Source organism: Pseudomonas sp. NY15437 (genome assembly GCF_048068435.1).
GTDB classification, from domain to species: domain Bacteria; phylum Pseudomonadota; class Gammaproteobacteria; order Pseudomonadales; family Pseudomonadaceae; genus Pseudomonas; species Pseudomonas nitroreducens_B.
The window spans coordinates 55,889-112,855 of the sequence record NZ_JBLUQC010000015.1 but is presented as its reverse complement, the minus strand read 5'-3'; the positions used below and the strand labels follow the sequence as shown (position 1 = coordinate 112,855).

Below are 56,967 nucleotides of genomic sequence, written 5' to 3'. Positions count from 1 at the left end.
GCGCGCGATCGCGGGCATGGCACGCTCCTGCACTAGGCGCAGGAACAATCCGATCAACGCTGGGTAAAGGGCCTCAACGCCAGATGCGCCGGGCTCTGCTCATCCAGCGGCTGCTGGCGCTTGGAGCCCAGGTAGCGCTCGCTGAACACGTCCAGGTAGGCGTCCAGTGCATCGCCGGCGCGGCGGTCGCCAGCCAGGCCCAGGCACAACGCGGCCACCTCGGCGGTGCACAGGTGCTCGTCGAACTTGGAGCGGCGCAGGCGGTAGCGCGACAGCGCGTCGGGGGTGATGCTCAGCACCGGGAAGCGGTCCAGGTACGGGCTCTTGCGGAACATCTTGCGTGCTTCGTTCCAGGTGGCGTCGAGCAGGATGAACAGCGGGCGCTTGCCGTCCTGCGGCTCCACCGTGGTGACCACGCGCTCGGGCGGGACGAACTCGCCGGGGAACACCATGTACGGCTGCCACTGCGGATCATCGAGCAGCGCCAGCAGCGCCGGGTCCACCTCGATGCGCGACCAGCCGAACGCCCAGGTCTCGGGCACCGTCTCGGCGATCAGCCAGCCGGTGTTGCTCGGCTTGAGCGGCTCGGTATCGAACATCACCAGGCACATCGCCGAATGGCACTCCACCTGCGGGCGCAGGCTGCACATGCAGTAGTTCGGCCGCAGGCGGCAGCCAGGGCAGCGCGGCGAGCGCGACCCACGGGCGAGGAACGGCTTGAGGCAGCGGGCCAGGCGCTCATCGCGCAGGCGGGCGACGGCGTGGCTCATGGGGTGGCCACCAGGGTGCGGAAGATCGGACGATACATCGAAGGCTCGAACGGGACGACGGTTGCGGACCGCGATTGTACCAGAGCCGCCGCCCGCCTCCCTGTGGGCGGCCCGGCGGTTTCTTGCGCCCAGGACCTTGAGGCTGTGGTTCAGGGCCGGACGGGGATCTCCTGTCGGTACGCTCCCTGGTAGTTGCACCGTTGGCGTGGGCGGCGGGCTCACCGGCCGCGACTGTCTACCCATCCTTTGACGCGGTTGGCCGCCCGGCGACGGGAGCGGCGGCCTGAGGTAACAGTTTCTCGGCAGGCGGGCCGTTTTAAGGGACAATAGGCGGCTTGTGACCGGCGAACCCGGAAGGTTTGCCATGGTCGAATCGGCACCATTGTCAGGAGATGCCCATGCTGCGCCTCACCGCCCTCGCCCTCTGCCTCGTCATTCCCGTCGCGCACGCCGCGTCGAAGAAGGACTTCGAACTGACCCAGACCCTGGAAAAGGTCGCCAAGGAAAGCAGCGAAGGCACCCCGCGCGCCATCAACGAGGACATCCTCGACCAGGGCTACACGGTCGAAGGCCCGCAACTGATCAACCACCTGAGCGTGCGCGCCAGCCATGCCCAGCGCATGCGCGAAAACCCCGACAGCGTGCGCAGCCAGCTGGGCGACAGTGTCTGCGGCAACACGGCCTACCGCCAGCTGCTGGCCAAGGGCGCAATCCTCACGTACAGCTTCACCGAGTACAAGACCAACGCCCCGGTCGCCACCGAGCGCTTCGACGCCGGCAGCTGCAAGATCAAGCTGCAGAAGTAAGCCGCCGCGATGCTCGACAAGGAACAGTTGCTGAAGATCGCGCGCACGCCGATGCCCTTCGGCAAGTACCAGGGCCGCATGCTGGTGGACCTGCCGGACGAGTATCTGCTGTGGTTCTACAAGAAGGGGCAGTTCCCGCCCGGTGAACTGGGCCGGCTGATGCAACTGACCCTGGAACTGAAGATCGACGGCCTCGACGGCCTGATCAAACCACTCAAGCGCTGACGCCGGCGCCAGCACCTTGCGGTGGTGGCGCCGGGGCCGGTCAACGCAGCACGGTCGGGCTGTCCTTGCCGGCCACCGCGGCCGCCTCGTCCGGCGCGAGCAGGGCACTGCGCGGCACGTCCAGCAAGCGTGCGCACGCCGCCAGCACATGCCCCCAGCTGCAACGGTTGGCGAACAGCATGCCCGCCTCGTCCAGCGTGCCACCCTGGTTGCGATACCCCAGCACCGCCGTCTTCAGCGCATCCGGCAGGATCGGCCAGAGGTGCCCGCGGGCGACTTCCGGGCGCATGTGGGTGAGCAGCACGCGGCGCTGGTAATGGTCGGGGAACAGGCGCATGGCCACGGACTCGTCGGCCAGCGATTGCAGTTCCCAGCTGTCGCGCGGGGCACGGAAGCGCCCCGGCTCCTGCAGATACACCAGCCGGTAGGGATAGCCGGCCTCTTCCAGCCGCAGGGCGGCGCGGCGCATCTCTGCCAGTTGGTAACTACCGTTGGCGATCAGCAGCAGCGGCTCGGCGCCCGGGTGCTCGTCCATCAGAATCGCGCCATCGCGCGCCAGTTGCTCGGCCTGGGCCTGGGTGAACACCGATGGCCGCTCGCGCTTGGGCGCCACGATGCAGGCCAGTTGCCCGCGGCTGCGGTAGATGTCCGGCAGCAGCGCCAGCAGGCTGTTGTGGTCGGCCGGGAAGACCACCCGCACCATGTCGCTCATCTCGCCCAGCAGCGCCTCGCAGAAAGTGGTGTCCTGGTGGGATTGCTGGTTCTTGCCGTTCTCCCAGGTATGCGAGGTCGCCACCAGCGGCCAGCCAAGCCAGCCCGCCGGTCGCCCGGCCTCCTTCTGCTGGCGGGCGAAGATCAGCGTCTGGCGCACTGCGCCGAGCATCTTCACGCAGAAGGCTTCATAGCTGGCCACCAGATTCAGCCCGCCCTGGTTGGCCAGGCAGGCGGAAACCACGGCCTCTTCGTTGAGCGCCGTAATGACCCGGCCGTCCACCGCCTCCAACTCGCTTTCCGGTTCGCTCACCCGGTGCCGCAGCGCCTTGAGCACGCCACCCAGGCGGTTGCTGGCCAACTCGTCCGGGTTGCCCACGCGGGCGCGCAGGTCAGGGTTGGCAGCGCACAGGTCGACGAAGAAACGGTCCAGCGCCGCCATGGGCGAGCACTGATCGTTGCGGTACTGCAGCGGCGGGATTGACGGCTCGATGGGCCGGCGCACCGCCAGCGGGTTGTCACGCTCCAGCACCCGCCCGCCGTGGGAGTCGCTGAACAGCCGGCAGGCCGCGGCCAACTCGTCGGGTTCGACCCAGAGGGGCGCCGCGTGCTGGTTGAACAGCTCCCGCGCCGCGGCGTCCTCGCTGGGGTTGCCGGGCAGCGGCAGGTTGTGCGCGGCGTTGCTGCCGGCGCCATAGAAGCCATAGCCCTTGGTCGTTTCGGCAATGCCATAGGGTATCGGCAGCGGATAGCGCAGGATGCCGCGTTCCTTCTCATCGACGCGGTGTTGCAGGCGTTGCTCCATTTCCCACAGGGCGCAGACGAAGGCCGCCGGGTCGCGGCCGTCGAAGCTGATCGGGTCGAAGCCGCAGCGCCGCAGGTGCAGCTTGAAGCCTTCCAGCCCTTCGTGGGTGCCCAGGTCGGTACGCTGCTCGATGCGCCGGCCATTGGCGATCATCACCGGCAGGGCCGTGCCGCAGTCCTCGGCGCGCCACCAGCGGGGAATCCAGTCGCTGCCGCGCTGCTCCTCGGCGGCGCCGTCGGAAAGAAACGCCACCAGCGTCTCGCCCGGCAGCGGCATGTGCGCGTACATCAGCTCGGCGAACCCGAGGTAACCGCCCTCGGCGATCCCACCGGCGGTGTGCGGGTTGACGTGGCTGCCCAGCGGCGCGGCGACCTTGCCCTCCGGTGTCTGCGCGTAGCTGTAGAAGTCCTGCACCAGCCGATCCAGTCCGGCCACGCCGTCGCCGTAGGCGGCTGCCTGCTCCGGGTGGAGATTTCCGGTCAGCACGTTGAGCGCATCGATGGCCGCCACGCAGTGTCCCTGCCCCATCAGCCAACCGCGGGTCTTGCCACTCAACGCATTCAGGGCGAGGTAGCCGGCGTAGGCCGGCACCATGTTCAACGCGCCGCCGGTATGGCCCTCGGGCTGAGCCTTGAAGTCCCCGGCCTGCAAGGGTGCGCCATCCAGGCGTACACGCTTGGCATAGGTCATGTGCGCCACCAGCCAGAGGCCGGCGCAGGTGAGGCGATCCAGCGCGCCGAACAGCCTGTAGGCGGCAGCCAGATCAGGTTGCAGACCCGACTGGACCAATTGATGAGCGACACGAAAGACCGCCGCCTGGGTCTGCACGCTATGCTGAAGCGGACCACGGCCTTGCAGCCAGCGGGCATATTCCGGCTCGGCTGCCGCATGGGCGGCAAGCTCCTCAGGGCTTGGCAGGATCTGTGACATGACGGCTCTCCCTTGGCTATGCAGGAAGTCTAGGTCGCTACAGATCGGACTGGCGCTGACATGTATCAACGACCATCCCGACCATTCGGGCAAGGCTGAACGAGAATTCCCACAAGGAGACGACATGGCGCTTCTCACCTTTATCGGCGCGATCCAGGAAGTCACCGGTTCCTGCTACCTTCTGGAAACCCGTGACGGCGTCCGCGTGCTGCTCGAATGCGGGATGCGCCAGGGGCGCAGCCATCACCTGGGCACCCGGGAGAACGAGGCGAGCAATCGCACACCCTTCCCCTTCGACCCGAAGGAACTCGACGCCGTCGTCCTGTCCCACGCCCACCTGGACCACAGCGGCCTGCTGCCGCGCCTGGCGAAGGAAGGCTACAAGGGCCCGATCTACGCCACCGAATCCTGCTGCGATCTGCTGGAGTTGATGCTGATGGACTCGGCGCACATCCAGGAGAAGGACGCCGAGTGGGAGAACAAGTGGCGCACGCGACTGAACAAGCCGTCGGTCAAACCGCTGTACACCGTGGAAGACGCCTCCCGCGCCCTGAACCAGCGCCGTCGTGTCAGCTACGGCAGCACCGTGGACGTGGCGCGCGGCATCCGCGTGACCTTCCACAACGCCGGGCACATCCTCGGCTCGGCCATCGTCGAACTGGAGATCCATGAATTCGGCTCGACCCGGCGCCTGGTGTTCTCCGGCGACCTGGGCAGCACCTGCTCGCCGCTGATGCGCACGCCCACGCCACTGACCCGCGCCGACGTGGTGCTGCTCGAATCCACCTACGGTGACCGCGACCACCGAGACGCCAACGACACCCTGCTGGAACTGGCCGGCATCCTCCAGCGCGCCCAGAACGAAGGCGGCAACGTGCTGATCCCTTCCTTCGCCGTGGGCCGCACGCAGGACCTGATCTACTACCTCGGGCGCTTCTACCAGGAAGGCCGCCTGCCGCAACAGGTGGTGTACCTCGACAGCCCCATGGCCGCGCAGGCCAACAACATCTACCTGCAACACATCGGCGAGATCGCCGACGTCGACCGCGAATACATGCGCGGCACCGGCACCGCCAAGGTCGGCGAATGGCTACCGGTCCTGCGCACCACCCAGAGCGCCGAGGAATCCATGGCGCTGAACCGCATCAAGAGCGGCGCCATCATCATCGCCGGCAGCGGCATGTGCACCGGCGGGCGCATCGTGCACCACCTCAAGCACAACCTCTGGCGCGAGGAATGCCACATCGTCTTCCCCGGCTTCCAGGCCCAGGGCACGCTGGGCCGCGCCATCGTCGACGGCGCCGAGACGGTGCGCATCCTGCGTCAGCGCATCAGCGTCAAGGCGCAGATCCACACCCTCGGCGGATTCTCCGCGCACGCGGGACAATCACAATTAATTCAGTGGGTTGAGCACTTCGAGAACAAACCCGAGCTATACCTGATACATGGCGAGCGGGAAAAGATGGATGTACTCAAGGGCGCACTCCAGGATCGCCTGAGCTGGACGGCCAACATTCCGGAGCCCGGAGACCGGATCGCCATCTGAATATCGAGGCCGCACCGACTGTCACACCCCGCGTGCCAGACTGCGCAGGCCTCCTGCTGACCCCTGTGCGTGCGGCGAAGCGCCACTGCATCCCCGCCAGAGCCACCCTGCGTGGCCGGCGCCGCCCATGGACAGGCGATCAGGGGTTGATGAACAAGGAGTATCAACATGCCCTATGAGCCCGACGACTACCTCTCCAGACACTTCCAGACCAGCGGCACCGACCTGGCGCAGAAGATCGAGGAACTGGCCGAACTGGCCGCGCCTGGCAACAGCCAGAACCTGCCGCTGTACCGCGAAATGCTCACCACCGTGGCGCGCATGGCCCAGGCAGACCGCAACCGCTGGGACGCCAAGATCATGCTGCAGACCCTGCGCGAGATGGAGCACGCCTTCAGCACCCTGGAGCAGTTCAAGCGTCGCCGCAAAGTCACCGTATTCGGTTCGGCCCGCACGCCGGCCGACCACCCTGTGTATGCCCTGGCCCGGGAACTGGGCGAAACCCTGGCCTGTTACGACCTGATGGTCATCACCGGCGCCGGCGGCGGCATCATGGCCGCTGCCCATGAAGGCGCCGGGCTGGAAAACAGCCTCGGCTTCAACATCACCCTGCCCTTCGAGCAACACGCCAACCGCACCGTGGACGGCACCAGCAACCTGCTGTCGTTCCACTTCTTCTTCCTGCGCAAGCTGTTCTTCGTCAAGGAAGCCGACGCTCTGGTGCTATGCCCTGGCGGCTTCGGCACGCTGGACGAGGCGCTGGAAGTGCTCACCCTGATCCAGACCGGCAAGAGCCCGCTGGTGCCCGTGGTACTGCTCGACCAGCCGGGCGGGCATTACTGGGATCACGCCCTGGAATTCATCAAGGAGCAGTTGCAGGACAACGGCTACATCCTGCCCAGCGACATGAACCTGATGAAGCTGGTGCACACCGCCGACGAAGCCGCGGAGGAAATTGCCCAGTTCTACAGCAACTTCCATTCCAGCCGCTGGCTCAAGGATCGCTTCGTGATCCGCCTCAACCACCCCCTGAGCGTGCGGGCGCTGCAATTGCTGGAGCAGGAATTCGGCAGCCTGTGCGTGAGCGATGGCTTCCACCAGCAGCCCTATAGCGAATCGGAGCTGGATGAGCCGGAGTTCTCCCATCTCACCCGCCTGGCCTTCGCCTTCAACGGCCGCGACCAGGGGCGTTTGCGTGAGCTGTTGAACTTCATCAACCAGCCGGAGAACTGGGAGCGCTGATAGTCCCCGTCCCGAAAACAAAAAAGGCACCCAAAGGGTGCCTTCTTCATTCAATCATCCGATCGTCGGCCACTGAGCAACCGGCTGATCGCCTCCATCGAGTAACCCCGATAGCTCAGGAACCGGCCCTGCTGGGCTCGTTCGCGAGCGTCCTGCGGCAGCCGGGCAAACTTGCGGCGCCAGACTTCACGCAGGTTTTCGTTCCAGTCGACGTCCGACTCGCTCAGTGCACCGTCGATCTCGCCACGGGGCAAACCACGCTGCGACAGCTCCTCGCGAATCCGCACCGGACCGTAACCGGCTCGTGCGCGACTGGCGATATAGCTTTCCAGGTAACGGCTTTCATTGAGCAACCCCTCCTCGGCCAGGCGGTCGAGGGCGAGGTCGATCAGGTCCTGCGTCGCACCGCGTTGCCGCAGCTTGCGCGAGAGCTCCGCCCGGCCATGCTCGCGTCGTGCAAGCAGGTCCATGGCGACCCGTCGCACCGCGACGGGATTATCGAGCTCGACGGCCATCGCGATCAGTAGTCGGCTTCAGCTTCCGCTTCGGCTTCCGCCGCAGCGAGTTCGGCCTTGGTCGGCGCCGGCTGGTTGGTCAGCAGCTGCTCGCGGATGGCCTTGTCGAGGGTGTTGCAGATCTCGGTGTTGTCTTCCAGGAACTTGGCGGCGTTGGCCTTGCCCTGGCCGATCTTGCTGCCCTGGTAGCTGTACCAGGCGCCGGACTTCTCGATCAGGCCCAGTTGTACGCCCAGATCGATGATCTCGCCGGTGCGGTAGATGCCGCGGCCGTACATGATCTGGAACTCGGCCTGACGGAACGGCGGCGCGACCTTGTTCTTCACGACCTTGACGCGGGTTTCGCTGCCAACCACTTCGTCGCCTTCCTTCACCGCGCCGGTGCGACGGATGTCGAGACGGACGGAGGAGTAGAACTTCAGCGCGTTACCGCCGGTGGTGGTTTCCGGGTTGCCGAACATCACGCCGATCTTCATACGGATCTGGTTGATGAAGATGACCAGGCAGTTGGCGTTCTTGATGTTGCCGGTGATCTTGCGCAGCGCCTGGGACATCAGACGGGCCTGCAGGCCAACGTGCTGATCGCCCATCTCGCCTTCGATTTCGGCTTTCGGTACCAGGGCGGCCACGGAGTCGACGATGATCACGTCAACGGCGTTGGAGCGCACCAGCATGTCGGTGATTTCCAGGGCCTGTTCGCCGGTGTCCGGCTGGGAAACCAGCAGGTCATCGACGTTGACGCCCAGCTTGCCGGCGTAGTCCGGGTCCAGGGCGTGTTCGGCGTCGACGAAGGCGCAGGTGGCGCCGGCCTTCTGGGCCTGGGCGATGACCGACAGGGTCAGCGTGGTCTTACCCGAGGATTCCGGACCGTAGATCTCGACGATACGGCCCTTCGGCAGACCGCCGATGCCCAGCGCGATGTCCAGCCCCAGCGAGCCGGTGGAGATGGCGGGAATCGCCTGGCGCTCATGGTCGCCCATGCGCATGACCGCGCCTTTGCCGAATTGGCGTTCGATCTGTCCCAGGGCCGCGGCCAGGGCGCGCTTCTTGTTGTCGTCCATTGAAGTCCTCGCGAAGTCAGGCGGCCGGGCGGCCACGAACAACTGTATAAGTAGCCAGTATTATTCCACAGGGCAAGCCGCTCGCCTACCCCTGAATCGGATTTTCCCCGTCCGCCAGTCGCAACAGCCCTTCCAGAGCGGTCGCCACGGTTTGCCGGCGCACAGCTTCCCGATCACCGGCATACAGGCGCCGTTCGCTGAACACCTGTTCGCCTTTCCTCCAGGCCAACCAGACGGTGCCCACCGGCTTCTCGGCAGAACCGCCGTCCGGCCCGGCAATTCCGCTCACCGCCACAGCAATGTCCGCCCCGCTACGCGGCAGGGCACCGGCGACCATGGCCTCGACCACTTCCCGGCTCACCGCACCAACCTGGGCGAACAGCTCGGCCGGCACGTCCAGCTGACGGGTCTTCTGGCTATTGGAATAGGTCACGTAGCCCGCCTCGAACCAGGCGGAGCTGCCGGCAATGCGCGTGATCGCCTCGGCGATTCCGCCGCCGGTGCAGGATTCGGCGGTGGTGACGCGCAAATGGTTGGCAGCGAGCCGGGCGCCCAATCGGGCAGCGAGATCGGTAATGACGGAATCGGTGACAGGCACAGTGCGCTCCGGGGTTAAAGAAGGCCAGGCGGATACCGTACACTAGGCGCTTTTGCATGTTGAAGCCGGACAGCCAGAAGCCATGAGTCAAAGCGACCTCTCCGCCCACACACCGATGATGCAGCAGTACTGGAAGCTGAAGAACCAGCACCCGGATCAACTGATGTTCTACCGCATGGGCGACTTCTACGAGCTGTTCTACGAGGACGCCAAGAAGGCCGCCAAGCTGCTGGACATCACCCTGACCGCCCGCGGCCAGTCTGCCGGCACGTCCATTCCCATGGCCGGCATCCCGTTCCACTCCGCCGAAGGCTACCTGGCCAAGCTGGTGAAGCTCGGCGAATCGGTGGTGATCTGCGAGCAGATTGGCGACCCGGCCACCAGCAAGGGCCCGGTGGAGCGCCAGGTGGTGCGTATCCTGACGCCCGGCACTGTCAGCGACGAAGCGCTGCTCGACGAGCGCCGCGACAACCTGATCGCCGCCGTGCTGGGCGATGAGCGCCTGTTCGGCCTGGCCGTGCTGGACATCACCAGCGGCCGCTTCAACGTCCAAGAAATAAAAGGCTGGGAAACCCTCCTGGCCGAACTGGAGCGCATGAACCCTGCCGAATTGCTGATCCCCGATGACTGGCCCCAGGGCCTGCCGGCCGAAAAGCGCCGCGGCGCGCACCGCCGCGCGCCGTGGGACTTCGATCGCGACTCGGCGAAGAAGAGCCTGTGCCAGCAGTTCGGCGTCCAGGACCTCAAGGGCTTCGGCTGCCAGGACCTGACCCTGGCCATCGGTGCCGCCGGCTGCCTGCTGGCCTACGCCAAGGAAACCCAGCGCACCGCCCTGCCGCACCTGCGCAGCCTACGCCACGAGCGCATCGACGATACCGTGATCCTCGATGGCGCCAGCCGTCGCAACCTGGAATTGGATACCAACCTCGCCGGCGGGCGCGACAACACCCTGCAATCGGTGGTCGACCGCTGCCAGACCGCCATGGGCAGCCGTCTGCTGACCCGCTGGCTGAACCGCCCGTTGCGCGACCGCGCCGTGCTGGAAGCCCGCCAGGAATCCATCGCCTGCCTGCTGGAGCGCTATCGCTTCGAAATCCTCCAGCCGCAGCTGAAGGAAATCGGTGACGTCGAACGTATCCTCGCCCGGATCGGCCTGCGCAACGCCCGCCCGCGCGACCTCGCCCGCCTGCGCGATGCCCTCGTCGCGCTGCCGGAACTGCAGAGCGGCATGACCGAGCTGGAAGCCCCGCACCTGGGCGAGCTGGCCAATAACATCCGCACCTATCCGGAACTGGCCGACCTGCTGGCTCGCGCCGTGATCGAGAACCCGCCGGCAGTGATCCGCGACGGCGGCGTCATCGCACGCGGCTACGACGCCGAGCTGGACGAGCTGCAAATGCTCAGCGAAAACGCCGGCCAGTACCTGATGGACCTGGAGATTCGGGAAAAGGCCCGCACCGGCCTGCCGAACCTGAAGGTCGGCTACAACCGCATCCACGGTTACTACATCGAACTGCCCCGCGTGCAGGCCGAACAGGCCCCGGCCGACTACATTCGCCGCCAGACCCTCAAAGGCGCCGAACGCTTCATTACTCCCGAACTGAAAGCCTTCGAAGACAAGGCCCTGTCAGCCCAGAGCCGCGCGCTGGCCCGCGAGAAGCAGCTCTACGAAGAGCTGCTGGAATTGTTGATCGCCCAATTGGCGCCGCTGCAGGACACCGCCGCCGCCCTGGCGGAGCTGGACGTCCTGGCCAATCTGGCCGAACGCGCACTGAACCTCGACCTGAACCGTCCGCGCTTCGTCGAAGAGTCTGGCATTCTCATCGAGCAGGGCCGCCATCCGGTCGTCGAGCAGGTATTGGATACGCCGTTCGTCGCCAACGACCTCAACCTCGACGAAGACACCCGCATGCTGGTGATTACCGGCCCGAACATGGGTGGTAAATCGACCTATATGCGGCAAACGGCGCTGATCGTGCTGCTGGCGCACATCGGCAGCTTCGTCCCGGCGGCGCGCTGCGAACTGTCACTGGTGGACCGCATCTTCACCCGCATCGGCTCGTCGGACGACCTTGCCGGCGGCCGCTCCACCTTCATGGTGGAGATGAGCGAAACCGCGAATATCCTGCACAATGCCACCGACCGCAGCCTGGTGCTGATGGACGAAGTGGGCCGCGGCACCAGTACCTTCGATGGCCTGTCGCTCGCGTGGTCCGCCGCCGAGCATCTGGCCCGACTGCGCGCCTTCACCCTGTTCGCGACGCACTATTTCGAGCTGACCGTACTGCCGGAAAGCGAGCCGGCGGTGGCCAACGTGCACCTGAACGCCACGGAACACAACGAGCGCATCGTTTTCCTGCACCACGTACTGCCCGGCCCGGCCAGTCAGAGTTATGGCCTGGCGGTCGCGCAATTGGCCGGCGTGCCGGGTGCGGTCATTCGGCGCGCTCGCGAGCACCTGGCGCGACTGGAAACCACCAGCCTGCCCCACGAGGCGCCGCGCTCCAATGACCCGAAAAGCCCGGCGCCACTGCAGAGCGACCTGTTCGCCAGCCTGCCGCACCCCATCATCGAAGAGCTGACGCGTGTCAGCCCTGATGACCTGACGCCGCGCCAAGCTCTCGAATTGTTATATGCATGGAAGACGCGAGTCTGACGGACCGCGGGACAAGCTGCTAGAATCGCGCGCGCTTAGCCGCCCGCCTGAGGAGAAAATTAGAAATGACCTTCGTCGTCACCGACAACTGCATCAAGTGCAAATACACCGACTGCGTGGAAGTATGCCCGGTGGACTGCTTCTACGAAGGCCCGAACTTCCTGGTCATCCACCCGGATGAATGCATCGACTGCGCCCTGTGCGAACCGGAGTGCCCGGCACAGGCGATCTTCTCCGAGGACGAAGTCCCGGATGGCATGCAGGAGTTCATCGAGCTGAACAAGGATTTGGCCGATGTATGGCCGAACATCACCGAGAAGAAGGATTCCCTGCCGGACGCCGAAGAGTGGGACGGCAAGCCGAACAAGCTGCAGTTCCTGGAGCGCTGATCTGCGCTGCACTGCAGAAACGCGAAAGGCCCGCCAAGTGCGGGCCTTTCTCTTTTTCGGGGCATTACTTTTCTGCGGGCAAAAAAAAGGGGCGGGATAACCCGCCCACTCTTTATTCCCTATTCATCATCCTGATGAACCGCATCCTGCGGGGGTCCTGACCGACATCCTTACCGGCCTGCGTCTTTCCGTGTACGCAGCAGTGATATTACCCGCCTGCCGGATCGCGGCAAGTGGGGCACTTTCGCACACCCGGCCCTTTTCTCTAAGGGCGACAAAAATGAAATCCTTAAAAAACAATTAGATAGAAATAATCGACGTCGAAGCTGGCGGGGATTCAAGCTGAACGCTCACACGTCATGTAAGCGAATGCTTACAGCATGGCGCATAAAAAAGCCCGGAATCATCCGGGCTTCTTCGTTGTCGACCTGGGCGCTACTGGAACAGTGCGTCGCTCGACAGGCCGTTCTTCTCGAGGATCTCCCGCAGACGCTTGAGGGCCTCGACCTGGATCTGCCGAACCCGCTCGCGGGTCAGGCCGATTTCCTGGCCGACTTCCTCCAGGGTGCTGCTTTCATGGCCGCGCAGGCCGAAGCGGCGAATCACCACCTCGCGCTGCTTGTCGGTCAGTTCCGACAGCCATAGATCGATGCTCTCGCTGAGGTCATCGTCCTGCAGCAGTTCGCAGGGATCGGTGGGTCGGTCATCGGTCAGGGTATCGAGCAGGGTCTTGTCCGAATCCGGGCCCAGGGAAACATCCACTGAGGTGACCCGCTCGTTCAGACCAAGCATCCGCTTGACCTCGTCCACCGGCTTTTCGAGCAGGTTGGCGATTTCCTCGGGTGACGGCTCGTGGTCCAGCTTGTGGGTCAGCTCGCGCGCGGCCCGCAGGTAGACGTTGAGCTCCTTCACCACGTGGATCGGCAACCGGATGGTGCGGGTCTGGTTCATGATGGCCCGTTCGATGGTCTGACGAATCCACCAGGTTGCATAGGTGGAGAAGCGGAAGCCGCGCTCGGGGTCGAATTTCTCCACCGCGCGGATCAGCCCGAGGTTGCCCTCTTCGATCAGGTCGAGCAGGGAAAGGCCGCGATTGACGTAACGTCGCGCGATCTTCACTACCAGACGCAGGTTGCTTTCGATCATTCGCCGCCGACCGGCCGGGTCGCCCTTCTGCGCGAGGCGCGCAAAGTGGACTTCCTCCTCCGGAGTGAGCAGTGGCGAGAAACCGATTTCATTCAGATACAGCTGGGTCGCGTCGAGTGCGCGGCTGTAGTCGATGTGTTTGTGTTGCTTGAGAGACGAGAGAGAGGTGGCTTTAGGAGTGACTCGAAGCGATACCTGCTCTTCGGCAAATGACTCTTCGAGGATGATGCCAGGCTCCAGCAGGAGCACTTCATCATCGACGTCAAACTCCGGCCCTTCTTTTTTAAGTGCCATGTCGTTATCCCTTGCTGAGTTCGACAACAAGCCCAGGTGCTTCCTTATCCTTAGGACACCTAGGCCCGCTCACCCACGCAGGGGAACAGCTACCGTCAACGACTTGGCAAGTATTGCAGCGGATCTACAGGCTTACCCTGGCGGCGAATCTCGAAGTGCAGCTTCACCCGGTCAGTCCCTGTGGAGCCCATCTCGGCAATGTTCTGCCCGACTTTGACCTGTTGCCCTTCCCGCACTAGCAACCTGCGGTTGTGACCGTAGGCGCTTACGTAGGTATCGCTGTGCTTGATGATCACGAGTTCGCCGTAGCCCCGCAAACCACTACCGGCATACACAACCGTGCCATTAGACGCAGCTAGGACAGGCTGGCCCAATTGCCCCGCTATATCAATCCCTTTATTCAAACTGCCGTTTGATGCAAAACGGCCAATAAGAGTGCCATTGGTTGGCCATATCCACCCCCCGGGAGCGCCTCCTGCCACGGCCGGAGTTGCGCTGCTGGCGGGCGGCTGCGTCGGCGTGGTGGCGGCGGGACTGGTCGGTTTACTGGCAGTGGCAGGCTGGGTAGCCGGTTTGTTGACAACTACCGGAGCGACAGGCGTAGTGTTTTTCGCGACAGACGGCGCTTTCGACGCACCGCCATCGAAGCGGATGGCCTGGCCGGGACGGATGGTATAGGGCGCCGAAATATTGTTGCGTGCCGCCAGGGCTTTCCAGTCCCAGCCGTAGCGGAAGGCGATGGAGTACAGCGTGTCACCGGGGCGCACGACGTATTGGCCGCTGGTGACAGTCGGCTTCTGTTGGGCGTTGCGGTCTACGACGGTCGTCGTGCTGCGTGAAGTTGAAGAACAGGCCGCCAGCAGAGAGCAAACGGCAATGGCCACCACGACGTGGCCCAGGCCCTTGATCCAGTTCCGTTGACGCAGGGTCGCTGTCAAGCTCACCCATCCCCCTTATCCATGAATTGACGTCCAGCCTCACTGGCCGGCAGTTACCGCAGCCTTGACCGGCTTGCTCTCAGCCTAGCGGACCGTTGAGCAGCGGGACGAAGCGTACGGAATCCAGCACCTGGCGCTGGAAGCCATCCTCGGTGCGGACGATCAGCATCAGCTGCTGCACTTCGCCACCGCCGACCGGAATCACCAGCCGCCCCCCGGGAGCCAGTTGGTCCAGCAGTGCCTGAGGGACCTCAGCCGCCGCTGCGGTGACGATGATGCCGTTGTAAGGCGCCAGGGCAGGCCAGCCTTCCCAGCCATCGCCCCAACGAAAGACAACATTTCTCAGGTTTAGCTCCACAAGACGTTCTTTCGCACGGTCCTGCAGGGCCTGGATGCGCTCGACGGAGAATACCCGTTCCACGAGCTGCGACAGCACGGCTGTCTGGTAACCGGAACCGGTTCCGATCTCCAGCACCTTGTCCAGCGGGCCGGCGGCCAGCAGCAGCTCGGTCATCCGCGCCACCATGAAAGGTTGCGAGATGGTCTGGTTGTGCCCGATGGGCAGCGCGGTGTCTTCGTAGGCACGGTGCGACAGCGCCTCGTCAACGAAGAGATGGCGCGGCGTACGGCGGATCACCTCCAGCACGTGGGCATTGGACAGGCCTTCTTCATACAGGCGCTGGATCAGACGCTCACGGGTGCGCTGGGAGGTCATGCCGATCCCACCGCGACGGGACAATTCATTGGCCATGGTCGATCCCTCCGAGCCAGTCGCCAAGGACATTGAACGCCTCCCGGAAGGTCCGGTCCATCTGCAGCGGCGTGATGGACACGTAGCCTTGCATGACCGCGTGGAAATCGGTGCCCTCCCCGCCATCCTCGGCATCGCCGGCAGCGGCGATCCAGTAGCCTTCCTTGCCGCGTGGATTGACCACTTTCACCGGCGCCGCAGCGCGGGCCCGGTGGCCAAGGCGCGTCAGCTGGATGCCCTTGATGCGGTCCAGCGGCAGGTTGGGGATGTTCACGTTGAGCACGGTGCGCGGCGGCAGGTCGAGCTTGTCGTGGGACTCCACCAGCAGGCGGGCGAAATGCATCGCGGTGGGCAGGTTGTCGGTCAGCCGCGAGCAGAACGAGAAGGCGAAGGCCGGACGGGACAGGAAGCGTCCCTCCAGGGCCGCCGCCACGGTGCCCGAATAGAGCACGTCATCACCCAGGTTGGCGCCGAGGTTGATGCCCGAGACGACCATGTCCGGCAATTCGTCCAGCAGGCCATTGAGCCCCAGGTGCACGCAATCGGTCGGGGTGCCGTTGAGGCTGATGAAGCCATTGCCCAGGCGATGGGGATGCAGCGGCCGATCCAGCGTGAGTGAGCTGCTCGCTCCGCTACGGTCGGTTTCCGGGGCGATCACGATGCAGTCCGCATACGCGGACAGCGCGTCGTGAAGCGCGGCGATACCGGGTGCAGTGACCCCGTCGTCGTTGGCAATCAATATGCGCATGGGCTTTCCGTCTGCCCTGCCGGCACGAGGTCGATCAGCTCGCGCACTACCACGGTGGCGAAGCAGCCAGCCGGCAGGACGAATTCCAGTTGCAGAATGTCAGGGGCGGGATAATGCCATGTAAGGCCCGGGATGGGGAGGCGCAGAATGCGCCGTTCGTGCGCCATGTCCGCACTGGCGAGCCACTGGCAAAGCGCCATCTCGCTGTGTTGCACGCTACGTTCCATCTCGCCGGGCTGGTTCGCCGCCGGTGAATCGCCCTCGCCCCACAGCGGACCGGTGGGGTGCAGGTCCAGCGCGGCAAGGCGCGGATCGGCGCACTCCGCCTCCCCCGCAGGGAAGAAGCTGCGGCTGTCGGTGAACGCCAGCAGGTCGCCGACCTGCGCGCGGTTCCAGGTGCCTTCGGCCACCCGGCGCGCCAACACCTGATTGAAAACGTAGCTGCGCGCCGCCGACAGCAGTCGCGAGCGCATGTTGCGGTGTTCCGGCAACTTGCCGCGCTCGGCAAAGCCGCGGGCGTCGAAGACGTTTCCACCGTCATGGCCGAAACGCTGGGTGCCGAAGTAGTTCGGCACGCCCTGGGCGACGATGGCCTTCAATCGCGCTTCGAGTCGCTCACGATCCGCCTGCAGCTCGGTCAGGCGCAGGGTGAAGCCGTTCGCCGAGTGCGCGCCGCGCTGCAGTTTGCGGCGGTGGCGGTTGCGTTCGAGGATGCGCAGGCTGTCATCCTCGGCGCCCGCCAGGTCCGGGTCGGACTTGCCCGGCAGGTGCAGGCTGAACCACTGGCGGGTCAGCGCCTGGCGATCCTTGAGGCCGGCATAGCTGATCATCTTCACCGGCACACCGGCCGCACGGGCCAGGCGGCGGGCGGCCTCCTCAGTGTTCAGGCCGCGCTTTTCGACCCACAGCCAGAGGTGTTCGCCGTCGCCGGAAAGCGGGATATCCAGCACCTCGTCGACCTGGAAGTCTTCGGCCACGGCCTTGAGCACCGCACGGCCGCAGGATTCGCCATGGGCGCGCGGGCCCAGCAGTTCCAGCTCGGTCATGCGCGGGCCAGCAGGGCGACGGCGTGAACCGCGATGCCTTCCTCGCGGCCGGTGAAGCCGAGTTTCTCGGTGGTGGTGGCCTTGACGTTGACCTGATCCAGCTCGACCTTCAGGTCAGCGGCGATGGTTTCGCGCATGCGCTGGATGTGCGGCGCCATCTTCGGCGCCTGGGCGATGATGGTGGTGTCGACGTTTTCCACCTTCCAGCCCTTGGCTTCCACCAGGCTCAGGACATGGCGCAGCAGTGCGCGGCTGTCGGCGCCCTTGAACTGCGGGTCGGTATCGGGGAAGTGCTTGCCGATGTCGCCCAGCGCGCAGGCGCCCAGCAGGGCATCGGAGAGCGCGTGCAGCAGTACGTCGCCGTCGGAATGCGCGAGGAGCCCGAACCTGTGGGGAATACGCACGCCGCCCAGGGTGATGAAGTCGCCCTCGCCGAAGCGGTGTACGTCGTAGCCATGTCCGATACGCATGAAAAAACGCCCTGTAAATGTCAGGGCGTCGATTCTACCGGATCACTGCCCTGTGGGTGTCAGTCGCAGAGCGCCGCGGCGTGGTGACGCAGGTGATCTTCGATGAAGCTCGCAATGAAGTAGTAGCTGTGGTCGTACCCAGGCTGCAGGCGCAGCTCCAGCGGGTGACCGGCCGCAGCCGCCGCGTCCCGCAGGGCCTGGGGCTTGAGCTGCACGGCGAGGAAGTCATCGCGGTCGCCCTGGTCCACCAGGATCGGCAGGCGCTCGCTGGCGTTACCCAGCAACTCGACCGCATCCCACTCGCGCCAGGCGGCCGGGTCTTCACCGAGGAAGCGCCCCAGCGCCTTCTGCCCCCAGGGGCAGTCGCTCGGGTGGCTGATGGGGGCGAACGCCGACAGCGACCGATAGCGTCCGGGATTGCGCAGGGCGCAGATCAGCGCGCCGTGGCCGCCCATGGAGTGGCCACTGATGCCGCGCTTCTGCGACACCGGGAAGTTCGCCTCGATCAGCGCCGGCAGCTCCTGCACCACGTAGTCGTGCATGCGGTAGTGGCGCGCCCAGGGCTCCTGGGTGGCATTGACGTAGAAGCCGGCGCCGAGGCCGAAGTCCCACGCGCCATCCGGGTCGCCCGGCACGTCCGGGCCGCGCGGGCTGGTATCCGGCGCGACGATGACGATGCCCAGCTCTGCCACCACACGCTGGGCGCCGGCCTTCTGCATGAAGTTCTCGTCGGTGCAGGTCAGCCCGGACAGCCAGTACAGCACCGGCAGGCCCGCCTCGGGCTCGGCCTGGGGCGGCAGGTAGACCGCGAAGACCATGTCGCAGCCCAGCGTGGCGGAACGGTGGCGGTAGCGCTGGTGCCAGCCGCCGAAGCTCTTCTGGCTGCTGATGAGTTCGATGGAATCCGTCATGGAGCCTCCTGTGAGGCCGGGCGCGCGAGGCGCCCGGCGGTTCGATCAGTAATGGATGACGGAGCGGATGCTCTTGCCTTCGTGCATCAGGTCGAACGCCTCGTTGATCTTCTCCAGGCCCATGGTGTGGGTGATGAAGGTATCCAGCGGGATTTCGCCCTTCTGCGCCTTTTCCACATAGCTGGGCAGCTCGGTGCGGCCTTTCACGCCACCGAAGGCGGAACCGCGCCAAACGCGACCGGTCACCAGCTGGAACGGGCGGGTGCTGATTTCCTGGCCGGCACCGGCAACGCCGATGATGGTGGATTCGCCCCAGCCCTTGTGGCAGCACTCCAGCGCGGCGCGCATCAGCTGGACGTTGCCCACGCACTCGAAGGAATAGTCCACGCCGCCATCGGTCATTTCGACGATGACTTCCTGGATCGGTTTCTGATGATCCTTGGGATTGACGAAGTCGGTGGCGCCCAGTTCTTTGGCGATGTCGAACTTGGCCGGGTTGATGTCCACCGCGATGATGCGCGAGGCCTTGGCCATCTTCGCGCCGATGATCGCAGCCAGGCCAATGCCGCCCAGGCCGAAGATGGCCACGGTGGCACCCTCTTCCACCTTGGCGGTGTTCAGCACGGCGCCGATACCGGTGGTCACGCCGCAGCCGAGCAGGCAGACCTTTTCCAGCGGCGCCTCCTCGGGAATCTTCGCCAGGGAGATTTCCGGCAGCACGGTGTACTCGGAGAAGGTCGAGCAGCCCATGTAGTGATAGATCGGCTCGCCGTTGTAGGAGAAGCGGCTGGTGCCGTCGGGCATCAGGCCTTTGCCCTGGGTGGCGCGCACGGCCTGGCAGAGGTTGGTCTTGCCGGATTTGCAGAATTTGCACTCGCGGCATTCGGCGGTGTACAGCGGGATCACGTGGTCGCCCACTTTCAGCGAGGTCACGCCCTCGCCCACCGCTTCGACGATGCCGCCACCTTCGTGGCCCAGGATGCACGGGAACACACCCTCGGAATCCTGGCCGGACAGGGTGTAGGCGTCGGTGTGGCAGACGCCGGTGGCAACGATGCGCACCAGCACCTCGCCCTTCTGCGGCGGCGCCACATCCACTTCGACGATTTCCAACGGTTTGTTGGGGGCGAAGGCGACGGCGGCACGGGACTTGATCATCGGGAAACTCCTGAACGATGGAAACGACAACGCCCGCCAGGGGCGGACGGGTTCGGCGCGGCGGCCGAGAAACCGGGACGGGCCACAGCCACGTCGGGGAGCGATCGGGCCACTCGGCAAACGCGCAGCCCAAAGCCTGGGAAGTGTAGAAAACCCCGTTTCAGGGAATAATCAGGCAATAATCAAAACATTATTGCAATACAGGGATAATCCAGATGCACCGCTGGGAAGGACTGGACGAATTCGTCGCCGTCGCCGAAACCGGCCAATTCACGGCCGCCGCCGAGCGCCTGGGCGTGTCGTCGTCCCACGTCAGCCGCCAGGTCGCACGCCTGGAGGAGCGCCTGCAGACACGCCTGCTCTACCGCAGCACGCGCAAGGTGACGTTGAGCGAAGCCGGGCAGACCTTCCTGCAGCATTGCCGGCGCCTGCAGGACGCCCGCGAGGAAGCGTTGCGCGCGGTCAGCGATCTCTCCGCCGAACCCAAGGGCCTGCTGCGCATGACCTGCGCCGTGGCCTATGGCGAGCGTTTCGTGGTGCCGCTGGTGAACGAATTCATGGCCGAGTTTCCGCAGCTGCGGGTCGAGATCGAGCTGTCCAACCGCCAGCTGGACCTGCTCCACGAAGGATTCGACCTGGCCATCCGCCTCGGCCGCCTCAGCGATTCGCGATTGGTGGCGACCCGCCTGGCGCCGCGGGTGATGTACCTGTGCGCGACGCCGCAATACCTGGATCTCCACGGCACCCCGCAGAGCGTGGCGGAGCTGGCGCGGCACAATTGCCTGGTGGGCAGCAGCGACCAGTGGAGCTTCCTCGAGGACGGTCGCGAGACCCAGCACCGGGTGCAGGGCAACTGGCGCTGCAACAGCGGCCAGGCGGTGCTGGATGCGGCATTGCGCGGCTTCGGCCTGTGCCAGCTACCGGACTACTACGTGCTGGAACATCTGCGCAGCGGCCGCCTGGTATCCCTGCTGGAGGCGCACCAACCGCCGAACACGGGGGTCTGGGCGCTGTATCCGCAACAGCGGCACTTGTCCCCGAAGGTTCGCCAATTGGTGGACCATCTCAAGGAAGGCCTACAGCATCTTGAGCACTCTCCGTTGCCGTGAAGCAAACGGCAGGAATCGGCGTTCGCTAGAATGCCCGGTTTCCTACTCCACGGTTCAAGGACGACGACATGTCAGCCCTCTACTCCTTTCGCGAGCGCTACCTCCTGCGCTTCTGGTCGCCGTTGCCGACCCTGGTCGCCCTCGGTGTGATCTCGGCCTACTACTTCGCCATGACCGGCACCTTCTGGGCGGTCACCGGCGAGTTCACCCGCTGGGGCGGCCATGTGCTGTCCTGGTTCGGCCTGCAGCCGCAGGAATGGAGCTACTTCAAGATCATTGGCCTGCAAGGCACCCCGCTGGACCGCATCGACGGCGTGATGATCATCGGCATGTTCTTCGGCGCGCTGATCTGTGCGCTCTGGGCGGGCAACGTCAGCCTGCGCTGGCCGACCAGCAAGCGCCGCCTGGTACAGGGCCTGATTGGCGGAGTGATCGCCGGCTTCGGCGCGCGCCTGGCGATGGGCTGCAACCTGGCGGCGTTCTTCACCGGTATCCCGATGTTCTCGGTGCACGCCTGGGCCTTCATGTTCGCCACTGTGCTCGGCGCCTGGTTCGGCGTGAAGATCAGCCTGCTGCCCTTTCTGCGCGTTCCGCTGAAGGTCGGCGGCAAGGCGGCGGCACTGCCGAGCGCCGAGGCCCTGGCGCGCCGCGCCCAGTTGCAGTGGCGCCTGGGCATGGGCGTGCTGGCGATCGCCGCACTGTTCGCCGCCTGGCGCTTCGAGGTCTCGCTGGTGCTGGGCATGGCCTGCCTGTTCGGCCTGCTGTTCGGCGGGCTCATCGAACGTGCGCAGATCTGCTTCACCAGCGCCGCGCGCGACCTCTGGACCACCGGCCGCACCCAGGCCGCAATGGGCATCCTGCTGGGCATGGCAGCCGCCTGCGTCGGCACCTTCGCCGCCATTCACAACGGCCTGCCGCCGAAGATTTTCTGGATGGGCCCGAATGCGGTGATCGGCGGGGTGCTGTTCGGCCTGGGCATCGTCCTCGCCGGCGGTTGCGAGACCGGCTGGATGTACCGTTCGATGGAAGGCCAGGTGCACTTCTGGGTGGTGGGGATCGGCAACGTGATCGGCGGCACCCTGGTCGCGGTGTACTGGGACGAGCTCGGCACCCGCCTCGCCCTGCCCTATCCCAAGCTCAACCTGCTGCAGGCGTTCGGTCCTGGCGGCGGGCTGCTGATCACCTTCGCCGGCCTTGCGCTGTGCATGCTGCTGGTGCAACTGAACGCAAAACGATTCACCCGTAAACGGAAACCGTCCGATGCCCGACACCAAGATGCCGACGCTGTCGCTTGATCTGCGCGGCGAACACTGCCCCTACAACGCCATCGCCACCCTGGAAACCTTGGAGACCCTGAAGCCGGGCGATCTGCTGGAGGTGATCACCGACTGTTCGCAGTCGGTGCATGGCATTCCGGAAGACACCCAGCGCCATGGCTACCACTGCCTGGCAGTGGAGCAGCACGGGGCACTGTTCCGCTTTTTGATCGAGGTGCCGTTGCTGGGCTGAGAGGCTTACGTAGGAGCGGACTCCGTCCGCGATGGCTTCCGGCGCGATTCGAACCTGTCGCGGATGAAGTCCGCTCCAACAGTGATATCCCAGCGCTCGGGCCTGCCCTCACCCTCTCCCCGAGGGAGAGGGAACCGTTCGGTGCAGGATGAAATTACAGCATCAGCCGGCACAACCTGCTCCCTCTCCCTCCGGGAGAGGGCTGGGGTGAGGGGGAAACGTCGGTACAAACTTGCCAGAAAGAAGACCGTTGCTCCTACGCATCGCTCAACCTGCAGGAGCGCGAGATGCACACGATCGCGGGCATGGCCCGCTCCTACAGGAGTCCGGTGCTACACCGGCGGCGTGGCGGTCGCGAGCGGAATCAGGGCTTGGCGAAATGGCGCTGCAGGCGCTGCAGGTCTTCCGGGGTGGTGACCTTGATGTTGTCGATGCGCCCTTCCACCATGCGCGGCTGGTAGCCCGCCCATTCCATGGCAGATGCCTCGTCGGTGATCGCCGCGTCGGCCACCAGGGCATCGGCGAGCGCGCGGTGCAGCGCACCGAGGCGGAACATCTGCGGGGTGTAGGCCTGCCAGACCACGCTGCGGTCGATGGTTTCGACCACGCGACCGTCGGCGCCGACGCGCTTCAACGTATCCCGCGCGGGAACGCCCAGCAGCCCACCGACGGCGTCGAATTCCAGCTCATCCAGCAGGCGATCGAGATCGGACCGCGCCAGGTTCGGGCGGGCGGCGTCGTGCACCAGCACCCAATCATCACTGCCGGCGCCCAGCTCGGTCAGGCGCAGCAGTCCGTTGAGCACGGAATCGGCACGCTCGCGGCCGCCGTCGGCACGCTGGATGCGTTCATTGGATGCGCTCGGCAGGGTCGGCCACCAGGGATCGTCGGTGGCCAGGCAGACCACCAGCCCCTTGAGCCGGGGATGGCCGAGGAAACAGTCGAGGGTACGTTCGAGAATGCTGCGACCGGCGAGGTCGAGGTATTGCTTGGGGCGGTCGGCGCGCATCCGCGAACCGATGCCGGCGGCCGGGATCACGGCCCAGAAGGCAGGAGTGGTCATTGCGCGAGCTGGTAGAGGGTTTCCTTGTCCTTGACCATGCCGAGTTCGTGGCGGGCACGTTCCTCGACCGTCTCGGTGCCTTTCTTGAGCTCGGCGACTTCCGCCTCGAGGATGCGGTTACGCTCGAGCAGGCGCTCGTTCTCGCCCTGCTGGTCGGCGATCTGCTTCTGCAGGTCGCGCACCTGCGCCAGGCTGCCATCGCCAACCCACAGGCGATACTGCAGGCCGGCCAGCGCCAGGATCAGCACGACGAACAGCCAGTAAGGGCTACGTAACCTCAACCTTCAGCTCCCTGTACGCAAAGGGGTGGCTCCTGCCACCCCTTCACCGTACCAGACTCGGATCAGCCGCGGAATTCCGCGCGACCACGGTACGGCGCCTTGGCGCCCAGCTGCTCTTCGATACGCAGCAGCTGGTTGTACTTGGAAACGCGGTCGGAGCGGCAGAGAGAACCGGTCTTGATCTGACCAGCGGCAGTGCCGACGGCCAGGTCAGCGATGGTGCTGTCCTCGGTTTCGCCCGAACGGTGCGAGATCACGGCGGTGAAACCGGCGGCCTTGGCCATCTGGATGGCTTCCAGGGTCTCGGTCAGCGAGCCGATCTGGTTGAACTTGATCAGGATCGAGTTGCCGATCTTCTCGTCGATGCCGCGCTTGAGGATCTTGGTGTTGGTCACGAACAGGTCGTCACCGACCAGCTGCACCTTCGCGCCGATCTTGTCGGTCAGGACTTTCCAGCCAGCCCAGTCGGACTCGTCCATGCCGTCTTCGATGGAGATGATCGGGTAGCGCTGGGTCAGGCCGGCCAGGTAGTCGGCGAAACCTTCGGCGCTGAACACCTTGCCTTCGCCTTCCAGGTCGTACTGGCCGTCCTTGAAGAACTCGGAGGAGGCGCAGTCCAGGGCCAGGGTCACGTCTTCGCCCAGCTTGTAGCCGGCGTTGGCGACGGCTTCGGCGATAGCGGCCAGGGCGTCTTCGTTGGAAGCCAGGTTCGGCGCGAAGCCGCCTTCGTCACCCACGGCGGTGTTCAGCCCACGGGCCTTCAGCACGGCCTTGAGGTGATGGAAGATCTCGGCGCCCATGCGCAGCGCGTCGGCGAAGTTCTTGGCGCCCACCGGCTGAACCATGAACTCCTGGATGTCGACGTTGTTATCGGCGTGCTCGCCGCCGTTGATGATGTTCATCATCGGAACCGGCATGGAGTACTGGCCCGGGGTGCCGTTGAGGTCGGCGATGTGCGCGTACAGCGGCACGCCCTTGGCCTGAGCGGCGGCCTTGGCGGCAGCCAGGGACACGGCCAGGATGGCGTTGGCGCCCAGCTTGCCTTTGTTCTCGGTGCCATCGAGGTCGATCATCGCGTGATCCAGACCTTTCTGGTCAGCCGCGTCCTTGCCCAGCAGCAGGTCGCGGATCGGGCCGTTGATGTTGGCCACGGCTTTCAGCACGCCCTTGCCCAGGTAACGGCTCTTGTCGCCATCGCGCAGTTCGAGGGCCTCGCGGGAACCGGTGGATGCACCGGACGGGGCGCAAGCGCTGCCGACGATGCCGTTGTCCAGGATCACGTCCGCTTCAACGGTCGGGTTGCCGCGGGAGTCCAGGACCTCACGGCCCTTGATGTCGACGATCTTTGCCATTCTTGATAACACTCCGAAGATAGAGATAAACGGGGCGGCTGGTGAGACATCAGAACCTGCTCGATGCCCCGCCGAGCTTGACGCTACGGGGCGCAACGAGCGGATTCTCAGGCAGTCTCGATGGTGGGGAAACTCTTGACCAGGTCATCCAGCTGCTTGAGCTGGGACAGGAAAGGCTCGAGCTTGTTCAAGCGCAGCGCGCACGGGCCGTCGCATTTGGCGTTCTCGGGGTCCGGATGGGCCTCCAGGAACAGGCCGGCAAGGCCCTGGCTCATGCCGGCCTTGGCCAGGTCGGTGACCTGGGCGCGGCGACCGCCGGCGGAATCGGCGCGGCCGCCCGGCATCTGCAGGGCATGGGTCACGTCGAAGAACACCGGGTACTCGAACTGCTTCATGATGCCGAAGCCGAGCATGTCCACCACCAGGTTGTTGTACCCGAAGGAGGAGCCACGCTCGCAGAGGATCAGTTGGTCGTTACCGGCCTCCTCGCACTTGCGCAGGATGTGTTTCATCTCCTGCGGTGCGAGGAACTGGGCCTTCTTGATGTTGATCACCGCGCGGGTCTTGGCCATGGCCACGACCAGGTCGGTCTGCCGGGACAGGAAGGCCGGCAGCTGGATGATGTCGCAGACCTCGGCCACCGGAGCGGCCTGGTAGGGCTCGTGCACGTCGGTGATGACCGGCACGTTGAAGGTCTTCTTGATCTCTTCGAAGATCTTCAGCCCCTCTTCCATACCCGGACCACGGAACGAGGTGATCGAGGAACGGTTGGCCTTGTCGAAGCTGGCCTTGAACACGTAGGGGATACCCAGCTTCTGGGTGACCTTCACGTACTCTTCGCAGACCTGCATGGCCAGGTCGCGCGACTCCAGCACGTTCATGCCGCCGAACAGCACGAACGGCAGGTCGTTGCCGATCTGGATATCACCGACGCGGATGATCTTCTGGCTCATGCTCAGGCTTTCCCGGCTTGTTTCAGGGCGGCGTTGACGAAGCCGCTGAACAGCGGGTGGCCATCACGCGGGGTGGAGGTGAATTCCGGGTGGAACTGGCAGGCCACGAACCACGGATGGTCCGGCGCTTCCACGACTTCCACCAGCGCGCCGTCGCCGGAGCGGCCGGAAATCTTCAGCCCGGCGGCTTCCAGTTGCGGACGGAGATTGTTGTTCACTTCGTAGCGGTGACGGTGACGCTCGACGATCACGTCCTTGCCGTAGCAGTCGTGCACCAGGGTGCCGGCGGACAGCAGGCATTCCTGGGCGCCCAGGCGCATGGTGCCGCCCAGGTCGGAAGCCTCGGTGCGCACTTCGGTGGCGCCGGTGGCGTCCTGCCATTCGGTGATCAGGCCGACGACCGGATGGCCGCTGGACTTGTCGAATTCGGTGGAGTTGGCATCGGTCCAGCCCAGCACGTTGCGGGCGTACTCGATGACGGCCACCTGCATGCCCAGGCAGATGCCCAGGTACGGAACCTTGTTCTCGCGGGCGTACTGCACGGCGGTGATCTTGCCTTCCACGCCGCGCAGGCCGAAGCCGCCCGGCACCAGGATGGCGTCGGCGCCTTCGAGCAGGCTGGTGCCCTGCTGCTCGATGTCCTCGGAGTCGATGTAGCGCAGGTTGACCTTGGTGCGGCTCTGGATGCCCGCGTGGGTCATGGCTTCGATCAGCGACTTGTAGGCGTCGAGCAGTTCCATGTACTTGCCGACCATGGCGATGGTGACTTCGCGCTCGGGGTTGAGCTTGGCGTCGACCACGCGGTCCCACTCGGACAGGTCGGCCGGGCCGCACTCCAGGCCGAAGCGCTCGACGACCAGGTCATCGACGCCCTGGGCGTGCAGCACGGAGGGAATGCGATAGATGGTGTCGACGTCTTCCAGCGAGATGACCGCGCGCTCTTCCACGTTGGTGAAGAGGGCGATCTTGCGACGGGAGGAGACGTCCACCGGATGGTCGGAACGGCAGACCAGGATGTCCGGCTGCAGGCCGATGGAGCGCAGTTCCTTGACCGAATGCTGGGTCGGCTTGGTCTTGGTCTCGCCCGCGGTGGCGATGTACGGGACCAGCGTCAGGTGCATCAGCATGGCGCGGCGCGAGCCGATCTCCACGCGCAGCTGGCGAATGGCCTCGAGGAAGGGTTGCGACTCGATGTCACCCACGGTGCCGCCGACTTCAACCAGGGCCACGTCGGCATCGCCGGCGCCCTTGATGATGCGACGCTTGATCTCGTCGGTGATGTGCGGAATCACCTGCACGGTGGCGCCCAGGTAGTCACCACGGCGCTCCTTGCGCAGCACGTCCATGTAGACGCGGCCGGTGGTGAAGTTGTTGTTCTGGGTCATCGTGGTACGAACGAAGCGCTCGTAGTGGCCCAGATCGAGGTCGGTTTCCGCGCCGTCGTGGGTGACGAACACCTCACCGTGCTGGAACGGGCTCATGGTGCCCGGATCGACGTTGATGTAGGGGTCCAGCTTGAGCATCGTGATCTTCAGGCCACGCGCTTCCAGAATGGCAGCCAAGGAAGCCGAGGCGATGCCTTTCCCCAATGAAGAAACAACACCACCCGTGACGAAGATGTAGCGCGTCATGAAAAGCCCTGAATGTCAGCGTTTAGGCGGCTCGGCCGCCGGGGAAGCGAAGGTGTCGGGTACAAGACCCGGCTCACGACTTCGTCGTGAAAATAGCGAACTCCCGCTGATTCCGGGGGAATCGACGGGAGCGGTACAAGACGGGAGCGTAGTCTACCGGAAAGCGGCTATCAGCTCAAACCCGAGTCATTCGTCGGAGGTGTCCAGCGCAGCGTCCACCCCTGCCCCGCCTCCACCCGCAGGCCCGGCAGCAGCGCCACGCCGAGCAGTTCGTCGGCGCGCCAGAGCAGCGGCAGACGACCGCGCAGGAAGGCCGGAATGGCCGCTTCATTGAGCAGCCGCTTGAGATCCCGACTGCCGCGTCCGACCAGCGTCATGGTCTCTCCGCCCTGCCGGTAACGCACCACCAGCGGCCCGCTCGGCGGCGCACCCTCGAAATGCAGCGAACCATTGGTGGGCAGCAGAAGCGGCTGCGACGGATCGCGCCAGGCCTGATCCGACGGCACGAAACCGAACCAGGACCTGGCCAGCCACCAGAGCCGGCCGTGGGCACGGCGCAGCTCGCCATCGGCGAGGCGCCAGATCGGCTCGGCGTCTTCACGGGCATCGCGCAGGTCCTGCCAGCCGGCCCAGTGCGCGCTGTCCGGCAGGCGCGCGAGAGGCGCAAGCCAGTGACGCAATGCATTGCGCTGGCGCGGCTCGCTCAATTCGGCCAGGGCCGCGATGGCCAACGATGGCAATGGCATGCCGATGTATTCGTTACGCGCCCCCGCCTGGTGCAGGTCGTTCTGTGCCAGTTCGCTCAGCAACCCGTCGGCTTCCGCCAGGTGCTCGGCGCTGCGGGCAATGGTCTCGACGGCCGCGGGCCAGCGCTGGACGATGCCCGGCAGTACCTGGTTGCGCAGGTAGTTGCGGTCATGGTCATCGCAGGCGTTGGACGGGTCCTCGACCCAGCTCAGCCCCTCGTTGCGGGCATAGCGCTCGAGCTCAGCGCGCGTTATCCCCAGCAGCGGACGCAACAGCATGCCGGCCCCCAGCGGACGGCTGGCAGCCATGCCAGACAGGCCGCGCACCCCGGCACCCCGGAACAGCCGGAACAGCACGGTTTCCGCCTGGTCATCGCGGTGCTGGCCGGTCAGCAGGCATTCGCCCTCTCCCAACGCCGCGGTGAATACGCCATAGCGAGCGTCACGCGCAGCGCGCTCGAGGCTCGCGCCGTCGTCGACGCGCACGCGGGCAACCTGCAAGGGCACGCCCAGTTCATCGCAAAAGCGCTGGCAATGCGCGGGCCAGGCATCGGCGACGGCCTGCAGGCCATGGTGCACATGAATAGCGGTGATCGGCGGCACGGCCTCGCGGGAAGCGAGTCGCACCAGCAGGTGCAGGAGAACGGTGGAATCCAGCCCGCCGGACAAGGCGACACGCCACGCCGGCGCACAGCGCCAAGGGGCGAGAACACTCAGCAGTCGGGATTCGAGTTCAGCAGACATGGCGCAGGTCGGCAGGGTCGGGGACGAGGCCAGCATACCTCGTCACCCACGCTGCGCCGAAGGCGTCGATCAGGCGACGCCGTAGCTCATCAGGCGCTCGTAGCGGCGCGCCAGGAGCTCGTCGGTGCTCAGCTGGTTCAGGGTGTCCAGTTGGCCGAGCAGGGACTGGCGGATGGTCTGCGCCATGGCCGCCGGGTCGCGATGGGCGCTGCCCAGCGGCTCGGGGATGACGTTGTCGACGATCCCCAGGTCCTTCAGGCGGTTGGCGGTGATGCCCATGGCCTCGGCCGCTTCCGGCGCCTTCTCGGCAGTACGCCAGAGGATGGAGGCGCAACCTTCGGGCGAGATCACCGCGTAGGTGGAATACTGCAGCATGTTCAGCTGATCGCAGACGCCGATGGCCAGCGCGCCGCCGGAGCCGCCTTCGCCGATGACGGTGGCGATGATCGGGGTTTTCAGGCGCGCCATGACGCGCAGGTTCCAGGCGATGGCTTCGCTCTGGCCACGCTCCTCGGCATCGATGCCCGGGTAAGCGCCGGGGGTGTCGATGAAGGTGAGGATCGGCATCTTGAAGCGTTCGGCCATTTCCATCAGGCGGCAGGCCTTGCGGTAGCCTTCCGGACGCGGCATGCCGAAGTTGCGGCGCACCTTCTCGCGTACTTCGCGGCCTTTCTGGTGACCGATGATCATCACCGGCTGGTCTTCCAGGCGGGCAACGCCGCCAACGATGGCAGCGTCATCGGCGAAATGACGGTCGCCGTGCAGCTCTTCGAACTCGGTGAAGATGTGCTCGATGTAGTCCAGGGTATAAGGACGACGCGGATGGCGCGCGAGCTGGGCGATCTGCCAGCTGGACAGGTTGCCGAAGATGTTCTCGGTCAGCGCCTTGCTCTTCTCCTGCAGACGGGAGATTTCGTCGGTGATGTTCAGCGCGTTGTCGTTACCGACCAGGCGCAGCTCTTCGATCTTGGCGTGCAGGTCGGCAATGGGCTGTTCGAAATCGAGAAAATTCGGGTTCATGGGCTATCCGTCGTTCTGTTGGCGGCTGGGCCTGGTCCGTAGGCGCCCTACCTTACGGTATCGGGCGCCGAGGGTCGAGACTGGCGGGCGGGCGGCCTTCGGCCACCGCTCACGCTAGCGGTAGTTCAGGAAGACGTTGTCGCGGCCGAACTGGTCACGCAACGCTTGAATCAGGTTGTCTGCCGGGTCGATCCGCCACTGCTCGCCGAACTGCAGCAACGCACGGGCCGACTCGCCGCTGTAATCGACCGTGACCGGGCAGCTGCCGCGGTGACGGGTGCACAGATCAGCCAGCCAGCGCAGGCGGTCGCCCTTGAGCGCATCGGCATGCACCCGCACCCGCAGGCTTTCCGCGAGGGAGGTGCGGGCCTCTTCGAGCCCCATCACGCGCTTGGCGCGCAGGCGCAGGCCACCGGAGAAATCGTCCTGGCTGACTTCGCCTTCGATCACCACCAGCGCGTCGGTCTGCAACAGCGCCTGGTTGGCGGCGAAGGCTTCGGCGAACAGCGAGGCCTCGATACGGCCGGAGCGGTCGTCCAGGGTCACGAAGCCCATCTTGTCGCCGCGCTTGTTCTTCATCACCCGCAGGTTGACGATCAGGCCGGCAACGGTCTGGGTATCGCGCGCCGGCTTGAGTTCGACGATGCGCTGGCGGGCAAAACGTCGCACCTCGCCTTCGTACTCGTCGATGGGGTGGCCGGTCAGGTACAGGCCGAGGGTGTCCTTCTCGCCCTTCAGGCGCTCCTTGAGATTGAGCTCCTTGACCTTGCGATGGTTGGCGTAGACGTCGGCCTCCGGCTCGGCGAAGACGCCGCCGAACAGGTCCATGTGGCCGCTGTCATGGCTGCGCGAGGTCTGCTCCGCGGCTTTCACGGCTTCTTCCATGGACGCCAGCAGCACCGCGCGGTTGATGTCGACGTGGGCGTGGTAGGCCTTCTGCTCTTCGTGGAAGTGAGGGCCGAGGCGGTCCAGCGCACCGGCGCGAATCAGCGCCTCCAGGGTGCGCTTGTTGACGCGCTTGAGGTCGATGCGATCGCAGAAATCGAACAGGTTCTTGAACGGCCCGCCCTCGTTGCGGCACTCGGTGATGGCTTCCACCGGGCCTTCGCCGACGCCCTTGATCGCGCCGAGGCCGTAGACGATCTGGCCCTCGTCATCCACGGTGAAGCGGAACTCGGAGTTGTTAACGTCCGGCGCGAGAATGCGCAGCTTCATGTGGCGGCACTCTTCGATGAGCGTCACCACCTTGTCGGTGTTCTGCATATCCGCGGTGAGTACCGCGGCCATGAACGGGGCTTTCCAGTGGGTCTTCAGCCAGGCGGTCTGGTAGGACACCAGGCCGTAGGCGGCCGAGTGGGACTTGTTGAAGCCGTAGCCGGCGAACTTTTCCACCAGGTCGAAGATGTTGCCCGCGAGGTTGGCGTCGATGCCATTGCCGGCGCAACCTTCGATGAAGCCGCCGCGCTGCTTGGCCATTTCCTCGGGCTTCTTCTTGCCCATGGCGCGACGCAACATGTCCGCGCCGCCGAGGCTGTAGCCCGCCATCACCTGGGCGATCTGCATCACCTGTTCCTGGTACAGGATGATGCCGTAGGTGGGCTTGAGCACGGGTTCCAGGCCTGCGTACTGGTAGTCCGGGTGGGGGTAGGAAATCTCTTCGCGGCCGTGCTTACGGTTGATGAAGTCGTCCACCATGCCCGATTGCAGGGGGCCGGGGCGGAACAGTGCCACCAGTGCGATGAGGTCCTCCAGGCAGTCCGGCTTGAGCTTCTTGATCAGCTCCTTCATGCCGCGCGATTCAAGCTGGAATACCGCGGTGGTTTCCGCCTTCTGCAGCAGGTCGTAGGTCTTCTTGTCGTCCAACGGGATGCGGTCGATGTCGACCAGCTCGGTCTCGCCGTTCTTGCGCTGGATGCGATGGATGATCTCCATCGCCCACTTGATGATGGTCAGGGTACGCAGGCCGAGGAAGTCGAACTTCACCAGGCCGGCGGCCTCCACGTCGTCCTTGTCGAACTGGGTCACCAGGCCCGCGCCCTCTTCGTCGCAGGCAATGGGGGCGAAATCGGTGAGCTTGGTGGGCGCGATCACCACGCCGCCGGCGTGCTTGCCGGTGCCGCGGGTGATGCCTTCGAGCTTGAGGGCCATGTCCCAGATTTCCTGGGCTTCCTCGTCGGATTTGAGGAAGTCGCGCAGCATTTCTTCCTGTTCGAAGGCCTTCTCCAGGGTCATGCCCACTTCGAAGGGAATCATCTTCGACAGCTTGTCCGCCAGGCCGTAGGACTTGCCCTGTACCCGTGCCACGTCACGCACCACCGCCTTCGCGGCCATGGAGCCGAAGGTGATGATCTGGCTGACCGCATTACGGCCGTAGGCACCGGCCACGTAGTCGATCACCCGGTCACGGCCTTCCATGCAGAAGTCGACGTCGAAGTCGGGCATGGAAATACGTTCGGGGTTGAGGAATCGCTCGAACAGCAGGTCATAGGCCAGCGGGTCGAGGTCGGTGATCTTCAGCACGTAGGCGACCAGCGAGCCGGCGCCCGAACCCCGGCCGGGGCCGACCGGCACGCCGTTGTTCTTGGCCCACTTGATGAAGTCCATCACGATCAGGAAGTAGCCGGGGAAGCCCATCTGGATGATGGTGCCCAGCTCGAATTCCAGGCGGTCGACGTAGACCTGCCGCTTCTCTTCGTAGTTGGGCGTGGTTTCCTTCGGCCACAGCACCGCCAGGCGCTCCTCCAGGCCCTCGTAGGAGACATGGCGCAGGTAGTCGTTGATGTCCATGCCTTCGAAGGGAATCGGGAAGTTGGGCAGGAAGTACTTGCCCAGCTGCACGTCGATGTTGCAGCGCTTGGCGATCTCGACGGAGTTCGCCAGAGCCTCGGGGATGTCGCTGAACAGCTCGGCCATTTCCTCCGGGCTTTTCAGATACTGCTGGTCGGAGTAGTTGCGCGAGCGGCGCGGATCATCCAGGGCGCGGCCTTCGCCGATGCACACGCGGGTTTCGTGCGCCTCGAAGTCTTCCTGCTTGATGAAGCGCACATCGTTGGTGGCCACCAGGGGCGCACCGCTACGCTCGGCCAGGGCGACGGCGGCATGCACGTGCTCTTCGTCGTTGACCCGGTGGGTGCGCTGGATGTCGAGGTAGAAGCGATCCGGGAAGACCTCCAGCCACTCGGCCAGCAGCGAGTCGGCCAGCGCATCGTCGCCTTCCAGCAGGGCCATGCCGATCTCGCCCTCCTTGGAGCCGGACAGCGCGATCAGGCCTTCGGCGGCCTCCTTCACCCACTGCCGCTCGATGATGATCTCGCCGTTGCGCTGACCATCCTGCCAGCCACGGGAAATCAGCTCGGTCAGGTTGCGGTAGCCCTTGGGATTCATCACCAGCAACGTCAGGCGGGTCAGCGGGCCGTCATCGTCGCGGTTGGCCAGCCAGATATCGGCGCCGCAGATCGGCTTGATGCCACCGCCCATGGCGGTCTTGTAGAACTTCACCAGCGAACACATGTTGTTCAGATCGGTTACCGCCACCGCCGGCATGCCCGCTGCGCCAACCGCCTTGATCAGCGGCTTGACCCGTACCAGGCCGTCGACCAGGGAGAATTCGGTGTGCAGACGCAGGTGAACGAAGGTGGCGGTCATGGTGGTCCTTGGCAAACGCGAAAAACGGCAAGCCCCGGATTGTACCGGGGCCGTCCGCAAAGCTACAGGGATCAATCGGCCAGCCGTCGCGCCGGCTGACCGGGGTCATCGGCGGGGCGCTGGCCGCGAGGAATTCCAGAGTAATAACAGGGTGTTACAGGATGCCGGCGGGATTTTCCAGCAGGTCGCGCACCGGGCCGAAGGAGCGCCGATGGATGGGCGTCGGGCCCAGGCGCTTGAGGGCTTCCAGGTGCACCGGGGTGGGATAACCCTTGTGCCCGCCGATCCCATAGCCGGGGTACAGCGCCTCCATTTCCTGCATTTCGCGGTCACGGCTGACCTTGGCCAGGATCGATGCCGCGGCAATGGCCGGCACCTTGGCGTCACCCTGCACCACCGGAGCGGAAGGCACCTTGAGCTTCGGGCAGCGGTTACCGTCGATCAGCGCCAGTTTTGGCGTAACACTCAAGCCTTCCACGGCGCGCTGCATGGCCAGCATGGTGGCGTGCAGGATGTTCAACTGGTCGATCTCGTGCACATCGGCACGGGCGATGAACCAGGCCAGAGCCTTCTCGCGGATCTCGTCGAACAGTGCCTCGCGACGGGCTTCGCTGAGCTTCTTCGAGTCGTTGAGCCCCTGGATCGGGCGCGCCGGGTCCAGGATCACCGCCGCCGTGACCACCGGGCCGCACAGTGGGCCACGGCCTACTTCGTCGACGCCGGCGACCAGTTCTTCCACCAGGGTGAAATCCAGGCCCATCTGCATCAGCGTTTCTCCACCAGGGCGAGCACCGCATCGGCGGCCTGCGCGGACGCATCCTGGCGCAGGGCGCGGTGGATGGCGTCGAAGGATTCGGTTTGCACACGACCGTCATCGAGCAGCGGCAGCAGCGTCGTGGCCAGCGCCTCGGGCGTTGCCGCATCCTGGATCAGCTCGGGCACCAGCAGGCGACCGGCCAGCAGGTTGGGCAGCGAAATGTAGGGGCTCTTCACCAGGCGCTTGAGGATGCGGTAGGTCATGGGCGCCACCTTGTAGGCGACGACCATCGGCCGCTTGTACAGCAAGGCTTCCAGCGTCGCGGTGCCGGACGCGATCAGCACCGCGTCGCAGGCGGCCAGCGCCTCGTGGGAGGCGCCGTCGAGCAACTGCACCGGCAGGTCGCGACCGGCGAGCATCGCTTCGATCTGCACGCGGCGCTCGGGACTGGCGCAGGGCAGCACGAAGCGCAGATCGGGGCGATCCGCCAGCAGGCGCTGGGCGGTATCGAGGAACAGCGCGCCGAGCTTGCCGACCTCCCCTCCCCGGCTTCCCGGCAGCAGCGCCACGACACCGGCAGTCGGCGGCAGGCCGAGACGCTCGCGCGCCCCGGCACGGTCGGCTTCCAACGGAATAGTGTTGGCCAGCGGATGACCGACGAAACGCACCGGCACCGCATGTTCTTCGTAGAAGCGCGCCTCGAAGGGAAACAGCGCGAGCATCAGGTCGCAGGCTTGCTTGATCTTCAGGACACGCTTCTGCCGCCAGGCCCAGACCGACGGGCTGACGTAGTGCACCGTGCGGATACCCGCGCGGCGCAGCTTCAATTCGATGTTCAGGTTGAAGTCCGGCGCGTCGATGCCGATGAACACGTCCGGCTTGGCGGCGATCAGCATCTTCACCAGGTCCTTGCGCCGGCGCAGCAGTTCGCGCAGGCGGCCAAGTACCTCCACCAGCCCCATGACGGCCAGGCGCTCCATCGGAAAGTGCGACTGCAGCCCTTCGGCCTGCATGCGCGGACCGCCGACACCGATGAACTCGATGTCGGGGTGGCGCTGCTTGAGCGCGTGCATGAGGCCGGAGCCGAGGATATCGCCGGACGCCTCGCCCGCGACCAGGGCGACGCGCAGCTTGCGTGCGGTCGGTTGCACGGTCAGCGGGTGATGCCGCGGGTGGAACTCTGGATGGAGTCGCGGAACACGGCGACTTCCGGGAACTGCTCGGAGGCTTCGCCCAACTCGGCCAACGCCTCATCCACCGTCAGGCCCTGGCGGTAGACCACCTTGTAGGCCCGGCGCAGCGCCTGGATCGACTCGGCGCTGAAGCCCCGACGGCGCAGGCCCTCGAAGTTCATGCTGCGGGCCTCGGCGGGGTTGCCGAAGACCGTGACATAGGCCGGGACGTCCTTGCCGATGGTGGTGCCCATGCCGGAGAAGGCGTGCGCACCGATGCGGCAGAACTGGTGGACCAGGGTGTACCCGGAGAGGATCGCCCAGTCATCCACATGAACATGACCCGCCAGGGCGGTGTTGTTCACCAGAATGCAATGGTTACCGATCACACTATCGTGGCCGACGTGAACGTAGGCCATGAACAGGTTGTGGTCGCCAATGGTGGTTTCCGAACGATCCTGGATGGTGCCGCGATGGATGGTGACACCCTCGCGGATCACGTTGTGGTCGCCGATCACCAGGCGAGTCGGCTCGCCCTTGTACTTCAGGTCGGGGGTATCTTCACCGACGCTGGAGAACTGGAAAATCCGATTGTGCTTACCGATCTTCGTGGGGCCTTTGACCACCACGTGCGGACCGATCACCGTACCTTCGCCGATCTCCACATCCGGCCCGACCATGGACCAGGGGCCCACCTGTACGTCGTCAGCCAGCTTTGCGCGCGGGTCGATGATGGCGCGAGGATCGATCAAACTCATAGTTTGCGTTCCGCACAGATGATTTCGGCCGAGCATACCGGCTTGTCATCGACGGTGGCATGGCAGTCGAACTTCCAGATGCCACGCTTGACGCTGATGAACTGGGCATTGAGCTGCAACTGGTCACCCGGCAGTACCGGCTGGCGGAAGCGCAGCTTGTCGGAACCGACGAAGTAATACAGGGTGCCGTCGGCCGGCTTCACGTCGAGCATCTTGAAACCGAGGATGCCGGCCGCCTGGGCCATGGCCTCGATGATCAGCACGCCCGGCATGATCGGATGTTGCGGGAAGTGGCCATTGAAGAACGGCTCGTTGATGCTGACATTCTTGTAGGCGCGAATGCGCTTGCCTTCGATGTCCAGCTCCACCACCCGATCCACCAGCAGGAAAGGGTAGCGATGAGGCAGGTATTCGCGAATCTCGTTGATGTCCATCATGTTCAGGGGAGCCTGTTCAGAAAAGGGAAACGCCAAAAAATGCGTGGATCACGCATCTGATGGAGCGTCTCCGCTTGGGGTCACGGCGGCCAGGCGCTTTTCCAGCTGCTGCAGACGACGGGCCATGTCATCCAGCTGACGAATGCGCGCGGCGCTTTTCTTCCATTCCGCCGCGGGCTGCATGGCGGTACCGGAGGAGTAGGAGCCCGGTTCGGTAATCGAACGGGTCACCATGGTCATCCCGGTGACGAAGACGTTGTCGCAGATCTCGATGTGACCGACCAGCCCCACGCCACCGGCGAGCATGCAATGCTTGCCGATCTTGGCGCTGCCGGAAATCCCGCAGCAGCCGGCCATGGCGGTGTGATCACCGATCTGCACGTTGTGGGCGATCATGATCTGGTTATCCAGCTTCACGCCATTGCCCACCAGGGTATCGGACAGCGCGCCCCGATCGATGGTGGTATTGGCGCCGATCTCGACGTCATCCCCCAGGGTAACGCCGCCAATCTGCGCGATTTTCTGCCAGACGCCCTTGTGGTTGGCGAAGCCGAAGCCCTCGCCACCCAGCACGGCGCCGGACTGGATCACAACGCGCTTGCCGATACGCACGTCGTGATAGAGCGTCACGCGCGGTGCCAACCAGCCATCCTCGCCGATGACGCTGCGCGCGCCGACGAAGCAGTGGGCACCGATGGTGACGTTCGCGCCGATCTGCGCACCCGCCTCGATCACCGCGTAGGGACCGACACTGGCCGTCGCATCGACCTGCGCCCCCTCATCGACCACCGCGGTGGGATGAATGCCGACCGGGGCCTTCGGCTTGCGGTCGAACTGGTGGGACAGGCCGGCATAGGCCAGATAGGGATTGGCAACGATCAGCGCATTGCCGCCATAGCCTTCGGCGTCCGCGGCGGTCAGCAACACGGCGCTGGCCTGGCTGCCGTCGAGGAACTTGCGGTACTGCGGATTGGCCAGGAAGCTCAGTTGGCCGGCGCCTGCGTCCTGCAGGGTAGCCAGCCCGCTGATCACCTGAGCGGGATCGCCGCGCAACTCGGCATCGAGTTGCGCAGCCAGTTCGGCGAGTGTGAAGGACTGCTGGGTCATCATCAGCGCAGTTGATTCATGCGCTCGATGACTTGGCGGGTGATGTCGTACTGCGGCTTCACGTCGACCACGGCACCACGCTCGACCACCAGGTCGTAACCACCTTTCTTGATGGTCTCCTCGACGGCCTGGTCCAGCTTCGGCTTGAGCTTCTTGAGCATGTCACGATCGGCGACGGCCTTCGCTTCGTTCAGCTCCTTGGACTGGAACTGGAAGTCGCGGGCCTTCTGCTTGAAGTCGCTCTCGGCCTTTTCACGCTCCGAATTGGACATCTTGCTGCCACCGTTGACCAGCTTGTCCTGCAGGGACTTGGCGTCGGTTTCCAGCGCCTTGAGCTTGCTCAGTTGCGGGCCGAACTTCTTCTCGGCGTCCACGGCGTACTGCTTGGCCGCATCCGACTCGAGGAGTGCCATCTGATAGTTGAGCACCGCGATCTTCATGTCGGCGAACGCGGGGCTCGCTGCCAGGGCGGCGGTGATCAGGACGAACTGGGTCAACTTACGCACAATGCACTCCTGCACAAAGCATGGTTGTCATTACAACGATACGGCCAATTAGAAGGTCTGTCCCAGGGAGAACTGGAAGATCTGGGTCTCGGCGTTGTCCGGCTTCTTGATCGGGGTCGCCAGGCTGAAGCTCAGCGGGCCCAGCGCGGTGATCCAGGTCAGACCGACACCGGCGGACATCGCCATGTCCTGGAACTTGACGCCATCGCAGCCCTGGGTGGTGGAAATCGGGCAGTCGGTGTCGAACACGTTACCGATGTCATAGAACAGCACGGTACGCAGTTGGCGCTGGTCCTTCACGAACGGCAGCGGGAACAGCAGTTCGGCACCGCCGGTGATCAGGATGTTACCACCGAAGGCTTGCGGGTCCTGATCCGGGTCGGTGTAGCGACCTTGGTCATCCGGACCGTCGCCATTGTTGCGAGCCTTACTGGGCGTACTGCGCGGGCCGAGCGAGCTGTCCTTGAAGCCACGCACCGAGTTGAAACCGCCGGCGTAGTAGTTCTCGTAGAACGGCAGGCGATCGGTATCGCCGTAGGCGCCGCCGTAACCGAGCTCGGTATGGAAGCGCATGGTGTAGGTTTCGGTGAGCGGGGCGAAGATCTGGCCGCGGTAATCGAGCTTGTAGAACGACAGGTCGCTACCCGGAACGGTGGTTTCCAGCACCAGGCTCTGGGAGTGGCCGCGGTTGGCCAGCACGCCCTTGTTCAGGGTCGATTCGGACCAGCCGATGGACGCCTTGAAGTTGGTGAAGCTGTCGCCTTCCTTCTCGATGAAGTCGAAGATCTCGTCGACGGTGTAGGCGCCGGTGTCGATCTCGTCGCGCTGCACGGTCAGGCCGTAGGTCAGGCGCGAGGTTTCGCTGATCGGGTAGCCGATGCTGACGCCGGCACCCAGGCTGTTCACCGAGTAGCTGGAAACGTCGACGTCGAGCTTGTCGTAGTCAGTCTTGCGGTAGAAAGCGTTGTAGCCCAGGCTCACGCCGTCGACGGTCCAGTAGGGGTCGACGAAGCCGAAGTTGTAGCGGGTCTGGTAGTCGGACTTGGTCAGGCCGATGCTGACCTTGTTACCGGTACCCAGGAAGTTGTTCTGGCTGATCGAGCCGCCGAGGATCAGGCCGGCGCTCTGGGCGAAGCCCACGCTGGCGGTGATCGAGCCGGAGGGCTGCTCTTCCACGCTGTAGTTGACGTCGACCTGGTCGTCGGTACCCGGAACCGCCGGGGTCTCGACGTTGACTTCCTTGAAGTAGCCCAGACGCTCCAGGCGCTGCTTGGACTGGTCGATCAGGTAGGTCGAGGCCCAGCCGCCTTCCATCTGGCGCATTTCGCGACGGAGTACTTCGTCCTCGGTCTTGGTGTTGCCACGGAAGTTGATGCGGTTGACGTAGGCGCGCTTGCCCGGATCGACCACGTAGGTGATCGAGACGGTCTTGTTCTCGTCGTTCGGCTCGGGCACGCCGTTCACGTTGGCGAAGGTGTAGCCCTCGTTACCCAGGCGGCGGGTAATCAGGTCGGAGGTGGTGGTCATCACCTTGCGGGAGAACACCTGGCCCTTCTTCACCAGCAGGAGCTTCTTCACTTCGTCTTCCGGCACCTTCAGGTCGCCGGAGAGCTTCACGTCGCTGACGGTGTACTTCTCACCTTCGTTGACGTTGACGGTGATGTAGACGTGCTTCTTGTCCGGGGTGATCGACACCTGGGTGGAGGCGATATCCATGTGGATGTAGCCGCGGTCCAGGTAGTAGGAACGCAGACGCTCCAGGTCGCCGGAGAGCTTCTCACGGGAGTACTTGTCGTCGTTCTTGAAGAAGGACAGCCAGTTGGTGGTCTTCAGTTCGAACAGGTCGGTCAGGTCTTCTTCGGAGAAGACGGTGTTGCCCACCACGTTGACATGGGCGATGGCCGCCACGGTGCCTTCGTTGATGTTGATCTTCAGCGCGACGCGGTTGCGCGGCTGCGGCACCACTTCGGTTTCGATCTCGGCGGAGTAGCGGCCCTGGGCCACGTACTGGCGCTGCAGTTCGTTACGCACGCCTTCCAGGGTCGCACGCTGGAAGATTTCGCCTTCGGACAGGCCGGACTGCTTCAGGCCCTTCATCAGGTCTTCGGTGGTGATGGCCTTGTTGCCCTCGATCTCGATGCTGGAGATGGAGGGACGCTCAACTACGTTGACGATCAGCACGTTGCCGTCGCGGCTGAGCTGGATGTCCTGGAAGAAGCCGGTCTTGAACAGCGAGCGGGTCGCTTCGACCAGGCGGCGATCGTCGATCTGCTCGCCGACGTTCAGCGGCAGCGCCGCGAACACGCTGCCGGCAGACACGCGCTGCAGGCCGTTGACCCGGATATCGGAAACAGTGAAGGACTCGGCGTGAACCTGGGCGATCATCAGCGCGGAAAGGGCCGCGGGAAGCAGAAAGCGTTTCATGGAGTCCTTTTAATTCCAACTGACAAATAAAGAATCTGCCGCAAGTGGCGGCAGATCCGAAATCCAACGGGCGGTTACAGTCGACTCAGATCGTTGACCAGGGCCAACAACATGACCCCGACTACCAGGCTGATGCCAATTTGCATCCCCCAAGCCTGGACCCGCTCCGACAGTGGGCGACCGCGCACCCACTCGACCATGTAGAACAGCAGATGCCCGCCATCGAGGACAGGAATCGGCAACAGGTTGAGAACCCCCAAACTGATGCTCAGATAGGCGAGGAAATGCAGAAAATCCCCTACGCCGGACTGGGCTGAAGCGCCCGCCACTTTAGCAATGGTTATCGGCCCGCTCAAGTTTTTTACCGAGAGCTGCCCGAGCACCATTTTCTTTAGAGAATCCAGAGTTAGCAGGCTCATGGACCAGGTTCGGGAGAGCGCCTGGCCCACTGCCGCCACCGGCCCGTAGCTCACTTCGCGGAGCATTTCCGGCGGCCACTGCCCGCCAGCGACGCCCGCGCCCAGGTAGCCGGTACGGGCTTTGCCCTCGCCTTTGGCCGCCAGGGTCAGGGACAGCTCCTCGCGCTGGCCGGCGCGTTCGATGCCCAGGGTTACCTTGCCCTCCGGCAGCGCGCGGACACGCGAAACCACTTCTTGCCAATCCGTGACCGATTGACCATCCAGAGTGACGATCCGGTCACCGATCTGCAGGCCGGCAGCCTTGGCCGGGCCCTTGTCGTCCAGTTCGGCGATCACCGCCGGCACAGCGGGCCGCCAGGGCTGGATGCCCAGGCCGCCGATGGGATCGGGGTTTTCTTCATTTTTCAGCCAGGCATTGATGCGCACCTGGTGCACGGCCGGCACGGTGGAGCCTTGCTCCAGCACCGAGACGCTCAGATCGCCGGTTTCGCCCAGGCGGCGGACCAGCTGCAGATTGACGCCACTCCAGCCGTCAACGGCCTCGCCGTCCACCGCGACCACTTCCTGTCCGGCCACGAGCCCGGCTTGCGCTGCCGGGCTGTCCGCCACCACCGAGCCGATGATGGGCTTGATCTGCTGGCTGCCGAGCATGGCCAGCACCCAGAAGAACAGGATGGCGAGGAGGAAGTTGGCGACCGGGCCGGCGGCCACGATGGCGATGCGCTGGAAGACGCTCTTGCGGTTGAACGCCTGATCGAGCAACTCGGCTGGCACCTCGCCTTCGCGCTCGTCCAGCATCTTGACGTAGCCACCCAGGGGAATGGCGGCGACGACGAACTCGGTGCCGTGGCGATCATGCCAGCGCACCAGCGGCGTGCCGAACCCCACGGAGAAGCGCAGAACCTTGACGCCGCAGCGGCGGGCAACCCAGAAGTGTCCGAATTCGTGGAAGGTGACCAGTACGCCCAGGGCGACAATCAGTCCCACCACCATATAAACGGCGCTCATCGCTACCTCCTCGGGCTCAGCGCCCGCGTTCCTGCAACCACGCCTGCGCGGCGTCGCGTGCGCGCTGGTCGGCCGCCAGCACCGCATCGAGCGATTCGACCGGCGTCGGCGCCTCGCGGTTCAGCACCTCGTCGATGATAACCGGGATATCCGTGAAGCGGATGCGCCGTTCGAGGAAGGCGGCAACCGCCACTTCGTTCGCCGCATTGAGCATCGCCGGCACGCTGCCGCCCGCCTCCGCGGCCTGGCGCGCCAGGCGCAGACAGGGGAAACGCTGCTCGTCGGGCGCGGAAAAATCCAGCCGGGCGATGGAGAACAGGTCCAGCGGCGAAACGCCGGAATCGATTCGCTGCGGCCACGCCAGAGCATGGGCGATGGGCGTGCGCATGTCCGGGTTGCCCAACTGCGCCAGCACCGAGCCATCCACGTAATCCACCAGGGAATGGATCACGCTCTGCGGATGGATCACCACCTCGACCTTCGACGGCGGCGCGTCGAACAGCCAGCAGGCCTCGATCAGTTCCAGGCCCTTGTTCATCATGCTCGCCGAATCGACGGAGATCTTCCGCCCCATCGACCAGTTGGGATGCGCGCAGGCCTGCTCAGGCGATACGTCGTGCAACCGCTCCAGTGGCTTCTCGCGGAACGGGCCGCCGGAAGCGGTCAGCAGGATACGGCGCACGCCGACCTGCCCCAGCCCGCGGGCGTAATCCGCCGGCATGCACTGGAAGATCGCGTTGTGCTCGCTGTCGATGGGCAGCAGCACCGCTCCACTGGCACGCACGGCGTTCATGAACAGCGCGCCGGACATCACCAGCGCTTCCTTGTTGGCCAGCAGCACCCGCTTGCCAGCCTCGACAGCCGCCAGGGTGGGCTTCAGGCCGGCGGCACCGACGATGGCGGCCATCACCGCATCCACCTCGGGATGGGCGGCAATCTCGCAAAGGCCGGCTTCACCGACCAACACCTGCGCCTCGAGACCGGCAGCGCTCAGGCGCTCCTGCAAGGCGCGCGCCTGGTCGGCGTGCGGCACCACGACGAAACACGGGCGATGGCGCAGGCACAGCGCCTCCAACTCAGCCAGGCGGGAGAAGCCGCTGAGCGCGAATACGCGGTAACGATCCGGGTGACGCCCGATGACATCCAGAGTGCTGAGGCCGATCGATCCGGTCGCCCCCAGCACGGTAATCCACTGCGGATGGCTCACGGCGTACCCCAGCCCACCGCCCAGAGCAGCGCGGTAAACACCGGAATGGCGGCGGTCAGGCTGTCGATGCGATCCAGCACCCCGCCATGGCCGGGCAGCAGGTTGCTGCTGTCCTTGAGGCCCGACTGGCGCTTGAACATGCTCTCGGTGAGGTCGCCGATCACCGACAGGGCCACCACGATGGCCGCGCACGGCAGCGCCAGCAGCAACTCGCGGACGGTCCAGTCGCGATAGATGGAGACAGCAACGGTGATAGCCAGGCACAGCGCCAGGCCGCCGAAGAAGCCTTCCCAGCTCTTGCCGGGGCTGACCCGCGGGGCCAGCTTGCGCTTGCCGAAGGCCTTGCCGGAGAAGTAGGCGCCGACATCGGCCGCCCAGACCAGCACCATCACCGCGACGATCAGCCAGTTGGACAGCGGCCACTGCTTGAGCAGTACCAGGCCCTGCCAGGCCGGCAGCAGAATCAGCAGACCGATCAGCAGGCGCCGCCAGCGGCCGCCCCAGCTCGACGCGCTGTCCGGGTAGGTCAGCACCATCACGATCGCCAGGCCCCACCAGAGCAATGCCAGCACCAGCACGGCGCCGGCCAGCTGCGGCAGCCAGGCGAGCACCAGCATCAGCACGGCGACCACGGCGGCATAGCCGACGCGGGCAGGTTGTTCGTTATAGCCGGCCAGGCGCGCCCATTCCCAGGCGCCCAGGCTGACCACCAGGCCGATGAACAGCGAGAACGCCGCACCGTCGAGCAGGAAGAAACCACCCAGCGCGATCGGCAGCAGGATCAGCGCCGTGATGATTCGTTGTTTCAACATGACGGGGGCGCCTCGGCCTCGACCTGCTCACTGGTCTTGCCGAAGCGGCGCTGACGAGAAGCGAAGTCCTGCAACGCAGCCTGCATGGCGTCGTGCTTGAAGTCGGGCCAGTAGAGATCGGAGAAATACAGCTCGGCGTACGCCAGCTGCCAGAGAAGGAAGTTGCTGATGCGGTGCTCGCCACCCGTGCGGATGCACAGGTCGGGCAGCGGCTGGTCACCGGTGGAAAGACAACCCTGGATCAGCTCCGGGGTGATCTCTTCCGCCGCCAGGTGGCCGGCCTGCACCTCACGGGCGAGACGTTGCGCCGCCTGGGTGATGTCCCATTGGCCGCCATAATTGGCCGCCACCTGCAGCAACATGCTGCCGCCATTGGCGGTCAGCGCTTCGGCCTCGCGCATTGCCGCCTGCAATTCCGGGGCGAAGCGGCTGCGGTCGCCGATGATGCGCAGGCGGATGCCGTTGGCGCTCAGCTTGCGCACCTCACGGCGCAGGGCTATGAGGAACAGCTCCATCAGTGCGCCGACCTCGTCGGCCGGGCGCTGCCAGTTCTCGCTGGAGAAGGCGAACAGCGTCAGGACCTCGACGCCTGCCTCGGCGCAGGTCTTGATCACCGCACGGACAGCGTCCACACCGGCCTTGTGCCCGGCCACGCCAGGCATCAGGCGTTTCTTCGCCCAGCGATTGTTGCCGTCCATGATGATCGCCACGTGCCGGGGCACGGGCGTCACCTGCTTGGTCTTTTCCATGACGAGAGCCCGGCCGTCAGACGGCCATCAGATCCGTTTCCTTGGCCTCGAGGGCCTTTTCGATCTCGGCGACGAACTTGTCGGTGATCTTCTGGATCTCCTCGCCAGCGCGACGCTCTTCGTCCTCGCTGATTTCCTTCTCTTTCTGCAGGTCCTTGAGCTGAGCCAGCGCGTCGCGGCGGATGTTGCGCACGGAAACGCGAGCCTGCTCGGCCTCGGCGCGGGCCTGCTTGGTGAAGCCCTTGCGGGTTTCCTCGGTCAGAGCTGGCATCGGAACGCGGATGGTGGTGCCGGCGGTCGCCGGGTTCAGGCCCAGGTCGGAGGTCATGATGGCCTTCTCGACCGCCTGGATCATGGTCTTGTCGAAGACGCTCAGGGCCAGGGTGCGGGAGTCTTCCACGGTGACGTTGGCCACCTGGCGCAGCGGCGTGTCGGAACCGTAGTAGGACACCATCACGCTATCCAGGATGCTGGGGTGCGCACGGCCGGTACGAATCTTGGCGAAGGCATGGCCCAGGGCTTCCAGGGTCTTGCCCATACGATCCTGCGCTTCCTTCTTGATCTCGTTGATCATCTCAATCCTCCTCGATCAGGGTGCCTTCAGCACCACCTACAACAATATTCAGCAGCGCGCCGGGCTTGTTCATGTTGAACACGCGCAGCGGCATTTTCTGGTCCCGGCACAGGCAGATGGCGGTCAGGTCCATCACGCCCAGCTTGCGATCGAGCACTTCATCGTACGTCAGGCGTTCGAATTTCTCGGCATTCGGGTCCTTGAACGGGTCGGCAGTGTACACGCCGTCCACCTTGGTCGCCTTGAGTACTACGTCAGCATCTATTTCGATGGCGCGCAGGCAGGCGGCGGAATCGGTGGTGAAGAACGGGTTGCCGGTACCGGCGGAGAAGATCACCACTTCGCCACTCTTGAGGTGGCGCATGGCCTTGCGGCGGTCGTAGTGATCGGTCACGCCGACCATGGAGATGGCGGACATGACGATGGCGGTGATGTTGGAACGCTCCAGGGCGTCACGCATGGCCAGGCCGTTCATCACGGTGGCGAGCATGCCCATGTGGTCGCCGGTGACGCGATCCATGCCGGCCGCGGACAGCGCCGCGCCACGGAACAGGTTGCCGCCACCGATCACCAGGCCGACCTGCACGCCGATACCGACGAGCTGGCCGATCTCCAGCGCCATGCGGTCCAGCACCTTGGGATCGATGCCGAACTCCTCGGAGCCCATCAGGGCTTCGCCGCTCAGTTTTAGAAGAATGCGTTTATAGCGAGGTTGACGAGCGCTCAGCTGCTGAGCCATGACCTTTTTCTCCTGCGGCGATTGAATGCTGTGCGCCTTGTGGGCGCTTGGCGGAAAGCTTGGACCAGCCAGCCTTACGGCGCCTTTAACCCGCCGTGCGGGCCCGCGCCGTGGAAACCGCCCCTTTTGGTTTCCCCAGTTTGGCAAAGAGGCCGCGCGCGTTAGCGGGCAGCCTCTTGCGGGGCGACAGTCGTGAGACCGTCTATTACTGCTTGGAAGCGGCTACTTGAGCAGCAACCTCGGCAGCGAAGTCAGCTTCGACTTTCTCGATGCCTTCACCGACTTCGTAACGGATGAAGGAAACGATTTCAGCACCGGCTTTCTTGGCCAGGTCGCCGACCTTGACTTCCGGGTCCTTGACGAACGCTTGCTCGACCAGGCTGGCTTCGGCCAGGAACTTCGAGATACGGCCTTTGACCATGTTCTCGACGATGTTTTCCGGCTTGCCCGCGATCTTGTCGGCGTTCAGAGCGAGGAAGATTTCCTTCTCTTTGGCAACGGCTTCTTCGGAAACCTGCGACGGATCCAGGAACTGCGGGTTGCTGGCAGCGATGTGCATGGCGATGTCGCGAGCCAGGTCAGCGTTGCCGCCCTTCAGGGTGACCAGAACGCCGATGCGGTGGCCGTGCAGGTAAGCGCCAACCACGTCACCTTCAGCGCGAGCCAGACGACGGATGTTGACGTTTTCGCCGCACTTCGCGACCAGGGCTTCACGGGCCGATTCCTGCTCGGCGATCAGCGGAGCGGCGTCGGTCAGCTTCTGGGCAACAGCCTTGTCCAGGCTGGCAGCCACGAAGGCCTTGAAGTCATCCTGCAGGGCCAGGAAGTCGGTCTGCGAGTTGACTTCGATGATGGTAGCGGCCTTGTTGTCATCAGCCACTTTAACGGCGATGGAACCTTCGGCGGCGATGTTGCCAGCCTTCTTGGCAGCCTTGATGGCGCCGGAAGCGCGCATGTCGTCGATGGCCTTCTCGATATCGCCTTCGGCGGCTACCAGTGCCTTCTTGCACTCCATCATGCCCTGGCCGGTACGCTCACGCAGTTCCTTGACCAGTGCTGCAGTAATTTCTGCCATTTCGAAATCCTCTTGAGTTGCTCTCAAAACCAGATCGCCCGGCTGCCCGGGCGGAATGTACAGGGTGGCAAAAAGGGGGCCTAGCCCCCTTTCCGCGCACCGTAGGACGTCTGGACGTCCTGGAATCAGCCTTCGGCGGATTCGGCCGGCGCTTCTTCGACGAACTCGTCGGCGCTCACGCCACCGGCGGACTTGCCGCGCAGTACGGCATCAGCCATGGAGCCCAGGTACAGCTGAACGGCGCGGATGGCGTCGTCGTTACCCGGGATAACATAGTCAACGCCTTCCGGGCTGCTGTTGGTATCGACGATGCCGATAACCGGGATGCCCAGCTTGTTGGCTTCGGTGATAGCGATGCGCTCGTGGTCGACGTCGATCACGAACAGCGCGTCCGGCAGTCCGCCCATGTCCTTGATGCCGCCCAGGCTGCGATCCAGTTTTTCCAGATCACGGGAGCGCATCAGAGCTTCTTTCTTGGTCAGCTTGGCGAAGGTGCCGTCTTCGGCCTGGGTTTCCAGCTCGCGCAGACGCTTGATCGACTGACGGATGGTCTTGTAGTTGGTGAGCATGCCGCCCAGCCAACGGTGGTCGACGTACGGCATGCCGCAACGGGCAGCTTCTTCGCGAACGATCTTGCCAGCGGAACGCTTGGTGCCGACGAACAGGATCTTGTTCTTGCCCTGGGCCAGGCGCTCAACGAAGGTCAGGGCCTCGTTGAACATCGGCAGGGTTTTTTCGAGGTTGATGATGTGGATCTTGTTGCGCGCGCCGAAAATGAACTTGCCCATTTTCGGGTTCCAGTAACGGGTCTGGTGGCCGAAGTGCACACCGGCCTTCAGCATATCGCGCATGTTGACTTGGGACATGATAGTTCCTCGATAAGTCGGGTTAGGCCTCCATGCATCCCAACGGCCAACCCTCCGACTGTGTCGAAAGGCACCCAGGCCATCGTGTCGATGCATGTGTGGGTTAATGCCCTGAAATGGCCGTAGCCTCCAGAGCGGGGCGCTTTATACCACAACCCCGGCCATAACAAAACCCGAAAGGACGTCCGGCATCGAATCCGCCGCCTCGCCCGTACCGCTCGTCCGCCCTGCCCTACCCTTAATAGGAGGGCCGCAAGTCTGATAGACTTGCGTATTCCTCTCATTTACCCGCGCGTACGCAGCGCCTGAAGAGAAGTCGCATGACCGTCACCATCAAGACGCCCGAAGACATCGAGAAAATGCGCGTCGCCGGCCGTCTGGCCGCCGAAGTGCTGGAAATGATCGGCGAACACGTCAAGCCCGGCGTTACCACCGACGAACTGGACCGCATCTGCCACGACTATATCGTCAACGTGCAGAAAGCCATTCCGGCTCCGCTGAACTACAAGGGCTTCCCCAAGTCCATCTGCACCTCGATCAACCACGTGGTGTGCCACGGCATTCCCAACGAGAAGCCGCTCAAGGAAGGCGATATCGTCAACATCGATATCACCGTGATCAAGGACGGCTACCACGGCGACACCAGCAAGATGTTCCTGGTCGGCAAGACCCCGGAATGGGCGGACCGCCTCTGCCAGATCACCCAGGAATGCATGTACAAGGGCATCGCCGTGGTCAAACCGGGCGCGCGCCTGGGCGACATCGGCGAGGTGATCCAGAAGTACGCCGAGAAGAACGGCTTCTCGGTGGTGCGCGAGTACTGCGGCCACGGCATCGGCAAGGTGTTCCACGAGGAGCCCCAGGTGCTGCACTACGGTCGCGCCGGCACCGGCCTGGAGCTCAAGGAAGGCATGATCTTCACCATCGAGCCGATGATCAACCAGGGCCGCCCGGAAACCCGCCTGCTGGGCGACGGCTGGACCGCCATCACCAAGGACCGCAAGCTGTCCGCGCAGTGGGAGCACACCGTGCTGGTCACCGCCGACGGCTACGAGATCCTGACCCTGCGCAACGACGAAAGCTTCCCGCGCACCCCGGCGTAAGCCGCGCGGTTTGCATTCTTGCCGACGGCTGGGTAGAACATAGAAATCCCGGCCCGGCACAGCCACCGGGCCTTGCGCCAAGCGCACGGCCCGGTCGCCCTCTTGCCCCTGCCCTCCCTCTATCCCTGAATCAGGAAGGCCGCCATGCCGCAGGTGGATCCCGAGTTGTTCGACCGTGGGCAGTTCCAGGCGGAACTGGCCCTCAAATCCAGCCCCATCGCCGCCTTCAAGAAGGCCATTCGCCAGGCCAACGAGGTGCTCGACGCCCGCTTCAATGGCGGCCGCGACATCCGCCGGCTGATCGAGGACCGCGCCTGGTTCGTCGACCAGATCCTGCAGCAGGCCTGGAACCGCTTCGACTGGGGCGACGACGCTGACATCGCGCTGGTCGCCGTGGGCGGCTATGGCCGCGGCGAATTGCACCCGCACTCGGACATCGACCTGCTGATCCTGCTCGACAGCGAGGACCAGGAGAGCTTCCGCGAGCCCATCGAGGGCTTCCTCACCCTGCTCTGGGATATCGGCCTGGAAGTCGGCCAGAGTGTGCGCTCGGTCGCCGAGTGCGCCGACGAAGCGCGCGCCGACCTCACCGTGGTCACCAACCTGATGGAGTGCCGGACCATCTCCGGCCCGAACAGCTTGCGCCAGCGCATGCTCGACGCCACCAGCGCGCGGCAGATGTGGCCCAGCGGGCAGTTCTACCTGGCCAAGCGCAAGGAACAGATCCACCGCCACACCAAATACAACGACACCGAGTACAACCTCGAGCCCAACGTAAAAGGCTCGCCGGGCGGCCTGCGCGACATCCAGACGCTGCTCTGGGTCGCCCGCCGTCATTTCGGCAGCCTCAACCTGCATGCCCTGGTGCGCGAAGGTTTCCTGGTGGAGAGCGAATGCTCGGTGCTGGCCTCCAGCCAGGAATTCCTCTGGAAGGTCCGCTACGCCCTGCACATGCTCGCCGGCCGCGCCGAAGACCGCCTGCTGTTCGATCATCAGCGGCGCATCGCCGGCCTGCTCGGCTATGAAGGCAACGACGCCAAGCTGGCCGTCGAGCGTTTCATGCAGAAGTACTACCGCGTGGTGATGGCCGTTTCCGAGTTGAACGACCTGATCATGCAGCACTTCGAGGAAGTGATCCTGCGCGCCGGTGAGAACGGCCAGATCCAGCCGCTCAACAGCCGCTTCCAGCTGCGCGACGGCTACCTGGAAGTCACCCACGCCAACGTCTTCAAGCGCACCCCGTTCGCCCTGCTGGAAATCTTCGTGCTGCTGGCCCAGCACCCGGAGATCAAGGGCGTGCGCGCGGACACGATCCGCCTGCTGCGCGACAGCCGCCACCTGATCGACGACGACTTCCGCCACGACATCCGCAACACCAGCCTGTTCATCGAGCTGTTCAAGTGCCAGGAGGGCATCCACCGCAACCTGCGGCGGATGAACCGTTACGGCATCCTCGGCCGCTACCTGCCGGAATTCGGCCTGATCGTCGGGCAGATGCAGCACGACCTGTTCCACATCTATACGGTCGACGCCCACACCCTCAACCTCATCAAGCACCTGCGCAAGCTGCGCCGCCCGGACATGGCGGAAAAGTACCCGCTGGCCAGCAAGATCATGGAGCGCCTGCCCAAGCCCGAGCTGATCTACATCGCCGGCCTCTACCACGACATCGCCAAGGGTCGCGGCGGCGATCACTCGGAACTGGGCGCGGTGGACGCCGAGCACTTCTGCCAGCGCCACCAGTTGCCGCCGTGGGACACCAACCTGGTGTCCTGGCTGGTGCAGAACCACCTGATCATGTCCACCACGGCCCAGCGCAAGGACCTGTCCGATCCGCAGGTGATCTACGACTTCGCCCAGTTGATGGGCAACCAGACCTACCTGGACTACCTCTACGTGCTCACCGTGGCCGACATCAACGCCACCAACCCGACACTGTGGAACTCCTGGCGCGCCAGTCTCCTGCGTCAGCTCTACACCGAGACCAAGCGCGCGCTGCGCCGTGGCCTGGAAAACCCGGTGGACCGCGAGGAGCAGATCCGCCAGACGCAGAGCGCGGCCATCGACATCCTCGTGCGCGGCGGCATCGACCAGGACGACGCCGAGCAGCTCTGGAGTCAGTTGGGTGACGACTACTTCCTGCGCCACAGCGCGGCGGACGTCGCCTGGCACACCGAAGCCATCCTGCAGCACCCCGACGACGGCACGCCCCTGGTGCTGATCAAGGAAACCGCCCAGCGCGAGTTCGAGGGCGGCACGCAGATCTTCATCTACGCCGGCGACCAGCACGACTTCTTCGCCGTGACCGTGGCGGCGATGGACCAGCTCAACCTGAACATTCAGGACGCGCGAATCATCACTTCCACCAGCCGCTTCACCCTCGACACCTATATCGTGCTCGACGCCGATGGCGGCTCGATCGGCAACAATCCCGAGCGAGTCGCGGAAATTCGCGAAGGTCTGGCCAACGCCCTGAAAGACCCGGACGAGTATCCGACCATCATCCAGCGCCGCGTGCCGCGCCAGCTCAAGCACTTCGCCTTCGCCCCGCTGGTGACCATCTCCACCGACGCGGCCCGCCAGGTCAGCGTGCTGGAAGTGATCGCCCCGGACCGCCCCGGCCTGCTGGCGCGCATCGGTGGCCTGTTCCTCGATTTCGACCTGTCGGTGCAGAACGCCAAGATCGCCACCCTGGGCGAACGCGTGGAGGACGTGTTCTTCGTCACCGACGCGCAGAACCAGCCGCTATCGGACCCGGAGCTCTGCAAACGCATCCAGACCGCCCTGGTGGACATCCTCTCCGATGGCGGCCAGCCGAGCATGCCGGTCCGCATCAGTATCTAGTCCGCATTTAGAACGAAGCATTGAGAACGAAAGAGCCCTGCCATGAATCCTGCCCTCGACTCGCTCCAGCCCTACCCTTTCGAGAAGCTCCGCGCCCTGCTGGCCGGTGCCCAGCCGCCGGCCGAGCTGAAGCCCATCGCGCTGTCCATCGGCGAACCCAAGCACCGCTCGCCGGACTTCGTCGCCAAGGCCCTGGCCGACAGCCTCGATCAACTGGCCGTCTACCCGACCACCCTGGGCATCCCGGCCCTGCGCGAAGCCATCGCGGCCTGGTGCGAGCGCCGCTTCAAGGTGCCGGCCGGCTGGCTGGACGCCGCGCGCCACGTGCTGCCGGTGAACGGCACCCGTGAAGCGCTGTTCGCCTTCACCCAGACCGTGGTGGACCGCAACGCCAAGGGCCTGGTGATCAGCCCGAACCCGTTCTACCAGATCTACGAAGGCGCAGCCCTGCTGGCCGGCGCCGAGCCGCACTACCTGCCCTGCCTGGAAAGCAACGGCTTCAACCCGGACTTCGACGCCGTGCCGGCGGAGGTCTGGGCGCGCTGCGAGATCCTCTTCCTCTGCTCGCCGGGCAACCCCACCGGCGCACTCGTTCCGCTCGCCGAGCTGAAGAAGCTGATCGCCCTGGCCGACGAACACGACTTCGTCATCGCCGCTGACGAGTGCTACAGCGAGCTGTACTTCGACGAACAGAACCCGCCGGCCGGCCTGCTGACCGCCTGCGCCGAGCTGGGCCGCTCGGACTTTGCGCGTTGCGTGGTGTTCCACAGCCTGTCCAAACGCTCCAACCTGCCGGGCCTGCGCTCGGGCTTCGTCGCCGGCGACGCCGAGGTGCTGAAGAAATTCCTGCTGTACCGCACCTACCATGGCTGCGCCATGCCGGTTCAGACCCAGCTGGCCAGCGTCGCGGCCTGGAAGGACGAGGACCACGTGCGCGCTAACCGCGACCTGTACCGCGAGAAGTTCGACGCGGTGCTGGACATCCTCGGCGGCGTGCTCGACGTGCAGCGCCCGGACGGCAGCTTCTATCTCTGGGCGAAAACCCCGATCGCCGACACCGAGTTCTGCCGCGGCCTGTTCGACGCGCAGCACGTTACCGTGGTGCCGGGCTCCTACCTGTCCCGCGAGGTGAACGGCGAGAACCCCGGCGCCAACCGCGTACGCATGGCACTGGTGGCCCCGCTGGCCGAATGCGTGGAAGCCGCCGAACGCATCAAGCGCTACGTGCAGGGCCTGTAAAGGGTCACAGCCGTAGGTTGCCTATCTGTAGGAGCGAGCTTGCTCGCGAACACCCCTGGATCCGGCGTTGCCGGATGACTCGGTTCGCTAGCAAGGTCGCTCCTACAAAACACGCTACACCCACCGCCCCGCCTTGCTGGTCACCCAGGCCTCCTGGTTATCCAGCTCGCCCAGCACCTCGCGCATCGTCTCGTCGTCGATCTCGTGTTCGCGGCGCATCCGGTACAGCTCCAGCCGCTGCGCGCGCAGCGCCTTGATCCTCAGCGCCTGGTCGGCCAACTCCAGGGCACGGGCGCGCTCGCGGGCTTCCTTGCTGTCCGGTGCCGGGTCCAGCTCATGGCGGTACTCGGCCATCAGCTTGGCCTTCATCTCCGCCAACCGCGCCGTTTCGTCGGCGTCGCCGTCCGCGCTGGCAGGCATCTCCTCGCCCTCCAGCATGCGAATGGCCGCCGCTGCGGTCTTGCGCCAGACGGCCAGCGCCTCCAGCTCGCGCTGGTCGTTGCTGGCCGCCGGCAACCCACGCAGGAGAATCGGCAAGCCAATGGTCGCAGCGATCAACGACACCAGGATCACCCCGGCGGCGATGAAGATGATCAGGTCGCGCTGCGGGAAGGCCGAGCCGTCGTGCAGCAGCAGGGGTACCGAGAGCACGCCGGCCAGGGTCACCGCCCCGCGCACCCCGCTCAACGCGGAGATCGCCGACAACCGCAGCACCGGCTCGCCCGCCCGGCCGCCCAGCTCGATGCCCCACCACTGCTCGAAGCGCACGGACACCTTCCAGTAGCACCAGACCCAGCCAAAGCGCAGCAGGAGTAGCACGGCGAACACCGCCAGCACATAGAACAGCAGCAGCGAGGAGCGCCACATCACATCGTCGGCGTGATGGGCGACCGATTTGAGGATGTCCGGCAGTTGCAGCCCCAGCAGCAGAAAGACCACACCGTTGAAGGCGAACTCCAGCATCGACCAGACGCTGCGGTTGAGCAGACGGGTGTTGGTCTGCCGCGGCAGCAGGTCGACCCAGCTCTGCATCATGCCCGCCGCCACCGCCGCGAGGATGCCCGACACGCCCAGCTCCTCGGCGATCATGTAGCAGGCGAAGGGCAGGAGCAGCATCAGCACCACGTGGGTGGCCGGGTCGTCCCAACCGCGACGGATCATCCAGGCGCGGATGCGCCCCAGCAGCCAGCTGAGGAATACGCCGCTGGCCAGGCCGCCGACGGCCACCAGCAGGAAGTTCAGGCTGGCATCCATCAACGAGAAGGTGCCGGTCATGGCCGCGGCGATGGCGAACTTGAACGCCACCAGACCCGAGGCGTCGTTCATCAGCGCCTCGCCCTGCAGCACATGCATCAGGCGCTTGGGCAAACGGTTCTGGGCGATGGCCGACACCGCCAGGGCATCGGTGGGCGACAGCACAGCGGCCAGCGCAAAGGCGGCGGCCCAGGGAATCTCCGGAATCAGCAGGTGGATGAACACGCCGCCGCCCACCACGGTGAACAGCACCAGGGCAAAGGCCAGCGTGAGGATCGGCCAGCGCATCTTCCAGAACTCGCCCTTGGGCATACGCCAACCATCGGCGAACAGCAGTGGCGGGATGAACAGGAACATGAACAGTTCCGGGTCCAGCGCCACGTGCAGCCCCAGGCTGGGCCAGGCCAGCGCGGCGCCGGCGGCGATCTGGATCAGCGGCAGCGGCAGCGCAATGAGCTGCGCGGCGAGTCGGGTTCCCCCCACGACCAGCAGCAGGATGAGGACGGTATAGACGGTTTGCATCGACGAACTCCCAGCACAGCTCTCCATTGAAGCACCCGACGGCCGTCGGATCAGCCTCGCATCGGGCAAAAAACTGTTGCAAACCACCGACCTCCCGGCGGCGTCCCGCAACGGCCGCGGAAATGGCATAATCCCGCGCCTGAAAAAAGCATCGAAAAGGAGTAGCGCCCCGTGAGTGAGCGGACGCTGTATGGCATCAAGGCCTGCGACACCATGAAGAAAGCCCGCGTGTGGCTGGACGAGCATGGCGTCGAGTACGCCTTTCACGACTACAAGAGTAGCGGCATCGACCGCGAACACCTGCGCCAATGGTGCGCCGAGCATGGCTGGGAAACCGTCCTGAACCGCGCCGGCACCACCTTCCGCAAGCTGGATGACGCGCAGAAAGCCGATCTCGACCAGGACAAGGCCATCGAACTGATGGTGGCGCAGCCGTCGATGATCAAGCGCCCGGTACTCGACCTGGGTGACCGCACCCTGGTCGGCTTCAAGCCCGACGCCTACGCCGCGGCGCTGGCCTGAGAGCGGACGCCATGAGCATCGCCTGGGCCCTGTTCCTCCCCGCCTGCTTCGCCCTGAACATGGCGCCGGGACCGAACAACCTGCTGTCGCTGAACAACGCCGCGCGCTTCGGCCTGCTGCGCGCCAGCCTCGCCGGCGGCGGTCGGCTGCTGGCATTCGCGGGCATGCTGGCACTGGCCGCTTCGGGCGTGGCGCTGGTGCTGCAGGCCTCGGCCTGGCTGTTCCTGGCGATCAAGCTGGTGGGCGCCGGCTACCTGCTGTGGCTCGCCGTGCAACTGTGGCGCGCACCGACGGCGAACCTGTCGGTGAACGGCACTCCGGTTGCCGCCACCAGCCTGTGGCGCCTGGCTCGCCAGGAGTTCTGGGTGGCCGCCGGCAATCCGAAGGCCGTTTTGATCTTCACCGCGTTCCTGCCGCAGTTCGTCGATCCGCGTCAGGCCGTGGGCGCCCAGTTCGCCCAACTCGGCGCAGCCTTCCTGCTGCTGGAATGGCTGGCCATCGCCCTTTACGGGCTCGCCGGGGTCCGCCTCGGCAAGCTGCTCGCCGGCGCACGCGCCCGGCGCCTGTTCAACCGTGGTTGTGCCGCGCTGCTGGGCAGCGCCGGGCTGGGCCTGCTGCTCAGCCGCCGTCCGGCCTGACCGAATCCGTTCTTCGAGAATCTCTTTCAAGGAATCCCCCACATGTCGAAATCCCTGTTCAGCATCGCTTTCGGTGTCGGCACCCAGAACCGCCAGGGCAACTGGCTGGAAGTCTTCTACGCGCAGCCGCTGCTGAACCCCAGCGCCGAACTGGTCGCTGCCATCGCTCCGCTGCTGGCCTATGAAGGCGGCAACCAGGCGATCGCCTTCACCGCCCACCAGGCTTACCAGCTGGCCGACGCCGTCGAGACCGTCGATGCCGCCCAGGCCGCCCTGCTCAACCGCCTGGCCGAGAGCCAGAAGCCGCTGGTCGCCACCCTGCTGGCCGAGGACGCCGCCCCCAGCTCCACCCCGGAGGCGTACCTGAAGCTGCACCTGCTGTCCCACCGCCTGGTCAAGCCGCACGGCCTGAACCTGACCGGCATCTTCCCGCTGCTGCCGAACGTGGCCTGGACCAACCAGGGCG

52 protein-coding genes (1 of these 52 running past the window's edge) are annotated in these 56,967 nt (G+C 64.9%); 15 read left to right on the top strand and 37 right to left on the bottom strand.

The window, feature by feature from the left end:
- Positions 1 to 53 precede the first annotated feature (53 nt).
- On the bottom strand, positions 54 to 770 hold the full coding sequence (locus ACNFIA_RS26570) for a tRNA-uridine aminocarboxypropyltransferase (protein ID WP_416789968.1): 717 nt from the start codon (positions 768 to 770) through the stop codon (positions 54 to 56).
- Between the two features lie 398 nt (positions 771 to 1,168).
- Here ACNFIA_RS26570 and ACNFIA_RS26565 point away from each other — a divergent pair, with 398 nt between their 5' ends.
- The gene (locus tag ACNFIA_RS26565) at positions 1,169 to 1,576 is read left to right on the top strand and encodes a quorum-sensing-regulated virulence factor family protein (RefSeq protein ID WP_259756538.1); all 408 of its coding nucleotides are present in this window, start codon (positions 1,169 to 1,171) and stop codon (positions 1,574 to 1,576) included.
- Between the two features lie 9 nt (positions 1,577 to 1,585).
- Complete coding sequence (locus ACNFIA_RS26560) at positions 1,586 to 1,801, top strand: DUF3820 family protein (RefSeq protein WP_017518005.1); 216 nt, start codon at positions 1,586 to 1,588, stop codon at positions 1,799 to 1,801.
- A gap of 40 nt (positions 1,802 to 1,841) precedes the next feature.
- On the opposite strand, the gene ACNFIA_RS26555 is transcribed toward ACNFIA_RS26560, so the two are convergent.
- The gene (locus ACNFIA_RS26555) at positions 1,842 to 4,247 is read right to left on the bottom strand and encodes a xylulose 5-phosphate 3-epimerase (protein ID WP_416789966.1); all 2,406 of its coding nucleotides are present in this window, start codon (positions 4,245 to 4,247) and stop codon (positions 1,842 to 1,844) included.
- A gap of 124 nt (positions 4,248 to 4,371) precedes the next feature.
- Here ACNFIA_RS26555 and ACNFIA_RS26550 point away from each other — a divergent pair, with 124 nt between their 5' ends.
- Together ACNFIA_RS26550 and ACNFIA_RS26545 are read left to right on the top strand one after the other, a co-directional pair.
- The gene (locus ACNFIA_RS26550; protein WP_416789964.1) at positions 4,372 to 5,793 is read left to right on the top strand and encodes an MBL fold metallo-hydrolase RNA specificity domain-containing protein; all 1,422 of its coding nucleotides are present in this window, start codon (positions 4,372 to 4,374) and stop codon (positions 5,791 to 5,793) included.
- A 168-nt stretch (positions 5,794 to 5,961) separates the two neighbouring features.
- The gene (locus ACNFIA_RS26545) at positions 5,962 to 7,035 is read left to right on the top strand and encodes an LOG family protein (RefSeq protein WP_416789962.1); all 1,074 of its coding nucleotides are present in this window, start codon (positions 5,962 to 5,964) and stop codon (positions 7,033 to 7,035) included.
- Between the two features lie 50 nt (positions 7,036 to 7,085).
- Here the strand turns inward: ACNFIA_RS26545 and recX are convergent, their stop codons facing one another.
- From recX to ACNFIA_RS26530, 3 genes are all read right to left on the bottom strand, one after another.
- Complete coding sequence (gene recX / locus ACNFIA_RS26540) at positions 7,086 to 7,550, bottom strand: recombination regulator RecX (protein WP_416789960.1); 465 nt, start codon at positions 7,548 to 7,550, stop codon at positions 7,086 to 7,088.
- A gap of 5 nt (positions 7,551 to 7,555) precedes the next feature.
- Positions 7,556 to 8,611, bottom strand: coding sequence for a recombinase RecA (recA, locus tag ACNFIA_RS26535; RefSeq protein WP_017518010.1), 1,056 nt, complete (start codon positions 8,609 to 8,611; stop codon positions 7,556 to 7,558).
- Between the two features lie 85 nt (positions 8,612 to 8,696).
- Positions 8,697 to 9,209 (bottom strand): CinA family protein, encoded by a 513-nt coding sequence (locus ACNFIA_RS26530; protein ID WP_416789959.1) that lies wholly within the window; start codon positions 9,207 to 9,209, stop codon positions 8,697 to 8,699.
- An 82-nt stretch (positions 9,210 to 9,291) separates the two neighbouring features.
- On the opposite strand from ACNFIA_RS26530, the gene mutS reads away from it, so the two are divergent.
- Both mutS and fdxA read left to right on the top strand, forming a co-directional pair.
- Positions 9,292 to 11,865: a DNA mismatch repair protein MutS gene (gene mutS / locus ACNFIA_RS26525; protein WP_416789957.1), complete on the top strand. Its 2,574-nt coding sequence runs from the start codon at positions 9,292 to 9,294 to the stop codon at positions 11,863 to 11,865.
- 65 nt (positions 11,866 to 11,930) lie between these two features.
- A complete protein-coding gene (fdxA, locus tag ACNFIA_RS26520) occupies positions 11,931 to 12,254 on the top strand; it encodes a ferredoxin FdxA (protein ID WP_259756550.1) in 324 nt (107 codons plus the stop codon).
- A gap of 435 nt (positions 12,255 to 12,689) precedes the next feature.
- Here fdxA and rpoS read toward each other — a convergent pair whose 3' ends face one another.
- The 8 genes from rpoS to ACNFIA_RS26480 all read right to left on the bottom strand — a co-directional run bounded on the left by rpoS (position 12,690) and on the right by ACNFIA_RS26480 (position 19,716).
- Positions 12,690 to 13,694, bottom strand: a complete 1,005-nt coding sequence (gene rpoS / locus ACNFIA_RS26515) for an RNA polymerase sigma factor RpoS (RefSeq protein ID WP_054908164.1) — start codon at positions 13,692 to 13,694, stop codon at positions 12,690 to 12,692.
- Between the two features lie 95 nt (positions 13,695 to 13,789).
- Positions 13,790 to 14,638, bottom strand: coding sequence for a peptidoglycan DD-metalloendopeptidase family protein (locus ACNFIA_RS26510; RefSeq protein WP_416789955.1), 849 nt, complete (start codon positions 14,636 to 14,638; stop codon positions 13,790 to 13,792).
- 73 nt (positions 14,639 to 14,711) lie between these two features.
- Complete coding sequence (locus ACNFIA_RS26505; RefSeq protein ID WP_259759704.1) at positions 14,712 to 15,347, bottom strand: protein-L-isoaspartate(D-aspartate) O-methyltransferase; 636 nt, start codon at positions 15,345 to 15,347, stop codon at positions 14,712 to 14,714.
- Positions 15,348 to 15,372: 25 nt separating this feature from the next.
- The gene (gene surE / locus ACNFIA_RS26500; RefSeq protein WP_416789953.1) at positions 15,373 to 16,131 is read right to left on the bottom strand and encodes a 5'/3'-nucleotidase SurE; all 759 of its coding nucleotides are present in this window, start codon (positions 16,129 to 16,131) and stop codon (positions 15,373 to 15,375) included.
- Complete coding sequence (gene truD, locus ACNFIA_RS26495) at positions 16,119 to 17,177, bottom strand: tRNA pseudouridine(13) synthase TruD (protein ID WP_416789952.1); 1,059 nt, start codon at positions 17,175 to 17,177, stop codon at positions 16,119 to 16,121. Before truD ends, surE begins: the two co-directional genes overlap by 13 nt.
- Positions 17,174 to 17,647 carry a 2-C-methyl-D-erythritol 2,4-cyclodiphosphate synthase gene (gene ispF, locus ACNFIA_RS26490; protein WP_416789950.1) on the bottom strand — a complete coding sequence of 158 codons (474 nt, stop codon included), beginning with the start codon at positions 17,645 to 17,647 and terminating at the stop codon, positions 17,174 to 17,176. Before ispF ends, truD begins: the two co-directional genes overlap by 4 nt.
- Positions 17,648 to 17,706: 59 nt before the next feature.
- Positions 17,707 to 18,558: an S-formylglutathione hydrolase gene (gene fghA / locus ACNFIA_RS26485; protein ID WP_416789948.1), complete on the bottom strand. Its 852-nt coding sequence runs from the start codon at positions 18,556 to 18,558 to the stop codon at positions 17,707 to 17,709.
- 45 nt (positions 18,559 to 18,603) lie between these two features.
- Positions 18,604 to 19,716 (bottom strand): S-(hydroxymethyl)glutathione dehydrogenase/class III alcohol dehydrogenase, encoded by a 1,113-nt coding sequence (locus ACNFIA_RS26480; protein ID WP_259756556.1) that lies wholly within the window; start codon positions 19,714 to 19,716, stop codon positions 18,604 to 18,606.
- Between the two features lie 215 nt (positions 19,717 to 19,931).
- Between ACNFIA_RS26480 and ACNFIA_RS26475 the strand changes: the two genes are divergently transcribed.
- From ACNFIA_RS26475 to yedF, 3 genes are all read left to right on the top strand, one after another.
- On the top strand, positions 19,932 to 20,825 hold the full coding sequence (locus ACNFIA_RS26475; protein WP_416789947.1) for a LysR substrate-binding domain-containing protein: 894 nt from the start codon (positions 19,932 to 19,934) through the stop codon (positions 20,823 to 20,825).
- A gap of 68 nt (positions 20,826 to 20,893) precedes the next feature.
- Positions 20,894 to 22,120 (top strand): selenium metabolism membrane protein YedE/FdhT, encoded by a 1,227-nt coding sequence (yedE, locus tag ACNFIA_RS26470; protein ID WP_416789945.1) that lies wholly within the window; start codon positions 20,894 to 20,896, stop codon positions 22,118 to 22,120.
- The gene (gene yedF, locus ACNFIA_RS26465; RefSeq protein ID WP_416789944.1) at positions 22,086 to 22,334 is read left to right on the top strand and encodes a sulfurtransferase-like selenium metabolism protein YedF; all 249 of its coding nucleotides are present in this window, start codon (positions 22,086 to 22,088) and stop codon (positions 22,332 to 22,334) included. The genes yedE and yedF overlap by 35 nt, the downstream gene beginning before the upstream one ends.
- 364 nt (positions 22,335 to 22,698) lie before the next feature.
- Here the strand turns inward: yedF and ispD are convergent, their stop codons facing one another.
- From ispD to rpsB, 23 genes are all read right to left on the bottom strand, one after another.
- Complete coding sequence (ispD, locus tag ACNFIA_RS26460; RefSeq protein WP_416789943.1) at positions 22,699 to 23,397, bottom strand: 2-C-methyl-D-erythritol 4-phosphate cytidylyltransferase; 699 nt, start codon at positions 23,395 to 23,397, stop codon at positions 22,699 to 22,701.
- Complete coding sequence (ftsB, locus tag ACNFIA_RS26455; protein ID WP_017521200.1) at positions 23,394 to 23,678, bottom strand: cell division protein FtsB; 285 nt, start codon at positions 23,676 to 23,678, stop codon at positions 23,394 to 23,396. Before ftsB ends, ispD begins: the two co-directional genes overlap by 4 nt.
- 62 nt (positions 23,679 to 23,740) lie before the next feature.
- Entirely contained in the window at positions 23,741 to 25,030 is a 1,290-nt protein-coding gene (gene eno, locus ACNFIA_RS26450) for a phosphopyruvate hydratase (RefSeq protein WP_259756562.1), read from the bottom strand.
- A 107-nt stretch (positions 25,031 to 25,137) separates the two neighbouring features.
- Positions 25,138 to 25,983: a 3-deoxy-8-phosphooctulonate synthase gene (kdsA, locus tag ACNFIA_RS26445; RefSeq protein ID WP_416789941.1), complete on the bottom strand. Its 846-nt coding sequence runs from the start codon at positions 25,981 to 25,983 to the stop codon at positions 25,138 to 25,140.
- A gap of 2 nt (positions 25,984 to 25,985) precedes the next feature.
- On the bottom strand, positions 25,986 to 27,614 hold the full coding sequence (locus ACNFIA_RS26440) for a CTP synthase (protein WP_207885427.1): 1,629 nt from the start codon (positions 27,612 to 27,614) through the stop codon (positions 25,986 to 25,988).
- A gap of 170 nt (positions 27,615 to 27,784) precedes the next feature.
- Positions 27,785 to 29,104: a tRNA lysidine(34) synthetase TilS gene (gene tilS / locus ACNFIA_RS26435; protein ID WP_416789939.1), complete on the bottom strand. Its 1,320-nt coding sequence runs from the start codon at positions 29,102 to 29,104 to the stop codon at positions 27,785 to 27,787.
- A 69-nt stretch (positions 29,105 to 29,173) separates the two neighbouring features.
- Positions 29,174 to 30,124 carry an acetyl-CoA carboxylase carboxyl transferase subunit alpha gene (gene accA / locus ACNFIA_RS26430; protein WP_259756567.1) on the bottom strand — a complete coding sequence of 317 codons (951 nt, stop codon included), beginning with the start codon at positions 30,122 to 30,124 and terminating at the stop codon, positions 29,174 to 29,176.
- A gap of 114 nt (positions 30,125 to 30,238) precedes the next feature.
- Positions 30,239 to 33,769: a DNA polymerase III subunit alpha gene (dnaE, locus tag ACNFIA_RS26425; protein WP_416789937.1), complete on the bottom strand. Its 3,531-nt coding sequence runs from the start codon at positions 33,767 to 33,769 to the stop codon at positions 30,239 to 30,241.
- 154 nt (positions 33,770 to 33,923) lie between these two features.
- Positions 33,924 to 34,535 (bottom strand): ribonuclease HII, encoded by a 612-nt coding sequence (gene rnhB / locus ACNFIA_RS26420; RefSeq protein ID WP_416789936.1) that lies wholly within the window; start codon positions 34,533 to 34,535, stop codon positions 33,924 to 33,926.
- Positions 34,535 to 35,656 carry a lipid-A-disaccharide synthase gene (lpxB, locus tag ACNFIA_RS26415; RefSeq protein ID WP_416790024.1) on the bottom strand — a complete coding sequence of 374 codons (1,122 nt, stop codon included), beginning with the start codon at positions 35,654 to 35,656 and terminating at the stop codon, positions 34,535 to 34,537. Before lpxB ends, rnhB begins: the two co-directional genes overlap by 1 nt.
- 23 nt (positions 35,657 to 35,679) lie before the next feature.
- Complete coding sequence (gene lpxA, locus ACNFIA_RS26410) at positions 35,680 to 36,456, bottom strand: acyl-ACP--UDP-N-acetylglucosamine O-acyltransferase (RefSeq protein WP_416789935.1); 777 nt, start codon at positions 36,454 to 36,456, stop codon at positions 35,680 to 35,682.
- Entirely contained in the window at positions 36,453 to 36,893 is a 441-nt protein-coding gene (gene fabZ / locus ACNFIA_RS26405) for a 3-hydroxyacyl-ACP dehydratase FabZ (RefSeq protein WP_259756577.1), read from the bottom strand. Before fabZ ends, lpxA begins: the two co-directional genes overlap by 4 nt.
- A 48-nt stretch (positions 36,894 to 36,941) precedes the next feature.
- Positions 36,942 to 38,003, bottom strand: coding sequence for a UDP-3-O-(3-hydroxymyristoyl)glucosamine N-acyltransferase (lpxD, locus tag ACNFIA_RS26400; protein WP_416789933.1), 1,062 nt, complete (start codon positions 38,001 to 38,003; stop codon positions 36,942 to 36,944).
- Positions 38,003 to 38,506, bottom strand: coding sequence for an OmpH family outer membrane protein (locus ACNFIA_RS26395; RefSeq protein ID WP_259756581.1), 504 nt, complete (start codon positions 38,504 to 38,506; stop codon positions 38,003 to 38,005). Before ACNFIA_RS26395 ends, lpxD begins: the two co-directional genes overlap by 1 nt.
- Positions 38,507 to 38,554: 48 nt before the next feature.
- Positions 38,555 to 40,930: an outer membrane protein assembly factor BamA gene (gene bamA / locus ACNFIA_RS26390; RefSeq protein WP_416789931.1), complete on the bottom strand. Its 2,376-nt coding sequence runs from the start codon at positions 40,928 to 40,930 to the stop codon at positions 38,555 to 38,557.
- A gap of 74 nt (positions 40,931 to 41,004) precedes the next feature.
- Entirely contained in the window at positions 41,005 to 42,357 is a 1,353-nt protein-coding gene (gene rseP / locus ACNFIA_RS26385) for a sigma E protease regulator RseP (RefSeq protein ID WP_416789930.1), read from the bottom strand.
- Positions 42,358 to 42,373: 16 nt separating this feature from the next.
- On the bottom strand, positions 42,374 to 43,564 hold the full coding sequence (gene ispC, locus ACNFIA_RS26380; protein ID WP_416789929.1) for a 1-deoxy-D-xylulose-5-phosphate reductoisomerase: 1,191 nt from the start codon (positions 43,562 to 43,564) through the stop codon (positions 42,374 to 42,376).
- Positions 43,561 to 44,376 (bottom strand): phosphatidate cytidylyltransferase, encoded by an 816-nt coding sequence (locus ACNFIA_RS26375; protein ID WP_416789928.1) that lies wholly within the window; start codon positions 44,374 to 44,376, stop codon positions 43,561 to 43,563. The genes ispC and ACNFIA_RS26375 overlap by 4 nt, the downstream gene beginning before the upstream one ends.
- Positions 44,370 to 45,125, bottom strand: a complete 756-nt coding sequence (gene uppS, locus ACNFIA_RS26370) for a polyprenyl diphosphate synthase (protein WP_416789927.1) — start codon at positions 45,123 to 45,125, stop codon at positions 44,370 to 44,372. The genes ACNFIA_RS26375 and uppS overlap by 7 nt, the downstream gene beginning before the upstream one ends.
- 16 nt (positions 45,126 to 45,141) lie before the next feature.
- Complete coding sequence (frr, locus tag ACNFIA_RS26365) at positions 45,142 to 45,699, bottom strand: ribosome recycling factor (protein WP_259756593.1); 558 nt, start codon at positions 45,697 to 45,699, stop codon at positions 45,142 to 45,144.
- 1 nt (position 45,700) lies between these two features.
- Positions 45,701 to 46,438, bottom strand: coding sequence for a UMP kinase (gene pyrH, locus ACNFIA_RS26360; protein WP_017521181.1), 738 nt, complete (start codon positions 46,436 to 46,438; stop codon positions 45,701 to 45,703).
- A 205-nt stretch (positions 46,439 to 46,643) separates the two neighbouring features.
- Positions 46,644 to 47,513, bottom strand: coding sequence for a translation elongation factor Ts (gene tsf, locus ACNFIA_RS26355; protein WP_259756596.1), 870 nt, complete (start codon positions 47,511 to 47,513; stop codon positions 46,644 to 46,646).
- Positions 47,514 to 47,638: 125 nt separating this feature from the next.
- A complete protein-coding gene (gene rpsB, locus ACNFIA_RS26350; RefSeq protein ID WP_259756598.1) occupies positions 47,639 to 48,379 on the bottom strand; it encodes a 30S ribosomal protein S2 in 741 nt (246 codons plus the stop codon).
- Positions 48,380 to 48,684: 305 nt separating this feature from the next.
- Between rpsB and map the strand changes: the two genes are divergently transcribed.
- The 3 genes from map to dapC all read left to right on the top strand — a co-directional run bounded on the left by map (position 48,685) and on the right by dapC (position 53,565).
- Positions 48,685 to 49,482, top strand: coding sequence for a type I methionyl aminopeptidase (map, locus tag ACNFIA_RS26345; RefSeq protein WP_416790022.1), 798 nt, complete (start codon positions 48,685 to 48,687; stop codon positions 49,480 to 49,482).
- A 144-nt stretch (positions 49,483 to 49,626) separates the two neighbouring features.
- On the top strand, positions 49,627 to 52,326 hold the full coding sequence (locus tag ACNFIA_RS26340) for a [protein-PII] uridylyltransferase (RefSeq protein ID WP_416789926.1): 2,700 nt from the start codon (positions 49,627 to 49,629) through the stop codon (positions 52,324 to 52,326).
- A 42-nt stretch (positions 52,327 to 52,368) separates the two neighbouring features.
- Positions 52,369 to 53,565 (top strand): succinyldiaminopimelate transaminase, encoded by a 1,197-nt coding sequence (dapC, locus tag ACNFIA_RS26335; protein ID WP_416789925.1) that lies wholly within the window; start codon positions 52,369 to 52,371, stop codon positions 53,563 to 53,565.
- A gap of 114 nt (positions 53,566 to 53,679) precedes the next feature.
- Here the strand turns inward: dapC and ACNFIA_RS26330 are convergent, their stop codons facing one another.
- Entirely contained in the window at positions 53,680 to 55,341 is a 1,662-nt protein-coding gene (locus ACNFIA_RS26330; RefSeq protein WP_416789924.1) for a Na+/H+ antiporter, read from the bottom strand.
- 171 nt (positions 55,342 to 55,512) lie between these two features.
- Between ACNFIA_RS26330 and ACNFIA_RS26325 the strand changes: the two genes are divergently transcribed.
- The 3 genes in view from ACNFIA_RS26325 to dapD are tightly spaced (at most 42 nt apart) and all read left to right on the top strand, a layout consistent with a single transcriptional unit that may run on beyond the window.
- Positions 55,513 to 55,863, top strand: coding sequence for an ArsC family reductase (locus ACNFIA_RS26325; protein ID WP_416789923.1), 351 nt, complete (start codon positions 55,513 to 55,515; stop codon positions 55,861 to 55,863).
- Between the two features lie 11 nt (positions 55,864 to 55,874).
- Complete coding sequence (locus ACNFIA_RS26320; protein ID WP_416789922.1) at positions 55,875 to 56,501, top strand: LysE family translocator; 627 nt, start codon at positions 55,875 to 55,877, stop codon at positions 56,499 to 56,501.
- Between the two features lie 42 nt (positions 56,502 to 56,543).
- A protein-coding gene (gene dapD / locus ACNFIA_RS26315) for a 2,3,4,5-tetrahydropyridine-2,6-dicarboxylate N-succinyltransferase (protein ID WP_259756606.1) crosses the window boundary here: on the top strand, positions 56,544 to 56,967 show its start. The gene runs 611 nt beyond the window's last position; the window shows 424 of its 1,035 coding nt (coding positions 1-424); it begins with the start codon at positions 56,544 to 56,546; its stop codon lies beyond the right edge, outside the window.

Coding starts and splice junctions, on each gene's coding strand:
- ACNFIA_RS26570 (WP_416789968.1), bottom strand. CDS start 770: ATGAGCCACGCCGTCGCCCGCCTGCGCGATGAGCGCCTGGCCCGCTGC.
- ACNFIA_RS26565 (WP_259756538.1), top strand. CDS start 1,169: ATGCTGCGCCTCACCGCCCTCGCCCTCTGCCTCGTCATTCCCGTCGCG.
- ACNFIA_RS26560 (WP_017518005.1), top strand. CDS start 1,586: ATGCTCGACAAGGAACAGTTGCTGAAGATCGCGCGCACGCCGATGCCC.
- ACNFIA_RS26555 (WP_416789966.1), bottom strand. CDS start 4,247: ATGTCACAGATCCTGCCAAGCCCTGAGGAGCTTGCCGCCCATGCGGCA.
- ACNFIA_RS26550 (WP_416789964.1), top strand. CDS start 4,372: ATGGCGCTTCTCACCTTTATCGGCGCGATCCAGGAAGTCACCGGTTCC.
- ACNFIA_RS26545 (WP_416789962.1), top strand. CDS start 5,962: ATGCCCTATGAGCCCGACGACTACCTCTCCAGACACTTCCAGACCAGC.
- recX (WP_416789960.1), bottom strand. CDS start 7,550: ATGGCCGTCGAGCTCGATAATCCCGTCGCGGTGCGACGGGTCGCCATG.
- recA (WP_017518010.1), bottom strand. CDS start 8,611: ATGGACGACAACAAGAAGCGCGCCCTGGCCGCGGCCCTGGGACAGATC.
- mutS (WP_416789957.1), top strand. CDS start 9,292: ATGAGTCAAAGCGACCTCTCCGCCCACACACCGATGATGCAGCAGTAC.
- fdxA (WP_259756550.1), top strand. CDS start 11,931: ATGACCTTCGTCGTCACCGACAACTGCATCAAGTGCAAATACACCGAC.
- rpoS (WP_054908164.1), bottom strand. CDS start 13,694: ATGGCACTTAAAAAAGAAGGGCCGGAGTTTGACGTCGATGATGAAGTG.
- ACNFIA_RS26505 (WP_259759704.1), bottom strand. CDS start 15,347: ATGACCTCCCAGCGCACCCGTGAGCGTCTGATCCAGCGCCTGTATGAA.
- surE (WP_416789953.1), bottom strand. CDS start 16,131: ATGCGCATATTGATTGCCAACGACGACGGGGTCACTGCACCCGGTATC.
- truD (WP_416789952.1), bottom strand. CDS start 17,177: ATGACCGAGCTGGAACTGCTGGGCCCGCGCGCCCATGGCGAATCCTGC.
- ispF (WP_416789950.1), bottom strand. CDS start 17,647: ATGCGTATCGGACATGGCTACGACGTACACCGCTTCGGCGAGGGCGAC.
- fghA (WP_416789948.1), bottom strand. CDS start 18,558: ATGACGGATTCCATCGAACTCATCAGCAGCCAGAAGAGCTTCGGCGGC.
- ACNFIA_RS26480 (WP_259756556.1), bottom strand. CDS start 19,716: ATGATCAAGTCCCGTGCCGCCGTCGCCTTCGCCCCCAACAAACCGTTG.
- ACNFIA_RS26475 (WP_416789947.1), top strand. CDS start 19,932: ATGCACCGCTGGGAAGGACTGGACGAATTCGTCGCCGTCGCCGAAACC.
- yedE (WP_416789945.1), top strand. CDS start 20,894: ATGTCAGCCCTCTACTCCTTTCGCGAGCGCTACCTCCTGCGCTTCTGG.
- yedF (WP_416789944.1), top strand. CDS start 22,086: ATGCCCGACACCAAGATGCCGACGCTGTCGCTTGATCTGCGCGGCGAA.
- ispD (WP_416789943.1), bottom strand. CDS start 23,397: ATGACCACTCCTGCCTTCTGGGCCGTGATCCCGGCCGCCGGCATCGGT.
- eno (WP_259756562.1), bottom strand. CDS start 25,030: ATGGCAAAGATCGTCGACATCAAGGGCCGTGAGGTCCTGGACTCCCGC.
- kdsA (WP_416789941.1), bottom strand. CDS start 25,983: ATGAGCCAGAAGATCATCCGCGTCGGTGATATCCAGATCGGCAACGAC.
- ACNFIA_RS26440 (WP_207885427.1), bottom strand. CDS start 27,614: ATGACGCGCTACATCTTCGTCACGGGTGGTGTTGTTTCTTCATTGGGG.
- tilS (WP_416789939.1), bottom strand. CDS start 29,104: ATGTCTGCTGAACTCGAATCCCGACTGCTGAGTGTTCTCGCCCCTTGG.
- accA (WP_259756567.1), bottom strand. CDS start 30,124: ATGAACCCGAATTTTCTCGATTTCGAACAGCCCATTGCCGACCTGCAC.
- dnaE (WP_416789937.1), bottom strand. CDS start 33,769: ATGACCGCCACCTTCGTTCACCTGCGTCTGCACACCGAATTCTCCCTG.
- rnhB (WP_416789936.1), bottom strand. CDS start 34,535: ATGCAGATGGGCCTGGATTTCACCCTGGTGGAAGAACTGGTCGCCGGC.
- lpxA (WP_416789935.1), bottom strand. CDS start 36,456: ATGAGTTTGATCGATCCTCGCGCCATCATCGACCCGCGCGCAAAGCTG.
- fabZ (WP_259756577.1), bottom strand. CDS start 36,893: ATGATGGACATCAACGAGATTCGCGAATACCTGCCTCATCGCTACCCT.
- lpxD (WP_416789933.1), bottom strand. CDS start 38,003: ATGATGACCCAGCAGTCCTTCACACTCGCCGAACTGGCTGCGCAACTC.
- bamA (WP_416789931.1), bottom strand. CDS start 40,930: ATGAAACGCTTTCTGCTTCCCGCGGCCCTTTCCGCGCTGATGATCGCC.
- rseP (WP_416789930.1), bottom strand. CDS start 42,357: ATGAGCGCCGTTTATATGGTGGTGGGACTGATTGTCGCCCTGGGCGTA.
- ACNFIA_RS26375 (WP_416789928.1), bottom strand. CDS start 44,376: ATGTTGAAACAACGAATCATCACGGCGCTGATCCTGCTGCCGATCGCG.
- uppS (WP_416789927.1), bottom strand. CDS start 45,125: ATGGAAAAGACCAAGCAGGTGACGCCCGTGCCCCGGCACGTGGCGATC.
- frr (WP_259756593.1), bottom strand. CDS start 45,699: ATGATCAACGAGATCAAGAAGGAAGCGCAGGATCGTATGGGCAAGACC.
- pyrH (WP_017521181.1), bottom strand. CDS start 46,438: ATGGCTCAGCAGCTGAGCGCTCGTCAACCTCGCTATAAACGCATTCTT.
- tsf (WP_259756596.1), bottom strand. CDS start 47,513: ATGGCAGAAATTACTGCAGCACTGGTCAAGGAACTGCGTGAGCGTACC.
- rpsB (WP_259756598.1), bottom strand. CDS start 48,379: ATGTCCCAAGTCAACATGCGCGATATGCTGAAGGCCGGTGTGCACTTC.
- ACNFIA_RS26340 (WP_416789926.1), top strand. CDS start 49,627: ATGCCGCAGGTGGATCCCGAGTTGTTCGACCGTGGGCAGTTCCAGGCG.
- dapC (WP_416789925.1), top strand. CDS start 52,369: ATGAATCCTGCCCTCGACTCGCTCCAGCCCTACCCTTTCGAGAAGCTC.
- ACNFIA_RS26330 (WP_416789924.1), bottom strand. CDS start 55,341: ATGCAAACCGTCTATACCGTCCTCATCCTGCTGCTGGTCGTGGGGGGA.
- ACNFIA_RS26320 (WP_416789922.1), top strand. CDS start 55,875: ATGAGCATCGCCTGGGCCCTGTTCCTCCCCGCCTGCTTCGCCCTGAAC.